This is a genomic window from Actinoplanes sp. G11-F43 (assembly GCF_050589265.1).
Classification (GTDB): Bacteria; Actinomycetota; Actinomycetes; order Mycobacteriales; family Micromonosporaceae; genus Actinoplanes.
Window position 1 is genome coordinate 114,791 of record NZ_JBNZCE010000045.1, and the last position, 54,959, is coordinate 169,749.

Sequence of the window (54,959 nt, forward strand, 5' to 3'; positions counted from 1 at the left end):
TGCCCGCGCCACAGCGACAGCGCCCGGGCGAGCAGGCGGGAGGCCGACTCCGGATCGTCGGCCTCGAGTGCCGCCCGGCCGGAGGCCGACAGTTCGTCGAAGTCGTGGGCGTCGACCACGCTGTCCTCGATCTCCAGCAGATAGCCGGCCGGGCGGGTGTGCACCCGGCCCAGGCCGTTCTGATCGACGACGTCCTTGCGCAGCTTGTAGATGTAGGTCTGCAGGGTGGTGAGGGCGCTCTCCGGCGGCTGGTCTCCCCACAATTCGTCGATCAGTTCGGTCACCTGCACCAGGTAGTTGCGCCGGGCCAGCAGAAACGCCAGGACCTGGCGGATCTTCGGTGCGGTGGGGGTGATGTCGCGTTCCCGGTGGAACACCGCCAGTGGCCCGAGAATGCGGAAGTGATGTTCGCTGGACGTTGCGGATCCCATGTCTCTGCGCCCCCGTCACCTGATGAACAGTCATCGCCGAAGCTATGGACCGGCCCTTGAGGACCACTCGACATGCAACGGCGTCGATCGAGTCAGCCGATCAGGGTGACCGCCAGGCCGTCGGCGACCAGGGCGGACAGCGCGAGCCCGGTACGCACCAGGTGCCAGCGCCGCCACACCGGCCGGGGGTCGGCCCAGCCGGCCGGGATCCGGTCCGGATCGGTGCGGTGCACCCGCCGGTTGATCGGCACGTTGCCGAAATGCGAGACCACCGACACGCCCAGCAGCGCCACGGCGGCGGCGATGGTCAGCGCCCGGGCGGCTCCCGGCACCAGCACCGCGAGGAGAACGTTGAGCAGTGTGCTGGTCAGCACGATGACCGGCATGGTGGGGTCCCAGTTGCGGCCCAGGAGGGTGTGCGCCTGCACGTACCGGCCGGGTGGCATGGCGGCCAGTGCGGGCACGGTGCTCAGTGCCACCGCGAACAGCACCCCGGCCACCACGCCGCTGCCGGTCAGCACGGCCGTCGCGAGCAGGCGCTCGGTCAGTGTCACCGGAGCACCGCCTCGGCGAGCACGTCCACGTGCTCCGGCTCCGGGACGCACGGGAACAGGATGAGCTCGTCACAGCCCACCGCCCGGTACGCGTCGGTGAACTCCCGCAGCTGCCCGACCTCGGTGATCAGGCTCTTCACCGCCAGTTCGGCCTTCCAGCCGAGGAAGCCGTAGTAGTCGAGGAGGAAACGGCCGGCCCGGTCGGCGGCCGACCGGCCCAACGCCACGTTGGCGATGGCGACCAGGCGCGGCGGGTCGGTGCGGCCGGCGTCGCGCCACGCCTGCCGGGCGCGTTCGGCCAGGTCGCCGTAGCTGGAGGCGGAACTGCCGCCGGCGATCCAGCCGGAGGCGTGCGTGGCGGCCCGGCGCATGGCCCGCGGGGTGTGCCCGCCGACCAGCAGGGGTGGACCGCCGTCGGTGAGCCGCGGTCCGGGCACCAGCGGGTCGTCGCCGCCCGACCAGGTGCGCCGCAGGTCGCCGAGCAGGGTGTCGAGGCGCCGGCCACGCCGCTGGTACGGGGTGCCGCAGGCGGTGAAGTCGTCCTCCCGCCCGCCGGCCGCGACACCGACCACCAGCCGGCCGCCGCTGAGCCGGTGCACCCCGGCGAGCTGTTTGGCCAGCAGCGAGCGGTCACCGCGGTAGGCGGCGATGAGGATCGTGGTGGTGAGCCGGATGCGGCGGGTGGCGCCGGCCGCGGCGGCGAGGGTGACGAGCGGTTCGTAGCCGTCGTACCAGAGCCGGTCGAGCACTCCCAGGGAGGCGAAGCCCCGCTGCTCCGCGCGGACCGCCGAGGCGATCAGGTCGGCGCCCGCCATGCCGGGGATCATCGTCGGCAGCCCGATACCGAGTTCCATTGCCGCGCCCTTCGTCAGTCGGGAGGTCGTCCGGGGGTACACCGAAACCCGGGGCGCTGGTCTCCCGCTGGCGGATCGGCGGTGCCGTCGCCGTGGCCGCTCGAGCCGTGCTCGACGCGGCGGCCGTTTCGAGCGGTCCTACAGCGGACGGTCAGCCGCCACTGCTTCGGTGACGCGATGCGGATTCTCTTCACCTGCTGGGCCTGGCCCTCTCATCTGTACGCGATGATCCCGGTCGCCTGGGCGTGCCGGGCCGCCGGTCACGACGTCCTGCTCGCCGTCCCGCCCGCGTTGCGCGCCACGGCACTGGGCACCGGGCTGCCGGTCGTGACCGCCGGTGACGACGTGGACGCCGAGAAGGCGTTCCGGGAGATCGTCTTCACACCGCCCGGCGCGGGCGGCGGGCCGCGGGTGCTGACGCTGCTCACCGAACTGGCCGAGGCCATGACCGGCGATCTGATCAAGCTGATCGGGCGGTACCGGGCCGATCTGGTGGTCAGCGATCCGACCGCGTTCGCCGGCCCGGTGGCCGCGGGTGCGACCGGGATCCCGGTGATCCGGCATCTCTACGGCACCGATCTGATGAGCGCCGCCGGGCGTTTCCTGTCCGGGGTGATCGAGCCGCTGGCGGCCCGGTTCGGGGCCGGTGAACCCGGCCCGTTCGGGGCCGCCACGATCGACCCGTACCCGCCGGGCCTGCAGGTGCCGCTGGGTTCGCGCCGCCTGCCGGTGCGGCCGGTGCCGTTCAACGGTCCGGGCGAGTGTCCCGCGCCGCTGCCTCCGGCCCGCCGGCCGCGGATCTGTGTCACCTGGGGCACCACTCCGGGCCGGCTGGACCCGTCGCTGTTCCTGGCCGGGGACGCGGCCCGGGCGCTGGCCGGGTACGAGGTGGTGCTGGCCGCCGTACCGGAGCAGCGGCACCTGGCCGGCCCGCTGCCGGACCACGTCACGGTGGTGTCCGGGCCGCTGCACCTGATCCTGGACGGGTGTGACGCGGTGGTGGCGCACGGCGGCGCCGGATCGTTGCTGACCGCGGTGACCCACGGGCTGCCGCAGGTGCTGGTGCCGCGGCTGCCCGATCACGTGCGGCATGCCGGCCGGGTCCACCTGGCCGGGGCGGGGATCGTCGTGCCGGCCGCGGAGATGACCCCGCGGGCGCTTGCCGACGCGGTGGCCGCGGTGCTGGACCAGCCGGGATACCGCGCGGCGGCGCACCGGCTGCGGGACGAGGCGGCCGCCCAGCCGGCACCCGCCGAGCTGGTCGCCGACCTGGCCGCGGTCGCCGGCTGACCCTCCTCGACCCGCCCGCGAGCCCCGCTCAAATCGCCGCGGCGATGGTGGGGACCGACCGAGAGCCGACGGCACGCCGGGAGTGACCATGACACCAAGCCCGTCCTTCGACCACGACACCTTCGCCCGGCGACACCGGGGCGGCATGCTGCTGGAACGGCACGGCATCGACCTCTACCTGCACCCGTTCCTGGGGTTCACGCTGGCTCCGGGTCTGCGCGGAGAGGTGATCAACACCGATGAGGAGGGGTTCCGGCTGTCCGACTCGCCGTTCGGGCCGGTCGGCTCGGCGTCCTGGCTGGCCGACGGTGGCGGCGGCATCGTGCTCGGCAACTCGGTGGCCTTCTCGCTGGCGGCCGGCAGTGACCGCGGCACCCTGGCGTCGTACCTGGCACACCGCACCGGCACCCGGCAGCTCAATCTGGGCCTGTGCGCGGCGGTGTCGTTGCAGGAGCTGGTGGTGGCCGTACCGTTCCTCGATCAGGCGAGCACGATCACCGTCATCGGCGGTGGCCCGGATCTGGTGAACCTGATCGGCTCCATCGAGCAGCCCGGCCTGTACGGCACGGTGTCCTACGAGCGGACCTTCGAGGATCTCACCCATGTGCCGATGTTCGACCTGGCCATCCTGGCCGGCGGGCGGGAGGTGCCGGATCTGGCCGACCGGCGGCGTCCCCGCCGTACCACTCCGGCCTGGGATCTCGCCGAGGTGAAGGCCCGGATGGAGCTGGCCGCCGACCGCCGTTTGCGGGATCTCGCGGTGCTGTCCCGGGCCGCCCGCGACGACGCACGCGTGGTGTTCTGCCTCCAGCCGCTCGCCACCACCCGGTTCCGGGAGTTCACCGAGGCGGAGAAGGAGCGTTACGACTTCGCCGCGCCGGTCTTCGGGATGCTGCACAGCGCGGTGGAGGAGAACTGGGACGCCTACGCCGCCCGGTTCGCCGACGGCTGCGCCGAGCTCGGGATCACGTTCGTGAACCTGGCCGCCGGCCGTTTCGAGGGCGACTCGTTCGCCGACACCGTGCACTTCACCGACCACGGCAACGAGCAGGCCGCGGCGATCATCGGGCAGGCTCTCGGGCTGGAGCCGGCACCGGACAGCGATCCGGCACCGGACGGCGATCCGGCGTGGCTGGCTCAGCTGACCGAGATCGTCACCGTGTCGCTCGAGTTGGAGCCCGGGGAACTGACCCGGTCCGGCAGCTTCGTCAACGACTTCGGCGCGGATTCGATGCTGGTCATCGAGATCCTGGCGCGGATCGAGCAGCAGATGGGCGTGCGTATCCCGGATGCCGACCTGCCCAAGATGACCGATCTCGAGGCGGTCGTCGGCCTGGTCCGGCTGCACTCGAAAGATGCGTGAGCGGCCCACGGCCGGGCGTGTCGTGCTCACCGGCAGCTGGCCGGGCACGGAAGTGGACGTTCTCGCGGCGGCGTGCACCCTGGTGGACGCCGCCGCGACGGCGTGCCCGCACCCGGTCGACTGGCTGCTCGCGGTGTCCGGCCCGGACGGCCCGGCGGCGGTGCACGCCCTCGCCGCCGGGCTCCGGGCGGCGGGCTCACCGCGGCTGCGGATCGCGGTCGTCGACCCGGGCGGGCGGTGGCCGGCCGACGGATACGACATCTATCTGGGTGGCGCGGCCGACCCGCGCGAGGTCGTCGCCGCGCTGTGGTTGCACGACCGGGGATTCCGGGTCGGCCGGCCGCCGCCGGGCCGGCCGGCGGCACACTCCCCGCTCACCGTCCGCGAGGATGAACTGCTGCGGAGGGTGTGCGCCGGGCTCGGCAACGACCGGATCGCCCGGGAGCTGCGGATCTCCCGCAGCACCGTGGAGTTCCACCTCACCCGGATCTTCCGCAAACTGGGGGTGCACAGCCGGGCCGAGGCGATCGTGCACGCCACCGGCCCGTTCTGCACGTGTGCGTCAGGCGTCTGATCCGGGGGTCCGCAGCACCGCGGCCGCCACCTGACCGTCCGGGTCCATCGAGGTGACCAGGGTGTCCCCGGTCGTGCCGGCCACGATCGCGGTGGCGACCCCGAAGGCCGACAGGGCGCCGTACGTGTCACCGACCGCCGGCGCCGGATCCAGCACCCGCGCGCCCGGCGCCAGGGTGGCCAGCACCGCCTGCTCGTGCCGGGCGAGCGGCCCGTCGCCTGGTGCGCCGCGCACCACCGCGCCGATCCGGGCGGTATCGGTTCCGGCCAGCCGTAGCGCCCGCGCCACGGTCCGGGCCAGTGTCTCGGGGGCGTCCGCCGGGTCGGTGAAGAAGCCGGCGGCGGTGGACGCCAACTCGGCCAGCACCGGCCGGCCCAGCCGCGCCGCGGCCTCGGCGGTCTGTACCGCAAACAGGCAGGCCCCCTCCCCCGCGACAGCGCCGGACGCCCGGCCGGTGGCCCGCTCGATCCGCAGCCGCCGGTCGGTCACCTCCTCGAAGGCACCGGCCAGCACCACGTCCGCCCGGCCCGCGGCGGCCAGCCGTCGGGCGCAGGTCAGGGCGGCCAGCCCGCTGGCCCGGCCGGCCGTCACGGTCACGTTCGGCCCGTGCAGCTCCAGCTTCACGGCGGCCTGCCCGGTGGTGTAATTCATGATCGCGGGCGGCATCCGGTTGTGGTCGACGAAGTACGGTTTGGCACCGGCCAGCGAGCCCTTCGCCACCACCATGTACGACTCGAAACCGGCGGTGGCACTGCCCAGCACGATGGCGCGGCGGGCCGGGGCCACCCCGGACAGGTCGAACCCGGCGGCGAGTTTGGTCAGCGCGCCGACCGCCAGGACCGCGGCGCGCTCACGCAGGCGTACCCGCCGGGTGGTGCCGAAGTCGTCGTCGCCGGCCTCGGTGACGCGCACCGGATGGGCGCCGGCACGGGCGGCGGGTAGGCCGGCCACGAAATCGGCGGTCTCGTTGCCGAGCCCGGAGACCACGGCCATGCCGGAGATGACGATGCTCATCGGTTCGCTCCCTCGATCCCGTCGGAGAACTCACGCAACACCACCGCGGCGTTGTTGCCGCCGAAGCCGAGCGAATTGACCATGGCGGTACGGATCCGGGCCGGGCGTGCGGTGTTCGGCACGCAGTCGATCACGCAGTCCGGGTCCGGGTTCTGGAAGTTGACGGTGGGCGGCAGGAAGCCGTGCCGCATGGCCAGCATCGCGGCGATGCAGGTGTGTGCCCCGGCAGCGCCCATGGTGTGGCCGATCATCGACTTGAGCCCGACGATCGGTGGCAGCGCCGTGTCCCCGAAGACGTCGCGGATCGCGCCGACCTCCATCGGGTCGCTCGCCTTGGTGCCGGTGGCGTGCGCGAAGATCACGTCGAGGTCGGCCGGATCGACACGGGCGTCGGCCAGCGCGCCGGAGATGCAGGCGGCAACCCGCTGGCGTACCGGCGCGGTGGGGTGGTCGGCATCGCAGTTGAGCTGGAACCCGAGAACCTCGGCGTGGATGGTGGCGCCGCGACGGCGGGCGTGCGCCAGGCTCTCCAGCACCAGTGAGGCGGATCCCTCACCCCACATGGTGCCGTCGCGGTCACGGTCGAACGGGCGGCAGCGTTCGGTGGCCATCGCGCCCATCCGGAAGAATCCGGCGAAGGCCATCCGGTTCACCGCGTCCGCGCCGCCGCAGAGCGCGAAGTCGGCTTCACCGGCCCGGATGGCGTCGGCGCCGTACGCGATGGCGTAGTTACCGGCCGCGCACGCGGTGGGGATGGTCACCGTCTCGACGTCGCGCAGGTCCAGTTCGGCGGCGGCGGTGGCGGCGAGCCGGCCCGGGCCGAGCAGCCGCGCCGACTCGGCGGCCAGCGGGGCGTGCTCGTCGCGGACCTCGGCCTCGGCCACCGCGTCGAGTTCCAGTGACTCGCCACAGGTGGTGCCGACCGCGATCAGGCCGTGTTCGGCACGGGCCGTCTCGAGCGGGAATCCAGCGTCGGCCATCGCCATCCGGGCGGCCACCGCGGCCAGCGCGGCCACCCGGCCGGTCTCCTTGGGAGAGACCCGCCGCAGGCCGTCGGCCGGTTCGAAGTCGGTGACCTCACAGGCGTTGTAGTGCGGGAAGGCGGTGGCGTCCCAGCGGCTGATCGGCTTGGCCCCGCACCGGCCCGCACGCAGGCCGTCGAGAAATCCGTCCCGGCCGGAGCCGATGCTCGACACCACGCCGAAGCCGGTCACCACGATGCGGTGCTCGTCACGAGCGTCCTCGGTAGTAGACACGCAGCCACTATCCGGCGTGCCGGCGGACCGCTGCCACTAGGGCAATCCCTAGGTCGCCCGGGTTCGAGCAAGTTTCGACCGGGCGGCTATCCGGGCCGCACATCATGTGCCGCGTCACCCGATCGAGAGGGGCCGCAAAGTGCACCGCACGCTGATCGTCGCCCGGATGGCTCCGGAGAAAGCCGACGACGTCGCCGGGATTTTCGCCAAGTCGGACGCCACCGACCTGCCGCACCTGATCGGCGTCTCCCGCCGCACCCTGTTCCGTTTCCACGACCTCTACTTCCATCTCGTGGAGGCCGACGAGGACATCTCACCGAGCCTGTACCGGGCTCGTTCGCACCCGTTGTACGGGCAGATCAACGAGGAGCTGTCGCACCACATCCGGCCGTACGACCCGGACTGGAAGGAACCGAAGGACGCCATGGCCAGCCCGTTCTATGTCTGGGAGGCGGACAAGTGAGCGACACGACCGCACCCGCCGTGTCTCCCGTGGTGGCGGCCGCCGACGTGGCCCCGAACCGCCGGCGCGGTGGTGAGATCCGGGTGGTGCTCAGCCCGAAGACGGCAGCCACCACGTCCGGTTTCCTGGGCACCCTGACCGTTCGGCCCGGCGAGTACGTGGCCGAGCACTACCACCCGTACTCCGAGGAATTCGTCTTCGTCACCAGCGGCACGCTGACCGCCCGGGTCGACGGCTTCGGAACGTTTCCGGTCCACGCCGGTGAGGGTTTCGTGGTGCCGATCGGCAAACGGCACCGGGTGTGGAACGACGGTGACGCCGACGTGCGGGCGGTGTTCCACCTGTCGCCGCTGGCGCCGCGCCCGGAACTGGGTCATGTCGACACCGAGCCGCTGCCGGCCGGCGGGGAGTCGCTGGGCCAGCTCGACGTCGGGGCGCCGCCTCGATGACCGGTCAGCGGCGCGTGGTGGTGACCGGGATCGGAGTGGTCGCGCCCGGCGGGATCGGCACCAAGGCGTACTGGGAGCTGCTGACCGCCGGACGGACCGCGACCCGGCCGATCTCGCTGTTCGACGCCACCGGCTTCCGGTCGCGGATCGCCGCCGAGTGCGATTTCGACCCGGCGGCGCAGGGCCTGACTCCGCGGGAGATCAGGCGGATGGACCGGGCCGCGCAGTTCGCGGTGGTGTCGGCGCGGGAGGCGCTGGCCGACAGCGGGCTGGATCCGGGCACCGTGGCGCCGGAGCGGATCGGTGTCAGCCTGGGCAGCGCGGTCGGCTGCACGATGGGCCTGGAGGAGGAGTACGTCGTGGTCAGCGACCGCGGCCGGCGCTGGCACGTCGATCCGGCGTACGGCGTCCCGCAGCTCTACGGCTACATGGTGCCCAGCACGATGGCCGCGGAGGTGGCGTGGACCGCCGGTGCGGAGGGGCCGGTCGGCCTGATCTCCACCGGTTGTACGGCGGGGCTGGACGCGGTCGGCAACGGCGCCAACCTGATTTCGTCCGGCCGGGCCGATGTGGTGCTGGCCGGTGCCACCGACGCGCCGATCTCACCGATCACCTCGGCCTGTTTCGACGCGATCAAGGCGACGTCGCCGGACAACGACGACGCCGAGCACGCCTCCCGGCCGTTCGACGCCGACCGGCACGGATTCGTGCTCGGTGAGGGCGCCGCGGTGCTGATGCTGGAGGAGCGCGAGGCGGCCCGGCGCCGTGGCGCGCACGTGTACGCCGAGATCGCGGGCTACGCCGGCCGCAGCAACGCCTACCACATGACCGGTCTGAAGCCGGACGGCCGGGAGATGGCCGAGGCGATCCGGCAGGCGATGGACGCCGCCCGGGTGTCCGCCGACGCCATCGATTACATCAACGCGCACGGCTCGGGCACCCGGCAGAACGACCGGCACGAGACCGCCGCGTTCAAGAAGGCGCTGCGGGACCGGGCGTACCGGGTGCCGGTCAGCTCGATCAAGTCGATGGTCGGGCATTCGCTGGGCGCGATCGGCTCGATCGAGGTGGCCGCGTGCGCTCTCGCGATCGAGCATCAGGTGGTGCCGCCGACGGCGAACCTGCACCGGCGTGACCCCGAATGCGATCTGGACTACACCCCGCTGACCGCCCGGGAGCACCGCATCGACGGGGTGCTGAGTGTGGGCAGCGGCTTCGGTGGTTTCCAGACCGCGATGGTGATCACCCGTGACCGCGGGGGCGCGTCGTGAGCCGGACGGCGGCGGTGACCGGGATCGGCGTGACCGCGCCGAACGGTCTCGGCACCGAGGACTACTGGGCGGCCACCCTGGCCGGGCGCAGCGGGATCGGCGTGATCACCCGCTTCGATCCGGCCGGATATCCGGTGCGGCTGGCCGGGGAGGTGGACGGGTTCACCGCCGAGGGCCTGGTGCCGAACCGGCTGATCCCGCAGACCGACAACTGGACGCATCTGGGGCTGACCGCGGCCGCCTGGGCGCTCGCCGACGCCGGCGCCGACGACGCCGGTTACGGCGAGTACGACATGGCCGTGGTGACCGCCAGTTCGTCCGGCGGCACCGAGTTCGGGCAGCGGGAGATCGAGCGGCTGTGGAGCCGGGGCCCGTCCTGGGTGGGCGCGTACCAGTCGATCGCCTGGTTCTACGCGGCCACCACCGGGCAGATCTCGATCCGGCACGGGATGCGCGGGCCGTGTGGGGTGATCTGTTCCGAGCAGGCCGGTGGGCTGGACGCGGCGGGACAGGCCCGGAGTCTGGTACGGCAGGGCACCGGCCTGGTGGTCACCGGGGGCACCGACGCGTCGCTGTGCCCGTACGGGCTGACCGCGCAGCTGAGCAACGGGGCGCTGAGCACACGGGCCGATCCGGCGCGGGCGTACCTGCCGTTCGACGCCGAGGCCGCCGGGTACGTGCCCGGCGAGGGCGGGGCGATGCTGGTGGTCGAGGACGGGGAGACCGCCCGGGAACGCCGGGTTCCGCGGGTCTACGGGTACATCACCGGGCACGCCGCCACGTTCGACCCACCGCCGGGTTCGAGCCGGGAGCCGGGGCTGCGGCGGGCGATCGAGCTGGCCCTGGCCGATGCCGGGGTACGCCCGGACGAGGTGGACGTGGTCTTCGCCGACGCCAGCGGGGTTCCGGAGCAGGACGCCGCCGAGGCGGCCGCGATGGCCACGGTGTTCGGTGCCGGCGGGGTGCCGGTGACCGCGCCGAAGACGATGACCGGCCGGCTCTACGCCGGCGGGGCGGCCCTGGACCTGGCCACCGCTCTGCTGGCGCTGCGGGACCAGGTGATCCCGCCGACGGTGGGTGTCACCGCGCCGGTCCCGGGCTACCGGCTCGACCTGGTTCGTGACGCCCCCAGGGAGGCGCGGTTGCGGACCGCGCTGGTGGTGGCCCGGGGATACGGCGGTTTCAACGCGGCGGTCGTGCTGGCCGCCGGACGGCGATGAGAGGAGACGGCCCGATGGCCGGACACACCGACAACGCGATCGTGATCGGCGCGCCGATGGACCTGGTCTGGGAGATGACCAACGACGTGCCGGCGTGGCCACAGCTGTTCAGCGAGTACGCCGCGGCCGAGGTCCTGGAACGTGACGGGAACACCGTCACGTTCCGGCTCACCATGCACCCGGACGAGGACGGCACGGTCTGGAGCTGGGTGTCGCGGCGCACCGCCGACCCGCTGACCCGGGAGGTCCGGGCACACCGGGTGGAGACCGGGCCGTTCGAGTTCATGCGGATCCACTGGACGTACGAGCAGGTGGACGAGGGTGTCCGGATGCGCTGGCGGCAGGACTTCCACATGCGGCCACAGGCGCCGGTCGACGACGACGCGATGAGCGCGCACCTGAACCGCAACACGGTCATCCAGATGAACCGGATCAAAGGTCTGGTCGAGGCCGCGGCCGCGAGCCGCGTTCCCGCGCGGGAGGGTTCCTGATGTACGACGAGGACGTCGACGTTCTGATCGTGGGCGCCGGGCCGGTGGGCCTGTCCACGGCGTTGTTCCTGGGCCGGCACGGCATCCGGGCCGCCGTGGTGGAGAAGCGCGCCGCCACCTCCCGGCTGCCGCGGGCACCGGGCCTGCAGGCGCGCACCATGGAGCTGTTCCGGGCGGCCGGGATCGGCAAGGAGATCCGGGCGCTGGAGATCGGCGATTCGCACCGTTTCTTCGAGGGCGGGATCCTGCGGGTCAACACGTATGCGGAGATCGCCGACGCGGTGGTGCTGGAGGCACCGTCGCTGGACGGCCCGGAGATCAGCCCGGAGCTGGTGATGGGCTGTGGCCAGGACCGCTACGAGGTGGTGCTGACCGAGAAGGCGATCGAGTACGGCGCGAGTGTGCGGTTCGGGCAGCGGCTGATCGGCGTCGAGCAGGACGACGAGGGTGTCACCGCCTCGATGGAGGACGTCGGCACCGGAGCCGTGCGTACCGTCCGGTCGCGCTATCTGGTCGGCGCCGACGGGGCGGGCAGCACGGTCCGCGGGATCCTCGGGGTGCGGCGTTCCGGTCTGGGCACCGTCTTCAACGCGCTGAGCATCTACTTCCGGGCGCCGGAGCTGGAGCGGATCCTGGCCGACCGGCCGTTCATCCTCTGTTACGCGACGGTCGGCGGGACCATGACCGGGCTGTCCCGGCTGCACGGCCGCGATCCGTGGCTGGCCGCGCCGGTCTATCACCCGGAGCGTGGGGAGAAGCCGGAGGACTTCACCGACGAGCGGTGTGTGGCGATCGTCCGGGAGGCCGCCGGCCGGCCGGACATGGCCGTCGAGGTGCTGGACAAGGTGCCCTGGGAGGGCGCCCAGCTGGTGGCCGAGCAGTTCCGGGTGGGCCGGGTGTTCCTGGCCGGTGATGCCGCGCACGTGCACCCGCCGGCCGGCGGGTTCGGCGCCAACACCGGGATCCACGACGCGCACAACCTGGCCTGGAAGCTGGCCGCGGTGATGCGCGGCTGGGCCGGGACGGATCTGCTGGACAGCTATCACGGCGAGCGGCACGCGGTCGGCACCGCGATGGCCGAGCAGGCGATGGTGCGCAACCGGATCCGGCACGGGTACGCCGACGAGGACACCCGCCGTCAGATGGTCGACGACATCATCATCACCCTGGGCTACCGGTACCGGTCCGGGGCGGTGGTCGCCGCCGACTCGCCTCCGGTGCTGACCTCCCCGCTGACCCTGACCGGTGAGCCGGGGACCCGGGCGCCGCACGTGTGGCTGAGCTCGCCGGCCGGCCGGCAGTCCACCATCGATCTGTTCTGGTCGTCGTTCGTCCTGCTCACCACCGCTGAGGACACCGTCTGGGCGGCGGCTGCGGAACGGGCCGCGGCGGCGGCCGGGGTGCCGTTGCGGACGGTACGGGTGGGGCCGGGCGGTGACGTGGTGGATCCGGACCGGGACTTCGCCGCCCGGTACGGCATCGGATCGCACGGTGCGGTCCTGGTCCGCCCGGACGCGTTCGTGGCGTGGCGGGCCGCCGACGGCTCCGGCGAGCCGGACCGGGTGCTGGCCGCGGTGCTGGCCGCGGTGACCGGGGCGGCGGCACCGGCCGTGGCCGGGTCATGACGGTGCCGCGGACGGCACCCGTGGGCCATACCGGCCCGCGGGTGCCGGCCCGGCGGACGCTGCGCCGGCGGGCCGATCCGGTGCTGGCCCGGATCCGGTCGCATCCGTTCTGGCGGGGGCTGCGCGACGGTACCCTGCCGCCGGCGGAGTTGGCCCGGTTCGCGGCGCAGGACGCCACCTTCCTGGTGCCGGCGTACGCGCGGGCGCTGGCTCGCGGCGCGGCGGCCGCTCCCGGCGACGGGCACGGGGAACTGCTGTCGTCGGCCGCGGCGGCCACGTTCGGTTCGCTGCCGCGGTTGCGGGCCGAGCTGCCCGGCGTCGGCGCCGGCCCGGTGGCGGGGCCGGCCGACCCGGTGGTGCGGGCGTACGCGTCGTTCCTGCTCGCCGCCCCGGTGACGGCGAGTTTCCCGGGGATGGTGGGGGCGCTGCTGCCGATGTCCTGGTTTCATCTGGAGGTCTCCCGGGAGCTGGCCGGTCCCGCGGCCGGCGGTACCCGGTACGCCCGCTGGGTGGCGCAGTTCCGGGCGCACGACGGATTCGCGGACTATCTGGAAGCGCTGCTGACGATGGCGGACGCGGTCGCGGCGGGGGCCACCGGCGCCCAGCGGCGGGAGTTCTTCGAGCTGTTCTCGACCGCCGCTGACTTTGAGTTGCTACTTGCTGACTATGCGTGTTCGCCACTGCCGCAGCACCACTGATCAGCGAGGCCGGTCCCCCACACTCCGGCCAGCGTCGATCAGCGTATTGGAGAACACCATGCCACTCGTCACTTCCCGTATCCGCTCCCTCAGACGCATCGGAGGCCGGATTCTCATGGCAACCGTCACCGGCGCGGCGGCCCTCACCATCGGGGCGACCGGCGCCGATGCGACACCCCGCAACGCCACCGCGTACTACCTGGACTGCTCCGCCGGCAACGACGCCGCCAACGGGACCGCACCGGAGCGGGCCTGGAAGACCCTCGCCCGGGTCAACCAGGTGGTCTTCAAGCCAGGCGACTCGATCTCCCTCAAGCGCGGCACCACCTGCACCGGTGTGCTCCAGCCAAAGGGGTCCGGCACGACCGCCGCGCCGATCAAGCTCGGGGCCTATGGCAACGGCGCCCGGCCGAAGATCGTCGGCACCGGCGGCCGGGCCACCGTGCTGCTGCGCAACGTGCAGGGCTGGCAGATCCGGGATCTGGAGATCACCAACCCGGGGCCGGCCGACGGCACCGCCCGCACCGGCCTCTACATCCAGTTGGAGGACTTCGGCATCGGCCGGTCCTACCTGGTGGAGAACGTGTACGTGCACGACGTTCCCGGCTGCGACTGCCTCGATCCGACACTGGACAACAGCGGCGGCATCCTGTTCGAGGCACAGGGTTCGGTCACCCCGACCGGATTCGACGCGATCACCATCACCCGCAACACCGTGTCCGGCGTGGACAACATCGGCATCGGCACGCTCTCCCAGTGGTCCCAGCGTGACCTCTTCCCGGGCGGGCACAACTCGTACGTCCCGGTCACCAATCTGCGGATCTCCCGGAACGTCCTGTCCGACCTGGGGGGTGACGGAATCCTGATGATGAACGCCGTGGACGCCGTCGCCGAGTACAACAAGGTCGACGGATTCGGGCTGCGGGCGTCGCAGTCGCACGCCGCCGTCCTGGCCTACAACGCGGACCGGGCGATCATGCAGCACAACGAGATCACCGGTGGTGCGGCCATGCCGCCGTCGTTCTCGTTCAGCGTCGACGCCGCCACCAAGGACATCGTCTACCAGTACAACTACAGCCACGACAACAATGGGCCGTTCGTCCTCTACTGCGCCCCGCAGGGCACGTTCGCCGACGGTTCGATCATCCGGTACAACATCAGCGAGAACGACAAGGACCTCGACCTCGGCGGATTCATCATCCCGGTGGTCGCGGCCGGCTGCGACAACGCGGTCAGCAACGCCCGGTTCTACAACAACACGGTGTATTCGCCGAACGCCGCGAACCTCGTCGGCACCCTGGAGCCACACCCGTCGATCGAGTTCACCAACAACATCTTCGCCGGCCTGCCCACCGGGGCGACCTTCCAGGCCCCGGAGAGCACCTACCGCAACAACCTGTTCCTCAACGCCGCCGAGGTGCCGTCCGGCGCCACCGGATCGGTCACCGGTAACCCGAAGTTCGTCAACCCCGGAGCTCTGCCGGCGGCCGGTCTCGCGCTGCGCTGCGGCTCACCGGCCATCGACGCGGGCGCCCCGGTGGCCGCCAATGGCGGCAAGGACTTCTTCGGGTTCAGCGTCTCGGCCACCACGCCGAACATCGGCGCGTACGAGGGACCCTGCCTGAAGTCCTGAGCACCTCCCGGCACACGACAGTCCCGCCCGGCCCGCCGCGCGGGACTGTCGTCCGTCCGGGCGCCCACCGAAACGGAGCCATCATGCCCCTGATCGACGGAGCCGATCTGCGGACGTTCCTGTTCCAGCTGTCCCTACTCATGATCACCGCGTTGCTGCTCGGCCGGCTCACCCAGCGGATCGGTCTCACCCCCATCGTCGGCGAACTGTGTGCGGGTGTCCTCTGGGGGCCGTCGGTGCTGGGCGCGATCAGCCCGGCGGCCGCCGCGCGGATCTTCCCACCGGACGCGGCCGCCTTCCACATGGTGGAGGCGGTGGGCCAGGTCGGCGTCCTGCTCCTGGTCGGCCTGACCGGCGCGCACATCGATCTCTCCCTGGTACGCCGCCGCGGGTCCACGGTCGCCAAAGTCAGCATCGGCGGGCTGATCCTGCCGGCCGCGCTGGGCGTCGGGATCGGCCTGCTCGTCCCGGCGTCGCTGATCCCGGACACCACCGAACGGAACACCTTCGCGCTGTTCCTGGCCGTCGCCATGGCCGTCAGTGCCATCCCGGTCATCGCCAAGACCCTCACCGACCTGCGCATGGTGCACCGCAACGTCGGCCAGATCATCCTCTGCTCGGTGACCATCGACGACATCGTCGGCTGGGCCACCCTGTCGGTGGTGTCGGCGATGGCGACCACCGGCGTCCGGTTCGGCAACGTCCTGCTGTCGGTCGGCTCGATCATCGGCGTGTTCCTGGTCGCGCTGCTGCTCCGGCCGCCGATGCGCGGCCTGCTGCGCCGGGCGGACCGGGCCGACGGCCCGGACGGCAGCGCCACCACCATCGGTGTGGTGGTCGTGGCGGTGCTCACCGCGGCGGCCCTGACCCAGGCGGCCAAGCTGGAGGCGGTGTTCGGCGCCTTCGTCTGCGGCATGGTGCTGGGCAACAGCGGGGTGCTGGCGCATCACCGGCTGGCGCCACTGCGCGCGACGGTGCTGGCGTTCCTGGCCCCGCTGTTCTTCTCGCTCGCCGGTCTGCGGATGGACCTGACCGCGCTGGCCGATCCGGTCGTGGTGGTCACCGGCCTGGTGGTGCTGACCGCGGCGATCGTCGGCAAGTTCGCCGGCGCCTACCTCGGCGCCCGCTGGAGCCGGATGAGCCACTGGGAGGGCCTGGCACTGGGTGCCGGCATGAACGCCCGGGGCGTCATCGAGGTCATCATCGCGATGGTCGGGCTCCGGCTCGGCGTGCTGAGCGTGGAGATCTACACCGTGATCATCCTGGTCGCGATCGTGACGTCGCTGATGGCCCCGCCGCTGCTGCGCCACACGATGGCCCGGGTCGAGCAGACCGCCGAGGAGGATCTGCGGGCCCAGACCTTCGACGGCCGCCCGATGGCCCGCAACACCGACCCGGCCGGCGGCTGACACTCGATCGGCGCACCACCGCCAGTGGACGCCGGGTCAGCACGATACCGGCATGCGTGAATCCACCCAGGTCCTTGTCATCGGCGGCGGGCCGGCCGGCGCGACCGCGGCCGGCCTGCTGGCCAAGCAGGGGTTCCAGGTGACGCTCCTCGAGCGTGACCGCTTCCCCCGGTACCACATCGGAGAATCCATCCTCCCCTCCTGCCGTCCCATCTTCGAGCTGCTCGGTGTGTGGGACAAGATCGAGGCGCACGGTTTCCAGCCCAAGGGCGGCGCCTTCTTCCACTGGGGGCCGGAGAAGTGGGAGGTCGCCTTCCGCGACCAGGGCGACGACAACACCAACGCGTGGCAGGTCGTCCGCAGCGAGTTCGATCAGATCCTGCTCGACCACGCCCGGGAGCTGGGCGTCGACGTGCACGAGGGGGTGAGCGTCCGGGAGATCGAGTTCGACGGCGACCGGGCGGTCGCGGCGCGCTGGTTCGAGACCAAGAACACCGGGGCGGGCGGCCGGATCGAGTTCGGGCACGTGATCGACGCGTCCGGCCGGGCCGGGGTGCTCGCCACCCGGCACCTGCAGAGCCGCCGGTTCCACCAGGTGTTCCGCAACGTCGCGGCCTGGTCGTACTGGCGCGGCGCCACACCGCTGGCCGAGGGGCCGGAAGGCGCGATCGCCGTCTGCTCGCTGCCGCAGGGCTGGTTCTGGGCCATCCCGCTGCACGACGGGACGCTCAGTGTGGGCCTGGTCACCAGCCGCGACCTGTTCAACGACAACCGCCAGCGGCTCGGCGACATCCAGGCGGTGTACGACGAGGCCCTGCAGCAGTGTCCCACCGTCCTGGGCATGCTGGAGAACGCCGAACAGGTCAGCGGCATGAAGGTCGAGCAGGACTACTCGTACGTCTCGGAGTCCTTCGCCGGACCCGGCTATCTGCTGTCCGGTGACGCGGCCTGCTTCCTGGACCCGCTGCTCTCCACCGGCGTGCACCTGGCCACCTACAGCGGCATGCTCGCCGCGGCCAGCCTCTCCAGCGTGCTGCGCGGTGAGGTGGAGGAGAAGGAGGCGAACACGTTCTACGAGACCGTCTACCGGCACTCGTACGAACGGCTGCTGGTCCTGGTCTCGGTCTTCTACGACAGCTACCGGGGCAAGGACTACCACTTCTACAACGCCCAGCGGCTCAGCCAGGACGAACGCGACCAGCTCGACGTGCAGGCCGCGTTCGACCGGATCATCACCGGCATCGCCGACCTGAACGACGCCGAGAACGCCTATGGCGTGGTGCAGCAGCATCTGCGCGGTGCCACCAGCGGTGATCCGAACCCGCTGAACAACCTGAACCGGGTGCACGAGATGAAGAAGTCGCCGATGGATCCGGCGAACGCGGTCAACGGCCTGTACCTGACCATGCGGCCACAGCTGGGCCTGGCGGTCCGCCCCACCGAATGAGAAGAGGACGAGCCGGGCGCCTCCGCACGACAGCGGAGGCGCCCGGCTCGTCCTCGTCCGGTGGCTCAGCCGGCCGCGGCACGCAGCCCGCGCAGCGTGCGCAGCGGGTCGGCCAGCGGGGGAAGGGCAGCGAACAGTCCGGTCAGCCCGGCCTCCGACAGCGTCTCGAGATGGTCGGCCACCTGGGTGACGTCACCGGTCACACCGGTCATCGACAGGGCCAGGTCGACCAGGCCCAGCTCCTCCAGCAGCTGCGCGTTCTTGCCGCCGACCGTGTGGTCCCAGACGTCGTAACGCCGCTCCATCTCGGCCACCGCGGGCAGCAGATCAGCCGGCACCTGCGAGCGCATGTGGCGGCTCTTGAGCCGCAACGCCACATCCGAGGCGAGTGCGGCGCCGATCTCCCCGGTGGCCTCCTCACGGGTGCCGGCCACCGATACGAAACTGAAGCCCCACACCTGCACGGACGCCGGGTCCCGGCCCGCCTCCTCGGCCGCCCGGCGGATCACCTCCACCTTGCGGGCCACCCGCTCGGCCGACGTCCCGACCGTGGTCACCACGCCGTCGGCCAGCTCACCGGCCAGGCGCAGGGTGCTCGGGTAGTCGGCGGCCACGAAGACCGGCATCGAGCGGGTCCGGGTGAGCGGCTCGGTGTCGAAACCGTCGACCCGGGCCGAGTCGCCGTCCAGGACGGCCCGCACCGCGACCAGGTAGTCGCGCAGCTCCCGCGGCGACGCCACCGGTGACCGGCCGACGATGCGCCGCACACTGCCGCCGTTGCCCAGCGCCAGCATCGCCCGGCCGCCGGTCAGGTCGTACAGGGTGGACACCGCGGTGGCGGTCGCCGCCGGGTGCCGGAAGAACGGTGTGGTCACCATCGGGGTGAGGATGGCCCGCCGGCTCTCCTGGGCCGCCACGGTCAGCGACACGTACATCTCATAGGCCCGGGCCGGGCTGTCGCCGACACCGATGATGTCGAAGCCCAGCTCGTCGGCGAGCCGGACGGCTTGGCGGAACGTGGCGAGGTCGTCCGCCCACTCAATGATCGCTCCGAGTCTCAGGGCTCTGTCCTCCAGGTCCGCGGCCGGCTGTCGACCGGCCTGTGCTGATGAGCCGAGTGGAGTTATGTCACGGATGGCCGCAGCCCGGGTCGAGGTCAGGTCCATCCGGCGCCGCGGCCACCGGACCGGCACGGCCGCATCGACCGGCTCTCGACCGCTGCCCCAGGCGGGCTCGGCAAGCTGGCCGCGTTCGCCAGACGCGATCCTGCGCCGGACGCGAATCCTTCGCCGGGCGTGATCCTGCGCCGGCGGCGAATCCTTCGCCAGGCGCGACCCGAGGAGAGAACGATGGATATCGGCGTATGCCTGCCCACCACCGTGCCCGGAGCCCGGGGCCGCCAGCTGATCGAGTTCGCCCGCCGTGCGGAGGCCCTCGGGTTCCACAGCCTGACGGTGGTCGACCGGATGGTCTACGACAACTACGACAGCATCGTGTCCCTGGCCGCCGCGGCCGGCGTCACCGAGCGGATCAAGCTGGTCACGGCCATCCTGCTGGCGGCCTACCGGCCCAGCCCGGTGGAGCTGGCCAAGCAGTTGGCCAGTCTGGACCGGATCAGTGAGGGACGACTCGTCGTCGGTGTCTCGTCCGGTGCCCGCGCCGACGACTACGAGGCCACCGGCACCGAATACGGCAACCGCGGCCGGCGTCTCGACGAGACCATGGAGCAGCTGCGCGCGGTGTGGCGCGGGGACGGCCCGGCTCCCGGTGTCGGCCCCCGCCCGACCAACGGTGACATTCCGTTCTGGGTGGGTGGCCAGTCACCGGCCGCGCTGCGCCGGGCGGCCGAGTACGGCATCGGCTGGATCTCCCCGGGCGGGCCGCCGCACAAGTACCCGGACCTGGTCACCAAGGTCAAGGAGCTGTGGGCCGCGAAGGGCCGCGAGGGCACCCCGCGAATGGGGGCGAACTGCTACGTCTCGCTGGGCGAGAACGGCCGGCAGGTGGCCGACGAGCACATGCGCAGCTATTACGCCTACATGGGCGACCTGGTCCAGCACCTGGCCAAGGGTGCGATCACCGACGAGAACGTGCTGCGCGACGTCGTCGACGGGTACGCCGCCAACGGCTGCGACGAGTTGCTGCTGCTGCCGTGCAGCGCCGACCCGGAGAACCTGGACCGTATCGCCGCCGTGGTGTTCGGCTGACATGGACGTCCCGAATTTCCCGGGCCGCGCGGCGCGGGTGCTGATCGCCGGTGGCGGCATCGGCGGGCTGTGCCTGGCGCAGGGCCTGCGGCAGGCCGGCTTCCACGACGTCACGGTGTTCGAGCGGGACGACACGCCGGACGGCCGGATGCAGGGTTACCGCCTGCGGATCAGCCCGGACGGTGAGGCGGCTCTGCGGGCCAGCCTGCCCACCCGGGTGCTGCACCTGCTCGTCGCCACCGCCAACGACCGGCATCAGGGCGGGCTGGAGGCGTACGACGAACGGTTGACGCCGATGCCCGCGCCGTCCTTCGACGACCCGCGCGGTGACCGGCCGGAGAAGATCGACGCGGTGGACCGGGGCACGTTGCGCCGGGTGCTGCTCGCCGGCATCGAGGACGCGGTCCGGTTCGGTAAGCGCCTGACCCGGTACGAGACCGGCGCCGGTGGCGTGGTGGCACACTTCGCCGACGGCACCCGGGCCACCGGGCACCTGCTGATCGCGGCGGACGGGGCGCACTCCGCGGTACGCGCCCAGGCCCAGCCGGCCGGCAATGTGCGCGACATGGGGGTACGCGCGGTCCTGTCGCGCACGCCGCGGGCGGCGGCGCACCGGGCCGGCCTACCGCACCGGCTGCGGGACCGGTTCCTCAACGTGACCGCGAGCGACGGGCTCCGGCTGGCGCTGATGCCGATGGTGTTCCGCACGCCGCCACGGCACGCGGCCGAACGGCTGTGGCCGGGTCTGGACCTCGGCGACGGCGGTGACTACTACATGTCGGTCTTCAGCGTGCATCAGGACGTGCTCGGCATCGACGACGAGCGGTTCTTCGCGATGACCGGGACGCAGTTGCGGGACCTGGTGCTGGAGCGGACCACCGGCTGGCATCCGGATCTGCGGGGCGTCTTCGCACACGCCGAGCCGGCGGAGACGTACCCGCTGGCGCTGCGGGCCACCGTCCCGGTGGAACCGTGGCCGGCCGGGCCGGTGGTCCCGCTGGGTGACGCGGTGCATCTGATGCCACCGACCGGCGGGGTGGGCGCGAACACCGCGCTGCGCGACGCCGCCGGCCTGTGCGCGGCACTGACGGCGGCCGCTGACGGCCGGGTGCCGCTGCCGGAGGCGATGGCCGGATACCAGCGCGACATGGTCGCGTACGCGACCGATGCCATCGAGATGTCCTTGCGGATCGCGCGCTGGTCGATGAAGAAGATCGATGTCAGTGCTACCGAGATGTCCACCACGTAGAAGCGGGGTCAGATGACCATCCATGCGAACGACGTCAGCCGGCCGGCCGGGATCATCCGGCTCGCCAACTCCTTCTGTGACGCCAAGGCGTTGCTCACGGCGGTCGAACTGGGCCTGTTCGACACCCTGAGCGCGGGTCCGGCCGACCTCGGGCAGATCCGGGAGAAACTGGGTCTGGACGGTCGCGGCCTGTCCGACTGGCTGGACCTGCTGGTCGAGCTGGGCCTGCTGGAGCGGGACGGCGACCGGTACCGCAACGCCGCCGGGGCCGGGCGGTTCCTGGTCCGGGGGGCGGCCACCTACATCGGCGGTTTCCTGGAGCGGTCCAACCGCAACCTGTACCCGGCGTGGGGACGGCTGGCCGACGCGTTGCGCACCGGGCAGCCCCAGTCCGGCAGCAGCTTCGACGCGGTGGTGGAGAACCCGCGGATCCTGGGTCAGTTCATCAACTCGATGGACGCGCTGACCCGGACCCTGGGCCCGCAGCTGATCGCCGCCTGGGACGGCTGGGACCGCTACGGTTCGGTGCTGGACGTGGGGGGCTGCCGGGGCGCGCTGGCCGCCCAGATCGTCGCCGCGAACCCGAACCTGGCCGGGCACGTGTTCGACCTGCCGCAGATGGAGCCGTTCTTCGACGGCCTGGCCACCGAGCGTGGTCTGCGCGACCGGCTCACCTTCCACGGCGGCAGCTTCTTCACCGATCCGCTGCCGCCAGCCGACGTGGTGGTCCTCGGGCACGTGCTGCACGACTGGGACGCCGGCCAGCGCGAGTTCCTGATCAGGAAGGCGTTCGACAGTGTCCGGCCGGGCGGCACGCTGCTGATCTACGACCGGATGCTGGACCGCGCCTCCAGCCGGGTGGAGAACCTGGTGATCAGCCTCGACATGCTGCTGGTCACCGACGGCGGCTCGGAGTACACCGTGGCGGAAGCGACCGGCCACTGCCTGCGGGCCGGTTTCGCCGATGCCGAGAGCCGTGATCTCGGCGACGACGACACGCTTGTCATCGCCCGCAAGACCGCCTGAGCAAGACCGCCGCAGGGCCGGGATCCGTAGTGGTCCCGGCCCTGCGGCATGTCCGGTGTCAGGCGGCCTTGTGACAGCACACCAGTGTCTCGTCGTGGCCCAGCGGGCGGGCCGACACCGACGCGAACCCGGCCGACCGCGCCGTCTCCTCCAGTTCGGCCACCGGGTATTCGCCGCCCTCCTCGGTGACCAGGGCCATGGTCAGGCTGGCCACCAGATTCCCGACACCCGGATCGGCCGGGTCCAGCATCCGGTCGTGCACCACCAGGAGCCCGCCCGGGCGCAGTGCCCGGAACGCGGACCGGACGAGGGCCGAACGCTGCCCGCGGTCCCAATTGTGCAGCACGTGACCGAATACGATCAGGTCCGCGGCCGGCAGCGGGTCGGTGCGGAAGTCACCGGCGTGGAACGTCACCCGATCGGTGAGCCCGGACGCGGCCATGTGCTCGGCGAGGACCGGGCCCAGCTGCGGCAGGTCGAAGACGTGCCCGGCGACGGTGGGATGGCGTTCGGCGACGGCGGCCACCAGAGCGCCCCGGCAGCCGCCGACGTCCAGGACGTCGTGGTGGGCCGCCCAGTCCACCGCGTCGAGCAGCAGCGGCACCAGGGGGCGCAGGGTGCCGTCCATCATGCCGGCGTACCGGCGCAGCGCCGCCGGATCGTCGAGCATGGCGGTGAACGAGTCCGGCGACGACTGCGGGCGGCCGGTGCGCAGCGTGTCGGTCAGCGAGCCCCAGACCGGGTACAGGTTGGACCGCGCCCCGCGCAGGAAGCCACCGAGGTATCCGGGCTCGCCGGCCACCAGGTGCCGGGCCGTGTCCGCGGTGTTGGCGTACCGGCCGCCGGTGCAGGTCAGCAGACCGAGCCGGACCAGCAGCTGGAGGAAGTCACGGGCGCCGCGGCCGTGCAGTCCGGTCCGGCGGCACAGCTCCTGCTCGGTCTCCGGGCCGTCCCGCAGGGCGGTGAACAGATCCAGCTCCGCAGCGGTGAGCAGGGCCTGCGATTCAGAGAAGGCGTTGCCCAGCCGGAGGATCCAGGAGCCCGGCGGGGATGCGGTGTCAGTCATGCCCCGATCGTCACCGCCGGCTCTGGACCGGTGCTCGAGTCACGGCGGTCACCCTGGTCCGGCACCGGCCCGGCACCGGCGGGGCCGTCGACCGACAGGGGTGACGATGCGCGTCAGAGCCACGAAGGAGACCTGTGCGGTCGCCAGTCTCTGCGTCTACCGGGCGCCGGACGTGTTCGACCAGGATGAGGACGGTTACGTCGAGGTGCTCGACGAACAGCCGCCGCCGGAACTGCACGACGAGGTCCGGAGCGCGGCCCGGGGCTGCCCCACCAGATCCATTCACTTGCAGTAGCATCGCGCTGACATTGTGAAGTCCACAGTCGATAGACGGGGGAAAGACGCCTTGGCTCAGCCGGCCGAGAGCGCGTCGATCCAGGACGCGCCGACCGCATCCGAGACGGACGAGAACACCTCGAAACCACGCCGGTCCACCCGGCGCCGCATCCTCAAAGGGCTCCTGATAGGCGTTCCGGCCGTCCTCGCCGCGAGCACCGCGGCCGGCGGCGTGGTCTACGCCCTGGCCGACACCGACACCACCGGAAAGGTGGATTTCGACCGGCCGCTGACGATCCCCCCGCTGGCCCCGGGCCGCGTCCAGGACGGGCGGACGATCTTCGAGCTGCACGCCACCGCCGGTGAGCGGCAGCTGCGCCCCGGCCCGCCGACCACCACGTGGGGCTTCGATCAGGGCTTCCTCGGCCCGACCATCCGGGTTCGCCGCGGTGACACCGTCCAGATCGACGTCCGCAACGGCCTCGCGGAGGACACCACCGTCCACTGGCACGGCGCCCTGCTGCCGGCCGCCATGGACGGCGGCCCGCACCAGTCGATCCCGCCGGGCCAGACCTGGCGGCCCCGGTGGAAGGTCGAGCAGCCGGCCGCCACCCTGTGGTATCACCCGCATCCGCACGGCGCGACCACCCACCACGTCAACCGGGGAATGGCCGGGCTGCTGCTGATCGACGACGACGAGCAGGCGGCCGCGAGCGGCCTTCCCGGCCGGTACGGCGTCGACGACGTCCCACTGATCGTGCAGGACAAGAACTTCGACAGCGGCAACCAGTTCGACGAGGACTTCTCCGCGCTCGGTGACGTCGGCATCCTCGGTGACACGGTGCTGGTCAACGGTGTTCCCGGAGCGTTCTTCGAGGTGACCACCGAGCGGGTGCGGCTGCGCCTGGTCAACGCGTCCACCGCCCGGGTCTACGACTTCGGTTTCGCCGACGACCGCGAGTTCGCACTGGTCGGCACGGACGGCGGGCTGCTCGCGGCACCGCACCCGACCGACCGGATCCGGCTGTCCCCGGGCGAGCGTGCCGAGATCGTGGTGGCCTTCCGGCCGGGTGAGCAGGTGGTGCTGCGCAGCTATCCGCCGGATCTCGGCCTCGATCCGCTCAACGAACGCTGGACCGGCGGCGACGACCGTCTCGACATCATGCAGTTCCGGGCCGCCGCGTCGTTGGGCGCCTCCCCCGTGCCGGCCGCCACGCTGGCGCCGCCGGCCGAGGTCACGCTGGCCGCGGACGCGGTGGTGCGGCGCTTCGAGATGGCCGGCAACCTGATCAACAACCAGGCGATGGACATGAACCGCATCGACTTCGGGGTGCCGCGCGGCACCACCGAGGTGTGGGAGGTGGTCAGCCCGTTCCCCCGGCCGCACAACTTCCACCTGCACGGCGGCCATTTCCAGGTCCTGTCGGTGAACGGGGCGCCGCCGCCACCGGAGCTGAGCGGCTGGAAGGACACCGTCTACAACCCGCCGGAGGCCGTCCTGCGGCTGGCCGTGACCTTCACCGGCCACGCCGACCGGAACACCCCTTTCATGTACCACTGTCACCTGTTGCTGCATGAGGACCGCGGCATGATGGGCCAGTTCGTGGTGCTGGAACCGGGCGAGAACCCGGGAACCCCGGCACACGCCGGCCACTCCGAACCGCCCCGGTGAACCCGGCGCCGTCGAGCGGCTGTCGAGAGCGGCTTCAACGCCGCCCGGCACGCTGGGAGACGGCGTCGGAGCAACCGGAGGAGATGGAATGTGCGGCATCGTCGGCTGGGTCGACTTCACCCTCGACCTGACGAATGAACGCCCGACCCTGCGGGCCATGACGGACCGGCTGGCCGAGCGGGGCGTGGACGGCCGCGGGGTGTGGCTGAGCCGGCACGCCGGGCTCGGTCATACCCGGACCGCGGTCATCGACGTGGCCGGCGGCGCACAGCCGATGACGGCCGTACACGACGGCCGCGGCGCGACGGTGGTCTATAACGGCGAGGTCTACAACTTCAAGCAGCTGCGGACCGAGCTCACCGATCGGGGGCACCGGTTCACCACCCGCAGCGACACCGAGGTGGTGCTGCGGGCGTACCTGGAGTGGGGTCCCGGCTTCGCGTCCCGGCTGGAGGGCATCTTCGCCCTGGCGATCTGGGACGAGCAGCGGGCCGAGCTGATCCTGGTCCGCGACCGGCTCGGGGTCAAACCCCTGTTCTACGCGGCCCAGCCGGACGGGGTGGTGTTCGGATCCGAACCGAAGGCGCTGCTGGCGCACCCGTGGGTGCGGCCGGTGGTCGGGGCCGACGGGCTGCGGGAGCTGTTCGCCACCGCCAAACAGCCCGGCATGTCGGTGTTCCGGGACATGCGGGCGGTGCTGCCCGGCCATGTGCTGACCGTCGGCCGGGCCGGCGTGACCGACACCGTGTACTGGGAGCTGACCGCGACCGAGCACCGCGACGATCTGGACGGCACCATCGGGCACGTCCGTGAGCTGCTCGACGACATCGTGCTGCGGGAGCTGGAGGCGGAGGTGCCGCTGTGCACCGCGCTGTCCGGTGGGATCGACTCCAGCGCGATCTCGGCGATCGCCGCGAACTGGCGGTGGCGGCTGTCCGGCGAGCGGATCCGCACGTTCGTCACCACCTTCGACGACTACGCGGCCGCCTTCCGGCCCGACGACGTGCGGTTCGCCCCGGACGAGGTATTCGCCGCCGAGGTGGCCCGCGAGCTGCGCTCCGAACACGTGCGTATCGAGCTGAACACCGCGGACCTGATGGATCCCGCCGTACGGCTGGCCGCGCTGCGCGCCCAGGACATGCCCACCACCCTGGGCGACATGGACACCTCCAACTATCTGACCGCCCGCCGGATCAAGCAGCACTCGACGGTGGCGCTCAGCGGCGAGGTGGCCGACGAGATCTTCGGCGGCTACGGCTGGATGCACGACGAACAGCTGCTCGGCGCCGATGTCTTCCCGTGGGTGGCCAAGGAGTTCCTGCAGCCGGGTTCACCCCGGGGCCAGGGCCGGGGCCTGTTCGACCCGGCGTTCATCGACAAGCTGGAGCTGGGCGACTACTACGCCGACCACTACGCGCGGGCGCTGGCCCGGGCGCCACACGCCGAGGGAGAGGACGCCACCGAGCGCCGGATGCGCGGTATCAGCTACGTGACCCTCACCTGGTGGCTGCCGATGCTGCTGGATCGCGACGACCGGCTGGCGATGGCGAACGCGCTGGAACTGCGAGTGCCGTACGGCGATCACCGCCTGGTGGAATACCTCTACAACACCCCCTGGGCGATGAAGACGTTCGACGGGCGGGAGAAGAGCCTGCTGCGCGCCGCGGTCCGGGGGCGGGTGCCGCAGTCGGTGCTGGACCGGGTGAAGTGCCCCTGGCCGGTGACGCAGGATCCGGCGTACGCGGAGATGCTGCGCCGGCAGCTGGCCGACCTGCTCGCGGACCCGTCGTCGCCGTCGCTGCCGTTCCTCGACGTGCCGGCTGTCCGGGCCGCCGTCGAACGGCCCTCGGAGATCGCCCACCAGTGGGTGAGCCGGATGAACCTGGAGATGGTCCTGCAGTTCGACACCTGGCTGCGCGAGTACCGCATCGAGATCGCCGTCTGAGACCGGAGGACACCCCCATGGAGTACGCGGACGTGCTGCGCCGCCGCCAGATGGTACGCAGCTACACCGACGAGCCCGTCTCGGACGAGGCTCTGGAACGCATCGTCTCGGTCGTCGACCGGGCGCCCAGCGCCGGGTTCAGCCAGGGCTATCAGGTGGTGGTGGTCACCGACCCGAAACTGCGCCAGGCGGCGGCCGACGTGGCCGAGGCCCGTTACGTCGAACTCGGTTTCCCGCGCTGGATCGCGCAGGCGCCGGTGCACCTGTGGGTGGCGACCCGCGAGCAGACGTACCACGAGCGCTACGCCGGGCAGCCGGTCCGTGACGGCTGGTCCGAAGTCCCCTGGCCGGTGCCGTTCTGGTGGTTCGACGCCGGCGCCCTGTTCATGCTGTTGCAACTGGCCGCGCTCGACCAGGGTCTGGGCACCGGCGTGTTCAGCTCGGTCTACACCGACGAGCTGCGGGCGCTGTCCGACGTGATCGGCCTGCCGGAGGACGTCGGGCTGGCCGGGGTGATCACGATCGGGCACGAGGACCGCTCGAAACGGATGCCGATCCCGCCCGGCGCCGCCCGCCGCAAGCCGCGAGACGAGATCGTCACATGGCGCCGGTGACCCCGGCGCCGGGTGGGCGCGTCGTCGTTCTGGGCGGCGGCATCGCCGGGCTCGCCACAGCGGTGGCGCTGGCCCGGACCGGCCGCACGGTCCAGGTGATCGAACGGGACGAGCCGCCGGTGGACCCGGCCGCGGATCCGTTCTCCGGCTGGCCGCGGCGGGGCGTGCCACAGTTCCGGCTGCCGCACGGGTTCTCCGCGCGGGCCCGCAACCTGCTGGCGGTGCGGGCCCCGGACGTGCTGGACCGGCTCCGGGCTCGCGGGGTCGGCGAGGTCAACCTGTTCAAACGGTTCGTGCCGGCGGCCGACTGGGCGCCCGGTGACGAGGCGTTCACCAACATCTGGGCGCGCCGTGCCGTACTGGAGCTGGTGCTGCGGCTGGCCGCGCAGGCCGAGCCGGGCGTGGTCTTCCACTGCCCGGCGGTCGCCACCGGCCTGCGGCTGGCACCCGCACCGGACGGGCCGCCGCGGGTGTCGGGCGTGGAGCTGGCCGACGGCCGGTTCGTCGAGGCCGACCTGCTGCTGGACTGTGCCGGGCAGCGCAGCCCGGTGCCGCGCTGGCTGGCCGCGCGGGGGATCGACGTGCCGGCCGACGTGCAGGACTGCGAGACCGCCTACTACAGCCGCTACTACCGGTTCACCCCGGACAGCGAGCTGCCGCGGCTGTCGGTGGCCACCCTGCGCGGCGAGTTCCCGCTCGGTTCCTGGATCGGGTTCGCCGGTGACGACGACACGTATGCGTTCGCCCTGGAGTGTCATCCGGCCACGCCCGGGGTGAAGCGGTTGCGTGACACCCGGGAATGGGAGGAGCATGCCGGGGCGATCGAGGCGCTGGCCCCATGGATCGACCCGCGCAACGGCACACCGCTCACCGATGACGTGCAGGTGATGGCCGGCAACCGCAACGTGCGCCGGCACTACCTGGACGGAGGTGTCCCGGCCGTGCTGGGTCTGCTGCCGGTCGGTGACGCGCTGTGCAGCACCAACCCGGCGTACGGCTGGGGTTCGGCGATGGCCCTGACCTACGCCTTCGCGGTGGCCGACGCGGTGGCCGCGCACGGGCCGGACCTCGCGGCGGTGGCTCGCGCCTACGACGCGGCCACCGCGGGTGAGGCGGACGCGGTCTACCGGGAGGCGGCGGCCATGGACCGGGCCCGGATATACCGGGTCACCGGGCGGCCGGTGCCGGCGGAGGACCGGGCCGAGATGCACCGTCAGGATCTGATCACGGCGGCACTGGCCGGCGGGGTGCTCCGGGACGTGGAGCTGGCCCGGGCGTTCAATCGCCGGGTGAATCTGGTCGGGCCGGCGTCGGTGGTGCTCGGCGGGGACGACCTGCTGCGACACGCCGACCGGGTGCAGCGGATCGCCGCCGGCTGATCCCGGACCGCACACGTTCGCGCCCGTGGCCACTGACGGCCACGGGCGCGAACGTGTGCGGGTGTCGGCCGGGTTCGGTGTGGCGGATCGCGTGCCGCAGCCCCGCGGGACCCACCACCGGCGAACCTAGTTGGGACGCTGGTACCGCGACGGCGGTGCCATTCCCGCGTCGATCAGCAGGTCGGTGCCGGTGATGCTGCGCACCTGGCCGGAGGCGAGCAGGACCACCATGGCGGCGATCTCCTCCGGATCGATCAGCTTGCCGGTGGCCAGCCCGGACATCTTCGGCACCAGGTCCAGGAACTCCTCGGGGGTCATCCCGGCCTTCGCGGCGATCGCCGGGTTGGTCCACAGCCGGGTCTTCACCGGGCCGGGCAGGATGGTGTTCACCCGCACCCCCTGAGGGGTGAACTCCGCGGCGAGCGCCTTGCCGATGATGGAGACCGCGGCCTTGGCGGCCGAGTAGTGTGCCAGGCGCGGGTCGGCCATCTCGGCGTTCATCGATCCGATGTTGACGATCGCGCCGTCCCGCCCGACCAGGCTGGGCAGGGCCGCCCGGCAGGCCCGGACGGTGGTCAGCACGTTGAGATCGAACGTGTGCCGCCAGACGTCGTCGTCGATGTCGAGGAAGCCGGCGGCGAGTTTGACCCCGCCGCCCACGTTGTTGACCAGGATGTCGACGCCGCCGAACTCCTCCAGGGCCCGGTCCACCAGGCGTGCCGGGCCGTCGTCGGTGAGCAGGTCCACCGTCATGGTGTACGGCGTGGCCTCCTTCAGTTCCGGAGACACCGTGCGCGCGCCGCCGAGGACGTCGGCGCCGGCGCCGGCCAGGGCCCGGGTCACGGCCAGCCCGATGCCGGCACCGGCACCGGTGACCACCGCCTTCTTTCCGGTCAGGTCGAATCGCATGTCATCTCCTGTCTGTCGGGCTGAGTTCACGCGGCATGCTGAGGAAGCGGCCGGTGGGCGCGTCGTCGGGCAGCGTCGCCACGTCGGCGATGAACCTGGCCGCCACCTCGGGGGGTGTCTGCTGGCCGGGCATCATCCGGGTCCGGACCCGGCCCGGGTTGACCGCGTTGACGAGCACCCCGGTCCCGGCGGTCCGGTCGGCGACGAGGGTGGTCAGGCCGTTGAGGGCGGCCTTGGAGAGGGAGTAGCCGGGCGCCGCGGCGAACAGCGCCCCACCGAATTCGGCGGTGGTACCGCTGGAGATCAGCACCACCCGTCCCCAGCCGCGCCGCACCATCGGCGGGACGAAGGCCTGCAACAGCCGCCAGGTGCCGATCAGGTTGGTCCGCAAGGTGGCCTCGACCGCGTCGAGTGGGGTGTCCAGCGGACCGGTACCGGCGTCCAGGAGCACTCCGGCGTTGCAGACGAGCACGTCGACGTGGGGGTGCTGGGCGGCAGGGCACCGACTCCGGGCCGAGTTCCGCGGCGGCTTCGATCACCGCCGCGGCGTCGCGCCCGCTGACCACCACGTCGAGGCCCCGGGCGTGCAGTTCGGCGGCGACGGCCCGGCCGATCCCCCGGTTGGCGCCGGTGACCAGCGCGGTGCGGGCGGTCACCAGGTCACCGGTACCTCGCTGAAGCCCTCCATGAAGCCGCCGATGGCGCGAGGCAGGGCGGCGGCCGGTACGGCGAGGCGAATGTCGGGGAAGCGGCGCAGCAGGGTCTCGGTGGCGACCTGCAGTTCCATCCGGGCCAGCGCGGCACCCACGCAGTAGTGGATGCCGGCGCCGAAGGTCATGTGGTGGTTCTCGGTGCGGTGGATGTCGACGGTGAACGGGTCGGCGAAGACCCGCTCGTCGGTGTTGGCCGACTCCTCGGACAGCAGCACGCTCGAGCCCTTGGGCAGGATCGTGCCGTCGGTGAGCTCGATGTCCTCCAGGGCGTACCGCAGGGTGCCGATCGAGGATCCCATGATCTGGGTGCGCAGCATCTCCTCGACCGCCGACGGGACCAGCGACCAGTCCTGCTGGATCTGCTTCTTGAGGTCCTGACGGTGCAGCAGCACGGCGGTGGCGGTGCCGATCTGGCTGGCGGTGGTGACGTACCCGGCGATCAGCAGGCTGCGGGTCCAGTGGTGCAGCTCGTACTCGGAGAGCCGGTTGTCGTCCTCGTCACGAACCTTGATCAGGCTGGTGATGAGGTCGTCCGCACCCGGGTTGTCGCGTTTGAAGGCGATCAGGTCGACCAGGTAGTCCCACAGACCGGTGCGGCACTCCTGAACCTCCTCCGGGGAGAGTTTGGTGACCGACAGGAAACCGTCGACGAGTCGCCGGAACCGGTTGCGGTCCTCCGGCGGGATGCCCAGCAGCTTGCAGATCACCAGGATGGGAAGCGGGAAGGCGAGGGCCTCGTTGAGCTCCACCGGCTTCGGGGCGGCCGCCATCGCGTCCAGGAGTTCGTCGGTGACCTCCTGGGCGTACGGGCGGAGCAGCTCGATGCGGCGCGCGGTGAACGCCTTGGTGACCAGTCCGCGCATCCGGGTGTGGTGCGGCGGGTCGCCGTCGATCTCCGGGTCGACGAACAGGTCGTTGTCCTTGGTGATCCGGGCGACCTCGGGCCGGGCGATGTTCTTGCTGAGCCGGTCGTCGGCGAACAGTCTGCGCACGTCGGCGTAGCGGGTCACCATCAGGGCGGTGTCCCCGCTGGGCAGGCTGACCTCGACCAGGGACCGGTCGTGCAGGCCCTTCAGGGCTTCGGGGACCTCCATCACGGGGGTCCAGGGGAACGGGTACGGGATCGGGGCTGATGTGGTCACGTCACTGCGCCCTTTCGTTGTGGTGCTCGGCGGGAACCCGGCGATCAGCGGCCGCGGCGCAGGCCTCGGCGAACGCCTTTTCGTATCGGACCCCGATCGAGAACTGCTCGATGATGAGACGCCTGGCCTCCGCTCCCCCGGTGCGCCCGGCTCGGTCGACGGCGTCGAGGAAGGCCTGTACGGCGTAGTCGTAGTCGTCGCCCGGGTGGTACACCTCGATCCACGGCCGGTATCTCGAACCGGCCGCTGACGTGGTGAGCAGGTGGCCGGAGACCTCGGCGTTGAACCACACCATCGGCAGCAGCGCGCCGAGGCCGGCCGGGTAGGAGCTCGCGGTCGCGGCGGCCAGGAACGAGGTGTGTGCCCTGGTCGCCGGATCCAACGGAACCCGGTCGCGGGCCGGTGGGGTGCCCAGCGGGCCGGCCAGGTCGCGGTAGGAGGCACGGAGCCGGTCGCGGGCCTCGATCGTGCCAACGACGGAGTGGCCCAGTAGCAGGGTGTCCTGATCGGCGGGGGCCGCGGCGGCGCACCGGGCCAGGGCCCGGGCGTATCCGGGCAGCAGTCCCGCGGTGTCCTGTTCGACGAAGTGGGCGAGCGCCGGGCCGGGCAGTGTCCCGTCCCGGAGTCCCGCCCAGAACCGGTGGTCCAGGACGTCCCGGAGCACCGGGTCACGGATCTCCCGCAGTTGTTCACGCAGCATCGGTATCCCTCTCGTCCACTCGCGGCGAACCTAGACCGGCCGCGGCGACGATCACTCGATGCGCGCTGAAGTGGTGGCCGGTGCGGGCCCAGCCGCCGTCGAGGGCGCTGCCCGACAGTGGTGCGGCAACCGACGACAGGAGACGTGATGGATCTCGGACTGGACGGCAAGCGGGTGCTGGTCACCGGCGCGACCCGGGGTATCGGCCGGGCCACCGCGCGGGTGTTCGCCCAGGAGGGCGCGCGGGTGGCGATCACCTATCACTCGGCGAAGGATGCCGCGCGGCAGGTGGTGGAGGAGGAGCTGGGCGGACCGGATCGGGCGATGGCCCTGCCCTACGACCTGGCCGATCCGGCGAGTGTCCGGGAGGCGGTGCGGGCCGTCGAGCAGCGGTGGGGCGGGGTGGACGTGCTGGTGGCCAACGCGCAGACGTGGGTGTGGACCGATCCGGAGGACACCCCGGCGTTCGCCGGGCTGCCGATGGAGCAGTGGCTGGACCGCTTCCGGGAGAACGTCGAGGGCCATCTCTGGACGGTCCGGGAGGTGCTGGGCGGGATGCGGGAGCGCGGCTGGGGCCGGGTGGTGCTGCTGTCGTCGGTCACCGCCACCTACGGCAATCCGGGTTCGGAGCTGTACAGCGCGGCGAAGGCGGCGTTGCACGGCTTCGCGCGTGGGCTGATGTGGACGCGGGGCGGGGTGCTGGCGAACGTCGTCGCGCCGGGCGGCACTCTCACCGAGAGTCTGGAGGCGGTGGATCCGGCACTGCTGGAACGTGCCACGCAGGAGACTCCGAGCGGGCGGCTGAGCACTGCCGACGAGGTGGCCCGGCTGATCGTCTTCCTCGGTTCGGCGGCCAACGGCAACATCAACGGTGAGGTGGTGCACACCGCCGGCGGCCGGTGACCGCCGGCGGCCGGTGACCGCCGGCCGGCGTGGCCCGGCCGGGTCGCGCCGTTCGCGCGCGGGCCGGCCGGGCCACTCAGGGGTGGGGGTGCGGGCTCATGCCGCCGGGTGGATGAACTCGCGGTTGAGGCGTTCCTGGGCGTAGAGGCGGACCAGGCGGTGCAGCTGGTAGTGCACGACGTCGCTGTCGCGGTCCGAAGTCGCCTCGAGCAGGTGATTGTTGACCAGGCGGCCGAGCTGGTCCTCGACCGCGTCGGTGTCGGCGCCCAGCAGGTTGGCGGCGGTGGTGATGGTGAAGGTGGGTGGTGGCAGGAGGCTGACCAGGCGCAGGGCGCTGCGGTCGTGCGGTGCGAGCCGGAAGTAGGTCTTGTCGTAGTTGGCGCGGACGTCGAAGTCGGCGAACCGGAGCTGGTCGAGCGGGGCCGATCCGGAGTCGAGCAGGGCGGCCATCCGCTGCAGTGTCAGGGTCGGCACCGCGTTGAGCCGGGCTCCGACGCAGCGCAGGGCCAGGGGAAGGTATCCGATCCGGTGGATGATCCGTTCGGCGTCGGCGCGCTCGGCGGTGACCCGGTGCGGCCCGATGATGCGTCCGAGCAGGGTGAGGCATTCGTCCGGGTTCATCATGCCGAGCTTGACCACCCGTACGCCGGGCAGGTCCTGTAGTCCCCATCTGCTGGTGATGACGACCGCGCTGGTCGGGGTGGCCGGCAGCAGTGGGAAGACCTGGGAGGCGGAGAGAGCGTCGTCGAGCACGACCAGCAGGCGTTTGCCGTCGGTGAGGGTGCGGAAGAGGCTGCTGCGTTCCTCCAGGGTGGCCGGCAGTCGTTGCTCGGGCACACCGAGCCCGCGCAGGAATCCGACGAGCACGTCGGCGGGGTCGGCGGCGCCGGCCGGTGAGGGCCCGCGCAGGTGGGCGTAGAGCTGACCGTCGGGGAACTGGGCCTTGTCGACGTGCGCGGCGTGCAGGGCCAGTGTGGTCTTGCCGACTCCCGCCATGCCGCAGATCGAGACGGCGCGGGCCGTGGTGCCGCCGTCCCGGAAGGCGATCATCCGGCGGATCCGGGCCAGCGGCGCGCCCCGGCCGGTGAAGTCGAGGGTGTCGGCGGGCAGTTGCGCCGGGACGATCGCCGGGTGTGCGCGGCGGGACGCCCCATCGGCCGCCGGATCGCCGTCCTCCGGTGTGGCCTGCAGCAGCGAGTGGTGCAGGCGCTGCATCGAGGCGGACGGCTCCAGCCCGAGTTCGTCGGCGAGCAGGCCGCGCAACTGGCGGAACACCTCGAAGGCCTCGTAGCGGCGGCCGGCCTGGTTCAGCGCGGTCATCAGGTCGGCGTGGAAGCGCTCGTGCAGGGGGTAGGACCGGACCAGTTCCTGCAGTTCGCTGATCAGTTCGTCGTAGCGGCCGAGGCTCATGTCCGCGTCGATGCGGATGCCCAGGACCCGGAGCCGGTTCTCCTCCAGCCGTGCGGCGTGGGCCGACAGGATCTGGCCCTCGGTCACGCCGGAGAGCACACGGCCGCGCCACAGTTGCAGGGCTTCGGCGAGCAGAGCGCTGGCCCGTTCGGTCTCGCCGGCCTCGTGGGCGGCCCGGCCCCGCTGGGCCAGTGTGTCGAACCGGCAGACGTCGAGCTGGTCGTCGGAGACGTCGAGCAGGTAGCCGCACGACTGGGTGTGCAGGCGGGCCAGTCCGGACAGGTCGAGGACGTCACGGCGCAGCTTGTAGATGTAGGTCTGCAGGGTGGTCATCGCGCTGCCGGGCGGGTTGCTGCCCCAGAGTTCGTCGATGAACTCGCTGAACTGGACGATCTGATTTCGACGGACCAGCAGGAACGCCAGAACCTGGCGGACTTTGGGTGCGGTCGGTGTGATGTCCCTGCCCTGATGCTGGACGGACAGCGGACCGAGAATGGAGAAACCCACTATGCCTCCCCCTCGCGTTCAGTGGGCTGATTACTCACCGGTATTTTTCCGGCATCGACCGAGACTCATTCGTCCGCCCAGAAATTGCGATGGACAAACCGTTCCCGGTCTTGAGAAACGAGGGTGCCATGCCCGCATGTTCCATAACGGAAGCACGAACCCCCGCCCTTGACCTCTATATAGCTTATAGCGGAATTAATAGTTCATTTCGGGCATCCAATCTCCCACCGGGACCCGAAGTCTGGGAGTTCAGTTACGAATCGTAAACAGTACTTACCTGACCGTCAACACCACCAAATCGGCCACGAGTCCGTTTCGTTGCCTTTCGCGCACCCTACCGGAAACGTGAATAGCAGGTAAGGAAACTATTAGGAAACGTAAAAGGCATTGACGGCCATAATGCGATGGACCGGCGGCGACACGTCGAGGGATCCTCGAGCGGAACACCGTCGGCAAAGAGGGCGCGCCAGCCGTTCACCAGCATTGCGCAGTCTACTGGGGACGAACAAGGTTCCGGTGCCCGCCCGACGAGAGGACCGCATCGATGTCCGACTCTCAGCCCTTCCCCGCCACCTCCGGCCCGCCCCGGATCCGGGTGCTGATCCACGCGGCGGCGCCCGACGGCGAGCCGGACGCGGTCACGGCGGCCTACCACCGGATCAGCACGGACCTGGCCGGCACACCCGGCCTGCTCGGCAACGAGCTGCTCCGCCTCACCGGTGATCCGGAGATCTTCGTGGTGATGAGCGAGTGGGAGAGCCTGGACGCGTTCCGCCTCTGGGAGAGCGGGGCCGGCCACCGTGGGGTGACCGCGCCGCTGCGCCGCTACCAGCGGGCGCCGGGCAGCCGTCCCTTCGGGGTCTACGAGGTCGCCGCCGCCTATTGACCCACGACGGCGGGCGGGCCGGCACCCGGCCGGCCCGCCCGCACCCGGGCTCAGAAGGCTCCGGCGAGCACCTCGCGCAGCACCCCGGTGAGCACCTCGGCCCGGCCGTCGACCGGTCCCGGACTGCGCCAGGCGATGTAGCCGTCCGGGCGCAACAACACCGCGCCGTCGGGCCGGCAGCCGTACCGCTGCTCCCAGACGCCCTCCGGGTCGAGCAGGTCGGCACCGACCCGGAACGCCGTCAGCGGCACCCCGGTCCGCTCCGCGCAGCGCGCCGCCGCGGTCGTCCAGGCATCCCCGGTCGCACCGGTGAGCAGGACGAACGAGTCGTGACACAGGTCGTGCACGGTGATCCGCCGGTCGTCGTGATCCAGCCAGACGTGCGGCGCCCGGGTGCCCGGCGCGGCATCGGCCGGCAGGTCGGAACCGTACGGGACGTCAGGCCCGTCGCCCAGCACCGCCGCCGACCGGTAGCGCTGCCCCAGGGCCAGCACCACGTCGTCGACGTCCTCGAAGCCGGACTCCCCGCCGAACCGGGCCCGCTGGCGCCGCACGGTGATGTCGGCCAGCGCCAGCGCCACCGGCCGCCGCTCCTGCTCGTAGGTGTCCAGCAACCGGTCCCCGGCCACCCCGCGCAGCCGCAGAGCCAGCTTCCACGCCAGGTTGTGCGCGTCCTGCACCGCGGCGTTGGCGCCCATCGCCCCGGCCGGCGGCCACACGTGGGCGCTGTCGCCGGCCAGCAGGACCCGGCCGCTGCGGAACCGGTCGGTGACGCCGACGGCCTCCCTCCAGGCTGCCACGTCCAGCACCTCCACCGGCACGCCGGCTCCGATCACCGAGGCCGCGATCCGGGCGCAGCGCTCGGCGGTGAAGTCCGCGACGGTCTCGGTGGCCGGATCCCAGGCGACGCTGACCGCCCACTGGTCCGGTTCCGACGTGGTCAGGAACGAACCCTGGCCGATCTCGTCGTTCACCACGATCCAGAACATCGCCCGTTGCCGGATGATCTGCGACAGATCGGCACGGATCAGAATGGTCACCCAGTTCTGGGTGGTTCCCACCCCTTCCCGGACGATGCCGGCGGCCGGCCCGATGGCGCCGCGGAACCCGTCCGCCGCCACCAGATAAGAGCATCGCAGCGTCTGCTCGGCACCGTCCGGGCCGGCCACCGTCGCGGTCACCCCGTCGTCGTCCGCGGCCACCCGCAGGCACCGGTGCCGGAACCGGATGTCGGCGCCGCGCTCGCTGGCCGCGGCGATCAGCAGCGGCTCGACGCTGCGCTGATCGGCCATCCCGAACTCGCAGGCGGTCAGCTCGGGCAGCGGCTTGCGGGTGTCGTCGGCGAGGACCCACGTCCACGGGCCGCTCAGGGTGGTGCAGCGCACCACCCCGGACTCGTCGTCGAACGGCCGCCCGGCCGCCCGGATCGGCTCCTCCAGGCCGTACGGCCGGTACAGCTCCATGGTGCGCTGGTTGATCCCGCGGGCCCGGCCCTGGATCGAGGCGCCCGGGCTGCGGTCCACCAGCACCGTCCGGACCCCCTGGTGCGCCAGGAACAGCGCGGCGGTCAGGCCGGCGTAGCCGCCGCCCACCACGAGGACCTCGGTCTGCTCGGTCGGCATCGTTTCCTTCTCTCTGTCGGCGGCATGTCGGCGCGCCCCTGCCGGCAGCCCGGCCGGAGACCTGCCCGGACAGCTTGTGCCCGGCGGCTGGAGACCGGGTAGACGCCGGGTGTCACGGTCGCGGGCGGAGGCCGCGCGACGTCCCGGGCGGATGGAGCGGGATTCCAACGGCCGTTGAGCCGCCACCGCGACCATGCCGGAGTGACTCTGGAGACTTCTATCCCGACCATCGAGGCCGAGTGGGTCGCCTGCGACGGATGCCGCTCCCTGATCTACGGCCCTCGCTTCGATCGTGACCTGCGGGTGTGCTCCGGATGCGGCAGGCATCACCGGCTCACCGCGCAACACCGCATCGAGCAACTCCTGGACACCGGCAGCGCGGTCCGGCTGGAGCCGCCGGCGGTACCGCACGACCCGCTCGCTTTCGTCGACTCCCAGCCCTATCCCCAGCGCCTGGACCGGGCCCGGGCCGAGACCGGTCTGACGGATGCCGTCGTCTGCGTCACCGGCACGCTGCTCGGGCACCCGGTGGTCGCCGCCGTGATGGACTTCCGGTTCCTGGGCGGCAGTCTCGGGGTGGCGGCCGGGGAGGCGATCACCGCGGCCGCCGAGGAGGCACTGCGCCTGCGGCAGCCGCTGATCATCGTGACCGCCTCCGGTGGCGCCCGGATGCAGGAGGGCGCGCTCTCCCTGATGCAGATGGCCAAGACCAGTCAGGCGCTGGGCGAACTGGACCGGGCCGGGGTGATGACGGTCTGTGTGCTGACCGATCCGACGTACGGCGGGGTGGCCGCGTCGTTCGCGACACTCGGCGATGTGGTGCTGGCCGAACCGGGCGCACGGATCGGGTTCGCCGGGCGGCGGGTCATCGAACAGACCATCGGGCGGGAGCTGCCGGACCGCTTCCAGACCGCCGAGTTTCTCCAGGAGCACGGACTGGTCGACGCCGTGGTGAGCCGGGCGGCGCTGCGCCCGACGATCGGCACGGTGCTGGACGCGCAGGGCCCGCCGGCCGCCAGGCCCGTCGCCGTGCCCTCGGCCGGGCTGATCCGTGACCCGGAGCAGCTGGCGCCGGCCGATCCCGGGGAGATCATCCACGGCGCGCGGCACCCGGACCGGCCCGCCATGCTGGATTACCTGGCCCACCTGTCGGACGGTTTCCTGGAGCTCAAGGGTGACCGGATCGGTGGCGACTGCCCCGCGCTGATCGGCGGCCTGGCGCGCATCGACGGCCGGGCCGTCGTCGTGCTCGGCTTCCAGAAGGGCCGCGACACCGCCGAACGACTGCGCCGCAACTTCGCGATGGCGCTGCCGCACGGCTATCGCAAGGCGGCCCGGCTGATGCGGCTGGCCGCCAAACTGGGCCTGCCGGTGGTGACCCTGGTGGACACGCCGGGCGCCCATCCGGGGATCGAGGCCGAGGAGAACGGGCAGGCCTGGGCGATCGCCGAGAATCTGCGGCTGATGGCCGGACTGCCGGTGCCGATCGTCGCGGTGGTGACCGGTGAGGGTGGCAGCGGCGGTGCGCTCGCGCTGGCCGTGGCCGACCGGGTGCTGGCGTTCTCCGGCGCGATGTACTCGGTGATCAGCCCGGAGGGGTGCGCCGCGATCCTGTGGAAGGATCCGGCCGCGGCGCACCGGGCCGCCGCCGCGCTCCAGATCGGCGCCCGTGACCTGCTGCGGCACGGCATCGTCGACGCCGTCATCCCGGAGCCGCCCGGTGGCGCGCACGCCGATCCGGCGGGCGCCGCCGACCGGCTGCGCACGGCGCTCGCCGAGGCGCTGCGTGACGTCGTGGCCATCGCCCCGCACGACCGTACGGCCCAGCGCCGTCGCCGGTTCCGCAAGTACTGACCAGAAAGCCGAGGGGACGATGACAATCGAGGCAACCGGAGGCTCCGCCACCGGTATGGACGACCTCTGCCGGTACGCCGAGCGCCTGACCGCGTCGGTGCACGGTCCGCTGCGCAGCATCCGGGTCCGCGCCGGTGACCTGCAGGTCGAGTTGGAGTGGTCCCCGCCGGAGTCCGCGGCGCTCGCCGCGGTGGCCGACCCGGAGCCCGCCGCGGCGGGCACGGCCGCCGACGGGACCACGCCGGTGACCGCGCCGCTGGTCGGCACCTTCTACCACTCGCCGTCGCCGGACGAGCCGCCGTTCGTCCGGGTCGGTGACGTGGTCACCGCCGGTCAGCAGGTGGGGATCGTGGAGGCGATGAAGTTGATGAATCCGGTGGTGACCGAATCGTCCGGCCGTGTGGTCGACATCCCGGTGCCGGACGCCACCCCGGTCGAGTACGGCGAGCCGTTGATCGTGCTCGCACCGGCCTGAGACCGAGGAGGAACAGCCGTGTTTTCCACCGTTCTGATCGCCAACCGGGGTGAGATCGCCCTCCGGGTGGCGCGGACCTGCCGCGAGATGGGCATCCGCACCATCGCGGTCTGCTCCGACGCCGACCGTGAATCGGCCGTGGCCCGGTACGCCGACCGTTGTGTGCGTATCGGCCCGTCCGCGGCCCGGCACAGTTACCTCAACCCGGCCGCCCTGGTCACCGCCGCGCTGCAGAACGGCGCGGAGGCGGTCCACCCCGGCTACGGCTTCCTCTCCGAGGACCCGGACTTCGCGGAGATCTGCGAGGCGAACGACCTGACCTTCATCGGGCCGCCGGCCGCCCTGCTGCGGCGCCTCGGCGACAAGGCGGACGCCAAACAGATCGCCCGCGAGGCCGGTCTGCCCACCCTGCCGGGTAGCTCCCGGTCGCTGCTGACCGTCGAGGAGGCCCGCGAGGTCGCCGACCGGATCGGCTACCCGCTGATCGTGAAGGCGACCGCCGGCGGCGGGGGCCGCGGCATGACGGTGGTCCGCGACGGCCGCGACCTCGGCCAGGCGTGGGGCCGGGCCCGGGCGGTCGCGCAGAGCACCTTCGGCGACCCGAGGCTCTACATCGAGCGGTTCCTGGAGAACGCCCGTCACATCGAGGTGCAGGTGCTCGGTGACGGCCGGGGCGGGGTGGTGGAACTCGGCGAGCGGGACTGCTCGGTGCAGCGCCGCCGGCAGAAACTGATCGAGGAGACCCCGGCGCCCGGGCTGCCGGCCCGGCTGTCCCAGCGCATCCGGGACGCCGCGGTGCGGGCCGCCCGGCACGTCGACTACGCCGGAGCGGGCACCTACGAGTTCCTGGTCGACGAGGACGAGTTCGTGTTCATGGAGGTCAACTGCCGGATCCAGGTCGAGCATCCGGTGACCGAGATGGTGACCGGCATCGACCTGATCCGGGAGCAGCTGCGGGTGGCCGCGGGGTACGGCCTCTCGGTGACCCAGGACGACGTGCGCCCGCGCGGGGTGGCCATCGAGTGCCGGATCAACGCCGAGGACCCGCTGCGCGGATTCCTTCCCACGCCCGGGACGGTGGCCGAGTTCCTGCCGCCGAGCGGCCCGTTCGTGCGGGTGGACACGCACGGCTATCCCGGTTTCCGGGTCACCGCCGACTACGACCCGATGCTCGCCAAGGTGTCGGTGTGGGCGCCGGACCGGCGGCAGGCGATAGCCCGTGCGGACCGGGCGCTGGAGGAGTTCCGGGTGGCCGGGCGGGGTGTGCACACCACCCGGGACTTCCTGCGCGAGGTGCTGGCCGATCCGGCCTTCCGGGCCGCCAAGCACACCACCGGGCTGGTCGACACCATGACGCCGGGGCGGGACGTGGACTGAGCCCGCCGGCGGGGGCGGTACGCCGTACTCCGCAAGGATCTCGACCGAACGCCGGGAGGCGGTCACCGTGCGGTGACCGCCTCCCGGCGTTCCGGACCGTCTCAGGCGGGTGTGTAGGTGTCCCGCGACAGCTGGGAGATGCAGCGCATGGTGGCGTTGCGGAAGTAGTGCTGGAAGCCTTCCACGTCGCCGGTGTCACGCTGTTGCGCCAGGTACGGCGCCAGCTGCTGCTCCAGCGAGTGCACCCCCTGCTGGCCCGCCATGTGCCGGCCGATGGCGGAGAAGTCGCCGCTGTAGTGGATGACCCGGACCATCAGGTCGTCCTTGATGAAGACCGCGGTGCCGAGCAGTTCCCCGACCGGCTCGCCGTCCGGGCCGGTCAGAACCGGCGAGTCGACCCGCCGGAAGTTGGCGAAGATCTCCGCGATCTCATCCTCGTTCCCCGGTTTGACCGCGTAGGTGATGGCTGCGTAGGGCATCAGATTCCTCCGTCCACGTGCAGGATCGATCCACTGACGTACCGCGACTCGTCGCCGACCAGGTAGACCACGGCACCGGCGACGTCGGCCGGGGTGCCGAGACGGCGCAGGGCCGTCATCTGCTTGATCAGGTCGGCGACCGGGGGCGGCGGGCCCGGGTCGGTTTCGGTGACGATGACGCCGGGCGCGATGACGTTGACCCGGATCCCGCGGTCGCCCACCTCCCGGGCGAGGGTACGGGTGAGCCCGACCAGAGCGCTCTTGGCCGCGGCGTAGTGCGCGCTGTGCGGGCGTCCGCGCAGGGCCGCCGACGCGCCGATGTGCACCACCGAGGCGCCCGGGCTGAGCAGCCCCAGGGTCTCCCGGGAGACCAGGAAGGCAGCGGTGAGGTCGAGGTCGAGGACCCGGTCCCACTCCTGCGGGGTCATCTCCTCGAGGGCGGCCCGGCCGTCCACGCCGACGTTGTTGACCACCGCGTCCAGTCCGCCGAGCTCGTCCCGGCAGATCCCGGCGAGGTGGCGTACGCCGGCCTGGTCGGTGACGTCGGCGCGGACCACCCGGTGCGGGCCGCCGCCGGCGTCCTTGAGTTCCGCGGCGAACAGGTCGGCGGCGGCCTCGTCGTGGGCGTAGCACAGCACCAGCCGGGCGCCGCGCCGCGCGCAGGCCAGCGCGGTGGCCCGGCCGATGCCCCGGGTGCCACCGGTGATCAGGACACGTCTGCCGGCGAGCGAGCCGGCCGGCTCGCTCATCGTGCGGTGATGGCGCCGGTCATGCCGTACACCACCCGCATCGTGGTCATCGACCCGCCGGACCGGTACGGATGCAGCTTCGTCCGGTGCTCGACGTGTGCGTCACTGCGCTCGAATTCGCGGAACCGCTGCTCGTCGGCCCAGTCGCTGACCACGTAGTACACCGAGCCCTCCTCGGTGCTGCGTGACAACCAGTGTCCCCGGTTCGCCGGGTGCTGGGCGATCACGCTGCCGACCCGGTGCCAGGTCTGCTCGAACTCCTGTTCCATCCCCGGGTGGATGACCATCCGCAGCATCACCCGGAACGGGCCGCCGGCCTCGGCCATCAGATGCCTCCGTCCACGTTGAGGACCTCGCCGTTGATGAACGACGCCTGGTCGCTGGCGAGGAACTGCACCGCCGTGGCGATCTCGTCCGGGCGGCCCAGCCGGCCCAGCGGGATCATCGACTGGTAGCGCTGCAGCACTGCCGGCGGGGTCTCGGTCTCGGTCTGGATCGGGCCGGGGGCGACCACGTTGATCCGGATGCCGCGCGGGCCGAGTTCCTTGGCCAGCGACCGGGTCAGCCCGATCAGGCCGGACTTCGCGGCGGTGTAGTGCGCCCGCAGCGGGATGCCGACGGTGGCCACCCGCGAGCCCACGTTGACCACCGAGGCGCCCGCGCCGAGCAGCGGCAGGGCGGCCTGGATGATCCGGGCGGCGGCGGTCAGGTTGCTGTCGACCACCCGTCGCCACTCGTCGAGGTCGAGTTCGGCGAAGGGCACGTGGCTGATCACGCCGGCGTTGTTGACGATCGCGTCGAGGCGGCCGAACCGGACCCGGCATTCGTCGATCAGCGCGGCGACGTCGTCGGCGCTGGTGACATCGGCCCGGACGACGTGGTGCTCGCCCGGGATCTCCTTGAGTTCGGCGGCCAGGCCGGTGGCGAACTCGTTCTCGCTCCGGCTGCAGGTGATGACGTCCGCCCCGGCTCGGGCCAGGCCCAGCACCACGGCCCGGCCGATGCCCCTGCTACCCCCGGTGACCAGCACCTTCTTACCCGAGACATGCACGGTGGTTCCTCCTTGCGGGCTAGAGCAGCACGGTGACTGCGACAAGATTTGTGGCGAACGCCAGCACGGCCAGTGCCGTGCGGACGAGGTTCCAGTTGCGCCAGCTCAGGCGCGGATCGGCGTGCTCCCAGTCGGCCGGGCGCACCTGTGGATCCAGCGACATGACGTACCGGTTGATCGGGACGTTCTTGAACACCGAGATCGCCATGACGATCAGCAGCAGCACACCCGCGGATCCGAACAGCACCCGGGCCAGGTCGCCGTCGGCCACCACCGCCAGGGCGAGGTCGAGGACGCAGGCCAGCGCGTTCATGATCGGCATGAACGGGTCGTAGCGTTTCCAGAGGTACTGGATGGTGGCCACGTACCGTTCGTAGGAGACGGCCAGGCTCATCGGCGCGAGCCCGATGACGGTGGACACCATCACGCCGACGGCGATCCCGTTGGCCAGCAGCGTGATGGGGATGAGGAGGCGGTCCACACCGGTGCGCTGGTCAGCTCGCGGCGATGGCGCGAGCGTTGTCGACGTAGGCGATCACGGCGGCCGGCGTGGTCAGCCCGGTCAGCTCCTCCTCCGGGATCTTGACACCGTACTGCTGCTCGATCCGGGCGCACATCTCCAGTACGGCCAGTGAGTCGTAGCCGAGGGCGCTCAGTTCGGTGTCGGCGATGTCGCCGTCGATGTCGACGGATTCGTCCACCCCGCCGCTCTCCCGCAGCAGGCGCCGGATGTCATCGAGGGTCATTGCACTCACGCTTCCTTGTGGTCGGGGCGTACCGTCGCCGGCCGGCAGGCCGGCGGTTCGATGGGCTCAGGCTGCCGGGCGCACGTCGGAGGTCACTGGAGGACGGCTGGATCGGGGGCGGCCGGGCGGCCGCCGGCCGGGCCGGGCTGTTCGAACGGCGCGCCCAGACGGCGCCGGGCGGCCACGAAGATCGCCGCCACCAGGAGGGTGAGCACCCCCAGCGAGAGGTAGTAGACGGGCGCGGACAGCACATCGATCAGCGCGGCCACCTGGCTGCTCAGCCCGCCGCCCATGGCCGCGAACAGCCAGTAGACGCCGATGCCCTGACCGAGGAAGTCGCGGGGCACCAGATCCGAGATGGCGCTGATGCTGACGGCCGCCACCACGATCTCGCCGCAGGCGTGCAGCAGGTAGACGCTGAGCAGCCACAGCGGCGAGACCCGCTGGCCGTCCGCGGCGGCGGTCGCGGCCACCGCCATCACCAGGAAGCTGACACCGGCGACGGACAGACCGAAGGCGAATTTCGCGGGTACGCCGAACCACCGGTTCAGCCGGGGCAACTGCCAGGCGAACAGCGGCGCGATCAGCAGCATGAACAGGGGTGTCGCGCCCTGCAGCCAGCTGGCCGGCAGGGTGAAGCCGAGCAGTTCGCGGTCGGTGGAGTCCTTGGCGAAGAGCGTCAGCACCGAGCCGTCCTGCCCGGCCAGCAGCCAGAACAGGGTGGCACCGAGGAAGAGCCGGAGCATCACCGACAGCCGCCACCGGGCGCCGGAGTCCAGTGCCGGGTTGCGGCGCAGTCTCAGGTAGGCGCCCCAGGGTGCGGCGATCAGACCGAGCCCGATCAGCATCAGCGCGGCCATCGGCGGCACCAGCCCGGTGCCGAGCAGCACGATCACCAGGGCCGCGGTCCCCAGCGCCAGTGGGGCGGTGCGCCGGCGCAGGCGGCGTTGCTCGGCGGGTGACAGGGGACGGGTCGGTCCCCGGCCCACCTCGCCGTAGGAACGCCGGCCGGCCTGGACCGCGAACACGCCCACGGTCAGCACCACTCCGATGGTGGCGAACGCCAGGCTCCAGCTGACCCGCTCACCGATGGAGCCGATGATCAGCGGTCCGCACAGGCCGATGACCTGGATGCCGACGAACAGCGCGGCGATGGCGGCCTCGCGGCGTCCCGGCGTACCGGCCAGGATGTTGATCATCGCCTGGTGGTTGGGTTTGAACAGGCCGAAGCCACAGGCGATGAGCAGCAGCCCGAGCGGGGTCAGCCCGTCCGGCGGCAGGGCGAGGCTGTAGCAGCCGAGGGCGATCAGGCCGGGGCCGAGCACGATCGCGCGTTGCTGGCCGAGCACCCGGTCGGCCAGCCAGCCGCCGGGCAGGGCCATCATGAAGGTGATGCCGATGTAGGCGCCGAAGACGGCGGCGGCACTGCCCTGGGACAGGCCCAGCCCGCCGTCGGCGGCCGGGGCGACCGCGTAGAGCACGAGGATCGCCTGCACGCCGTAGAAGCCGAAACGCTCCCACAACTCGGCGACGAACAGGTTCCGGAACCAGCCGGCGGAGTACAGCCGCGGAGCCGGCCGTACCTGCTCGGCGGAGAGACGTGACGTCGTAGCCATGAGGCATCACCTTCTGGGCCTGGGGTTGAGCGGCCAGCCTGGGACAGCGGGATCCAACCGCGATTGAGTGCGGCTTGAGCCGCCCACGGGCGCCATGCGGCACCGTCGCGTCACGACAGTCCGATGTAGGCGAAAGTTAGTTGAAGCTGATTGGTCGACTCTGTATAGTCCGGATCGACTAAGGAGCACCACGTGGAACGACGGCGTAAGGTTCCCAACCCACTGGCCCTGGTGGTTCTCGCGTGGTTGAGCATGCAGCCGCTGCACCCCTACGAGTTGGGGCGGCGCCTGCAGGGCAGCGGCCAGGATCGCCACATCAAATACACCCGCAGCTCGCTCTACATGGTGGTGGAGCAGCTGGCGAAGGCCGGTTTCATCGCCGCGCGGGAGACGGTCCGCGAGGGGCAGCGCCCGGAGCGGACGGTCTACGAGATCACCGGCAGCGGCCGTGACGAGTTCTACGAGTGGCTGCGCGAGCTGGTGGCCCAGCCTCGCGAGGAGTACCCGCAGTTCGCCGTCGCGCTGTCACTGCTGAGTCTGCTGGCGCCCCGCGAAGCGGTAGACCTGCTGCAGAAACGGCACACCGCGCTCACCGTCAAGATTCAGGAAACCCGCAAGCTCGTGCAGGAGGCCGCGGACAGCGGCGTGCGCTGGATCTTCCTCGTCGAGGAGAGGTATGCGCTCGCGATGCTGGAGGCGGAGCTCGTCTTTCTCACCGAACTGACCGGTTCACTCGGCGACCCCGACTACATCAAGTCGTGGCAGGAAACCTTCGGGAGTCTCACATGACAGCGGTTCGAACTGCCCTGGTGGTCGGTGGCGGCGTGGCCGGCCCGGTGGCCGCGATGGCCCTCCGCAAGGCCGGCATCGAAGCCACCCTCTTCGAGGCCTACCCCACCGCCGCCGACGGTGTCGGCGTCACCCTGACCCTCGCCCCGAACGGCCTGGCCGCTCTGGGCATCCTCGGTGTGGACGACGTGGTTCGCGCCATCGGCCAGCCGATGAACACCACCGTCGTCACCGACGGCTACGGTGCGCTGATCGGCACCACCCCCAACCCGGCGGTCGAGCCGGAGACCCTGGGCGTCTGGCGCGACGAGCTGTCGCGGGTGCTGCTGGAGCAGGCCGCCGCGCAGGGCGTCCGGGTCGAGTACAACAAGCGGCTCGTCGACGTGACGGAGTCCGCCGACGGTGTCACCGCGGTGTTCGCCGACGGCACCACCAGCACCGGTGACGTGCTGGTCGGCTGCGACGGCATCCGGTCGAAGGTCCGTTCCCTGATCGACCCGCAGGCGCCGGCGCCGAAGACGACGGCGCTGCTCAACTTCGGGGCCGCGGCGGACTGGGTGCCGCCGGGCGCCGAGCTCGACACGATGTATTTCTCCTTCGGCAAGAAGGCGTTCTTCGGCTACTGGGCGCAGCCCGACGGCCGCACCGCCTGGTTCGCCAACGTCCCGGACCCGCGCATCATGAGTTTCAGCGAGGCCAACGCGACGTCGCGGGAGACCTGGCTGGAGTCGCTGCGCGAGACGTTCGCCGAGGACACCCCGGCCCGCGACATCGTCAAGCACACCCGGGCGGAGAACCTGGTCGCGATCGGCTCGATCGAGAGCATGCCGCCGGTGCCGCACTGGTATCGCGGACGCATGGTGCTGGCCGGTGACTCGGTGCACGGCCCGTCGCCGAGTTCCGGTCAGGGCGCGTCGATGGCGGTGGAGAGCGGCATTCAGCTGGCTCGCTGCCTGCGTGACCTGCCCGACGTGCCGAGTGCGTTCGCGGCGTACGAGGAGCTGCGCCGCGGCCGGGTGGAGAAGATCATCGTGCGGGGCGCCCGCACCACCAACAGCAAGAGCATGGGCAACTTCGCCAAGACGATGATGCGGATCATGATGCCGCTGGCGCAGAAGACCTTCCTGAACCCGGAGAAGACGCTCGGCCCCGAGCAGCGTTACCGCATCGACTGGGACGCCCGGGTCACCGCCCCGGCGGCTGCCCCGGTCGCCTGATCCACCGGCGGGCGGCGATCTCACGACCGCCGCCCGCCGCGGCTCCGCCACCGCCGCCGGTCATCGTCCGGTGGCCGCCCGCCCGTCCCTTCGTGATCGGAGGTCTCCCATGACCGACACCGAATCTCGCCGCATCGACTCCTTCACCTCCCCGCGGCCCGCCGACATGCAGGTCCATCTGCACAACGGCGAGCTTCTCGTCGAACTGGTGGAGACCGACGTCGTGGCCGTCGTCGTGGCCGCCGTCCTGGACCCGGACCGGCGGCTGGCCGAGCTGATCGGCTCGCCGGCCGATCCGGCCGTCGCCCCGGAAGCGGTCCGCAAGACCCAGGTCCAGTTCGAACACGGTCATCTGGTGGTGCAGGCACCCAGCGGCCGCCTCAAGTCGGTGCCGCTGCGGATCATCGTGCGCGCGCCGTACGGCTCCGACGTGACCCTCACCGGGAAGAAGGGCCGCTACACGGTGACCGGGCCGGCCGCCGGGGTGCGGGCGACCTGGGACCAGGGTGACCTGACCACCACCGGCACCGTCTCCGGCCGGACGAAACTGCGGGCCGACGAGGGCCGGGTGCGCCTCGATCAGCTCGCCGGCGCCGCCGATCTGCGGGTCGGCACCGCCACGCTGGGTGTCGCCCACCTCGGCGGCGCCACCACCATCACCACCGGTAGCGGCACCGTCGAGCTCGGCACCGTCTCGGCGGACGTGTCGCTGACCACCGGGGCGGGCACCGTCACCGTGGCCGACGCGGTGGCCGGCTCACTGACGATCAAGACCGGTCCCGGCTCCATCCGGATCGGGGTGCGCCCGGGTGTCGCCGCCGCGGCCGAAATCTCCAGCCGCAACGGCCGGACCGTCAACGAGCTGCCCGAGTCCCCCGGTGACGCGCCGCTGCGCATCGACGCCAGCTCCACCAGCGGCGACGTGACCGTCACCAGCGCCTGAGACAACTCCTCCGGAGGCCCTCCCGGGGCGACCCCCTCCACCCGGGAGGGCCTCACCATGCCCCGCGCCGGCCCGGCGAACCGCCACAGTGGGCGTCGAGCCCGGCTCGATGCCCGGCCGGGACGATGATCCGACATGAGGGCGACGGGAGAGACGATGGCGGCACCCGGGGTAGCGATGATCAGCGGCGGTTCTCGCGGCATTGGCCGGGCGGCCGTGCTGCGGCTCGCCCGAGACGGCTACGACATCAGCTTCTGCTACCGCCACGACGAGCACGCGGCGCTGATGGTGGCCAAACAGGTCGAGGCGGCCGGCCGGCGTGTCCTGGCGATCCGGGTCGACGTCACCGACCGGGCGGCGGTCCAGCTGTGGGTGCAACGTACCGAACAGGATCTCGGGCCGGTGACGGTGGCCGTGACCAGCGCCGGTGTGATCCGGGACCGGGCGCTGGCGCTGATGGAGGACGACGACTGGCACCAGGTGATCGACACCAACCTGGGCGGGGTCTATCACCTGTGCCGGGCGCTGGTGCTGCCGATGACCCGGCGCCGCGGCGGCTGCCTGATCAACGTCTCGTCGGTGGCGGGTGTGTACGGCGTGCCCGGTCAGACGAACTATTCGGCGGCGAAGGCCGGCATCATCGGCTTCTCCCGGGCGCTGGCCAAGGAGACCGGCCGGTACGGCGTCCGGGTCAACGTGGTGGCGCCCGGCTACATCGACACCGGCATGCTGGCATCGATGTCGCCGGCGGTGCGGGAGAAGAGCCTGCAGGCGGTGCCGCTGGGCCGGCCTGGGCAGCCGGACGAGGTGGCCGACGCGATCGGGTACCTGGCTCAGGCGGGGTATGTCTCCGGTGCCGTTCTGCAGATCGACGGGGCGTTGAGCTTGTAGGACCGGTCGCGGTGATGGGCGGCTCCGCCCATCACCGCGTTCGGCGTCAAGGCAGGTCCACCACGGCGGCCGCGTCTCGGTCACCGGCACCGGACCGGACCAGTTCGGCGAACCGGGCCGCGGCAGCCGCGGACACCGGCAGGTCACGGCCGTGTCCGCCGGCTTCGGCGATCGCGAGTTCGAGATCCTTGAGCATCAGCCGGGCCCGGAACTGGGCCGGCTCGTACCGGCGCTCACGGGCCATCTCGGCCCGGAAGGCCAGTGTCGGGGAACTGAATCCGCTGGCGGTCAGGGCGGTCAGCAGCAGATCCCGGTCGACCCCGGCACCGTCGGTCAGCCGGATCGCCTCGGCCATCGCCGCCACCTGGTTGCCGAGCATCAGGTTGAACGCCAGTTTGAGAGTGGCGGCGGCACCCGCCGGGCCGACGTGCCGGACGTCGGGGCCGAGCGCGTCCAGCACCGGGCGGACCTCGTCGGCGTTCTCCCGGGGCCCGGCGGTGAACACCCTCAGTCTGCCCGCCAGCGCCATCGGCGGGTTGCCGATCACGCAGGCCTCGACCCGGCGGATGCCCTCCTTGTCCAGCCGCCCGGCCGCCTCGATGGCGTACGCCGGTGACACCGTGGAGGTGTCGACGACGACCGCTCCCGGCCGGAGCCGGCCGGCCATCGCCCCGAACAGCACCTCGTCGACCGCGCGTTCGTCGGCGAGGCTCAGCACCACGATCCGGGCGGCTCCGGCCGCCTCCGCCGCGGAGGCGGCGACGCGGGCCCCCGCGGCGGCCACCGGCACGATTCGTTCCGGTGTGCGGTTGAACACCGTGACCGCAAAGCCGGCCGCGCACAGCCGCCTGGCCATGCCGCCACCCATCGCGCCCAGCCCGACGAAGGCCAGATCCTCTCGACTACCCACTGTCTCTCTCCGTCCCGTGCACCCGGTAGCTGACGGCCTGATCGTCGCGGGCCCGGCTCGACGCCCGTTCCAGCACGGGCCTCGCCGGGGTGCGCCGCCTCGAGCACCACTCGAGGCGGCGTTCAGCGTTCTCCCGCACGCTGGGCCGGCACGACGGGCGAAGACGAGAGCGGGGACAGGGTGATGGCAGCAGTGGGCCGCTGGGTGGTACGTGCGATGCGCACCAGCGGCCGGGTGATGTGGCGGAGTTTCGCCCAGTACGGCGCCATCATGACGGGAACCGTCATCCCACCGCAGCCGCCGCCGGCCGAGGAGCCCGTCCAGGTCCCGGATCACGTGCCGGACTGGCTCTGAGCGGTCGGCCGAGCGGGGTGCGGCGGCGCGGTCGGCGCCCGGTTACCGCTCGAGGAGTCGTTCCAGGCCGTCGAGGACGCGGTCGAGGCCGAAGCGGAAGACCCGGTCCGGGTCGCTGACCGCGTTGTACTCCTGGCCGGCGGTCTGCCCGACCCGGCCGGAGATGGGATAGTCGCCGGCCGGCATCAGCCGTTCCAGGACGGGTGCGTTGCCGGCCCACCATTCGGCGTCGGTGATGCCGGACTCCTGGGTGGTGCGCAGCGCGCGCACCGATGACCGGGCCGCCCCGGCGGTGTAGTCGCTGAGCATCGTCACCACCTGGTCCATCTCCAGGTCGGTGAAGCCGGCGCCCTCGATCCCGGCGAGCTGCCACTCGTAGAGGTCCGAGCCGTGCGGGCCGATCCAGGGCCGGCTGTCCTCGACCTGCAGCAGCCAGGGGTGCCGGTGGTAGAGGTCCCACAGGTGCCGGGCGATGCCGGTGAGCCGCTGCCGGAGGGGGCCGTCGTGGGCGGGCAGCGGCGTCTCCCCGGTCACCTCGTCGATCATGAGACCGATCAGTTCCGAGCGTCCCGGTACGTACGTGTAGATCGACATCAGTTTGAGCCCGAGCCGGTCGGCGACCTTACGCATCGAGAACGCCGGGAGTCCCTCCTCGTCGGCGACCGCGATCCCGGCCTGGATCACTTCGTCGACGCTGAACCGCTGCCGGGGTCCCCGGGTTCCCCGCGGTGTGCCGAGGGTGCGCCGCCAGAGCAGGGCGAGGGTGCGGTCGATGGTCTCGTCAGCCATGTGCACAGATTACCCCGTGGGGTGTACGGTGTAACGCGCACCAATTTTCCGTAAGGCATACGGAGTTAGGAGCGACAGTGGCTGTCACACCCGCCCTGAAAGCTGAGGGGCTACGGAAGACGTACGGCGAAATCCCTGCTCTGAATGGTTTCGACCTGGCCGTCGGGCCCGGTGTCATCCACGGGCTGCTCGGCCCCAACGGCGCCGGCAAGACCACCGCGGTCAAAGCCCTGGCCACCCTGGTCGACTTCGACGGCGGCACCGCGCACGTCGCCGGCTTCGACGTGCGCACCCGGGCCGGGCAGGTCCGGCGGCGGATCGGCCTGGTCGGGCAGAACGCGGCGGTCGACGAGATCCTCGGCGGCCGGCAGAACCTGGTGATGTTCGGGCGCCTGGCCGGCCTGACCACCGCCGCCGCCCGGCAGCGCGCCGACCAGCTGCTCGACACGTTCGAGCTGACCGCGGCGGCCACCCGCGCGGTCGCCACCTACAGCGGTGGCATGCGCCGGCGCCTCGACATCGCCGCCGGTCTCATCCTGACCCCGGCGGTGCTGTTCCTCGACGAACCGACCACCGGGCTCGACCCGCGCGCCCGCAACGAGGTGTGGCGATGCGTGCGGGAGATCGCCGACCGCGGCACCACCGTCCTGCTCACCACCCAGTACCTCGACGAGGCCGACCAGCTGGCCGCGCGGATCTCGGTGATGAACCACGGCCGGATCGGCGCCGAGGGCACCCCCGACGAGCTGAAACGCCGGATCGGCGGCGACCGGGTCACCGTCACCCTCCCCCGCAGCCAGCCCCTGGAGCCGGTGGTGGACCGGCTGCCGGCCTCCGTCGACACCGAGAACCACCGGCTCACCGTCGAGATCGGCGCTCGCGTCGCCGGCCTCGCCCACGTCGTGCGCACCCTCGACGACCTGGGCGTCACCCCCGAGGACCTGGTGCTGCGCCGCCCCACCCTCGACGAGGTGTTCCTGACCCTCACCGACAGGGAGGTGGCACGGTGACGACGATGCGCGCCGGGTGGGTCCTCACCCAGAGAAACCTGGCCCATTGGGTACGCCAACCCTGGGCCCCGATCTTCGGCCTCCTCTTCTCGATCATGCTGCTGCTGGTGTTCGGTTTCCTGTTCGGCGGCGCGATCACTGTTCCGGGAGGTGGCGACTACATCAGTTTCCTGCTGCCCGGGATGCTGGCGCTGAGCATGATGTTCGGGGTGGAGAGCACCGCCACCGCGATGGCCGCCGACACCCGCCGGGGCATCACCGACCGGTTCCGTTCGATGCCGATCGGCAGCGCGTCGGTGGCGCTCGGCCGGGTCGGCGCCGACATGACGAACTCGGCCGCCGAGTTGCTCGTCCTGATCGCCGGTGGCCTGCTGATCGGCTGGCGGATCACCTCGGATCCGGCGTCCGCCGCCCTCGCCGTGGTCCTGCTGTTGTCGCTGCGGTTCGCCGTCCTGTGGATCGGGATCTTCATCGGCCTCAACTTCCGCGGCGACGGCGCGACGATGGCCGTGCAGGTGCTGGTGTGGCCGATCGGTTTCCTGTCCACCGCGATCGTGTCCGCCGAGACGATGCCCGCCTGGCTGGCCGCGATCGCCGCGTGGAACCCGCTGTCGGCGACCGCCTCCGCCGCCCGCCAGCTGTTCGGCAACCCGACCGGGGTGACCGGCGGGGTGCTCGCCGACGGGGCGGTGTGGCTGGCCATCGGCTGGCCGATTCTGATCGTCGCGGTGTTCCTGCCGTTGTCCGCCCGCGCCTATCGCAAGCTGCGCCACTGAGCCCGGGAGTGTTCATGAGCCTGTCACAGCAACTGGATCGACTGCTCGAAGCCGGGCTCGCCGAGGTCACCGGCGTAGCCCCGGCCGACCTCGCCGCCCAGGTGGCCGCGTTGCCGGACGAACCTCAGTCGGTGCTGGCCGTCCACCCCGGTCTGGCCACCGCACGGCAGCTGGCGCCGCTGCTGCGTCATCACGGGAAACCCGGCTTCGTCGTCGAGGACATGACCGATCTGGAGGCGTTCGTGGCGATCGAGCGGGTGGCCGCGGTCTTGCCAGAACGACCGTTCTATCTACTCCACGGCCTCGACCGCGGCGACGACATGCGCAACTGGAGCCCCACCGAGGCCCTGCCGGCCGTCCTCGGCCGGGGCCGCAGCCCACTGACCGTCAACGAAGGCATCAGCTGGCTGCTCCAGGACCCGAAGATCCTGGAGCCCAACCACTGCTTCATGACCATCGGTTCCCGCAAACCCAAGGGCGAGACCCTGGACGCCCGTACGCCGGCGATCTGGATCAGTGGCGGCACCGGCCGGGACGGCACCGCCCGCCGCGGAGCCCCGAAGGTCGGCTGGTGCTGGGCCGGCAACCGGCACACCTGGCTGGGATTCGCCTCCGCCGCCCACCGCCACTGAACACTTCCGGTGGGGCGGTACACCCGCCCCACC

54 protein-coding genes and 3 pseudogenes (1 of these 57 cut by a window edge) are annotated in these 54,959 nt (G+C 71.7%); 34 read left to right on the top strand and 23 right to left on the bottom strand.

What is annotated here, in order from left to right; genetic code table 11:
• The 3 genes from ACQ0O7_RS38990 to ACQ0O7_RS39000 form a co-directional block, all read right to left on the bottom strand.
• Nucleotides 1–431: the start of a BTAD domain-containing putative transcriptional regulator gene (locus ACQ0O7_RS38990; RefSeq protein ID WP_430790335.1), read on the bottom strand. 1,450 nt of this gene lie to the left of the window's left edge; 431 of the gene's 1,881 nt are visible here — the first part of the coding sequence; it begins with the start codon at nt 429–431; its stop codon lies beyond the left edge, outside the window.
• 92 nt (nt 432–523) lie between these two features.
• Nucleotides 524–985, bottom strand: coding sequence for an anthrone oxygenase family protein (locus ACQ0O7_RS38995; protein ID WP_430790337.1), 462 nt, complete (start codon nt 983–985; stop codon nt 524–526).
• A complete protein-coding gene (locus ACQ0O7_RS39000) occupies nt 982–1,839 on the bottom strand; it encodes an LLM class flavin-dependent oxidoreductase (RefSeq protein ID WP_430790339.1) in 858 nt (285 codons plus the stop codon). The genes ACQ0O7_RS38995 and ACQ0O7_RS39000 overlap by 4 nt, the downstream gene beginning before the upstream one ends.
• 177 nt (nt 1,840–2,016) lie before the next feature.
• On the opposite strand from ACQ0O7_RS39000, the gene ACQ0O7_RS39005 reads away from it, so the two are divergent.
• The 3 genes from ACQ0O7_RS39005 to ACQ0O7_RS39015 all read left to right on the top strand — a co-directional run bounded on the left by ACQ0O7_RS39005 (nt 2,017) and on the right by ACQ0O7_RS39015 (nt 5,066).
• Nucleotides 2,017–3,129: a nucleotide disphospho-sugar-binding domain-containing protein gene (locus ACQ0O7_RS39005; RefSeq protein WP_430790341.1), complete on the top strand. Its 1,113-nt coding sequence runs from the start codon at nt 2,017–2,019 to the stop codon at nt 3,127–3,129.
• A gap of 88 nt (nt 3,130–3,217) precedes the next feature.
• On the top strand, nt 3,218–4,492 hold the full coding sequence (locus ACQ0O7_RS39010) for a phosphopantetheine-binding protein (RefSeq protein WP_430790343.1): 1,275 nt from the start codon (nt 3,218–3,220) through the stop codon (nt 4,490–4,492).
• Nucleotides 4,485–5,066, top strand: a complete 582-nt coding sequence (locus ACQ0O7_RS39015; RefSeq protein WP_430790345.1) for a helix-turn-helix transcriptional regulator — start codon at nt 4,485–4,487, stop codon at nt 5,064–5,066. Before ACQ0O7_RS39010 ends, ACQ0O7_RS39015 begins: the two co-directional genes overlap by 8 nt.
• Here the strand turns inward: ACQ0O7_RS39015 and ACQ0O7_RS39020 are convergent.
• Both ACQ0O7_RS39020 and ACQ0O7_RS39025 read right to left on the bottom strand, forming a co-directional pair.
• Nucleotides 5,055–6,080, bottom strand: coding sequence for a beta-ketoacyl synthase N-terminal-like domain-containing protein (locus tag ACQ0O7_RS39020; protein WP_430790347.1), 1,026 nt, complete (start codon nt 6,078–6,080; stop codon nt 5,055–5,057). The two genes, ACQ0O7_RS39015 and ACQ0O7_RS39020, sit on opposite strands and share 12 nt — an antisense overlap.
• Nucleotides 6,077–7,336 (bottom strand): beta-ketoacyl-[acyl-carrier-protein] synthase family protein, encoded by a 1,260-nt coding sequence (locus ACQ0O7_RS39025; protein WP_430790349.1) that lies wholly within the window; start codon nt 7,334–7,336, stop codon nt 6,077–6,079. The genes ACQ0O7_RS39020 and ACQ0O7_RS39025 overlap by 4 nt, the downstream gene beginning before the upstream one ends.
• A gap of 139 nt (nt 7,337–7,475) precedes the next feature.
• Between ACQ0O7_RS39025 and ACQ0O7_RS39030 the strand changes: the two genes are divergently transcribed.
• The 10 genes and pseudogenes from ACQ0O7_RS39030 to ACQ0O7_RS39075 all read left to right on the top strand — a co-directional run bounded on the left by ACQ0O7_RS39030 (nt 7,476) and on the right by ACQ0O7_RS39075 (nt 18,042).
• Complete coding sequence (locus ACQ0O7_RS39030) at nt 7,476–7,799, top strand: TcmI family type II polyketide cyclase (RefSeq protein WP_430790351.1); 324 nt, start codon at nt 7,476–7,478, stop codon at nt 7,797–7,799.
• On the top strand, nt 7,796–8,248 hold the full coding sequence (locus ACQ0O7_RS39035; RefSeq protein ID WP_430790353.1) for a cupin domain-containing protein: 453 nt from the start codon (nt 7,796–7,798) through the stop codon (nt 8,246–8,248). Before ACQ0O7_RS39030 ends, ACQ0O7_RS39035 begins: the two co-directional genes overlap by 4 nt.
• Nucleotides 8,245–9,519 (top strand): beta-ketoacyl-[acyl-carrier-protein] synthase family protein, encoded by a 1,275-nt coding sequence (locus ACQ0O7_RS39040; protein ID WP_430790355.1) that lies wholly within the window; start codon nt 8,245–8,247, stop codon nt 9,517–9,519. Before ACQ0O7_RS39035 ends, ACQ0O7_RS39040 begins: the two co-directional genes overlap by 4 nt.
• Nucleotides 9,516–10,739 carry a ketosynthase chain-length factor gene (locus tag ACQ0O7_RS39045; protein WP_430790357.1) on the top strand — a complete coding sequence of 408 codons (1,224 nt, stop codon included), beginning with the start codon at nt 9,516–9,518 and terminating at the stop codon, nt 10,737–10,739. The genes ACQ0O7_RS39040 and ACQ0O7_RS39045 overlap by 4 nt, the downstream gene beginning before the upstream one ends.
• A 17-nt stretch (nt 10,740–10,756) precedes the next feature.
• Nucleotides 10,757–11,230, top strand: a pseudogene (locus ACQ0O7_RS39050) (SRPBCC family protein); the annotation flags it as partial.
• Nucleotides 11,230–12,855, top strand: coding sequence for an FAD-dependent monooxygenase (locus tag ACQ0O7_RS39055; protein WP_430790359.1), 1,626 nt, complete (start codon nt 11,230–11,232; stop codon nt 12,853–12,855). The pseudogene ACQ0O7_RS39050 and the gene ACQ0O7_RS39055, both read left to right, overlap by 1 nt.
• Before the next feature lie 20 nt (nt 12,856–12,875).
• Nucleotides 12,876–13,553: a TenA family protein gene (locus ACQ0O7_RS39060; RefSeq protein ID WP_430790361.1), complete on the top strand. Its 678-nt coding sequence runs from the start codon at nt 12,876–12,878 to the stop codon at nt 13,551–13,553.
• A 115-nt stretch (nt 13,554–13,668) separates the two neighbouring features.
• Nucleotides 13,669–15,186, top strand: a complete 1,518-nt coding sequence (locus tag ACQ0O7_RS39065) for a choice-of-anchor Q domain-containing protein (protein WP_430790363.1) — start codon at nt 13,669–13,671, stop codon at nt 15,184–15,186.
• A gap of 83 nt (nt 15,187–15,269) precedes the next feature.
• Nucleotides 15,270–16,595, top strand: coding sequence for a cation:proton antiporter (locus tag ACQ0O7_RS39070; RefSeq protein WP_430790365.1), 1,326 nt, complete (start codon nt 15,270–15,272; stop codon nt 16,593–16,595).
• A gap of 52 nt (nt 16,596–16,647) precedes the next feature.
• A complete protein-coding gene (locus ACQ0O7_RS39075; protein WP_430790367.1) occupies nt 16,648–18,042 on the top strand; it encodes an NAD(P)/FAD-dependent oxidoreductase in 1,395 nt (464 codons plus the stop codon).
• Between the two features lie 65 nt (nt 18,043–18,107).
• Here the strand turns inward: ACQ0O7_RS39075 and ACQ0O7_RS39080 are convergent, their stop codons facing one another.
• Nucleotides 18,108–19,235 (bottom strand): LLM class flavin-dependent oxidoreductase, encoded by a 1,128-nt coding sequence (locus tag ACQ0O7_RS39080; RefSeq protein WP_430790369.1) that lies wholly within the window; start codon nt 19,233–19,235, stop codon nt 18,108–18,110.
• A 156-nt stretch (nt 19,236–19,391) separates the two neighbouring features.
• Here ACQ0O7_RS39080 and ACQ0O7_RS39085 point away from each other — a divergent pair, with 156 nt between their 5' ends.
• The 3 genes from ACQ0O7_RS39085 to ACQ0O7_RS39095 are packed head-to-tail and all read left to right on the top strand — an operon-like array spanning nt 19,392 to nt 22,524.
• Nucleotides 19,392–20,249, top strand: a complete 858-nt coding sequence (locus tag ACQ0O7_RS39085; RefSeq protein ID WP_430790371.1) for an LLM class flavin-dependent oxidoreductase — start codon at nt 19,392–19,394, stop codon at nt 20,247–20,249.
• A 1-nt stretch (nt 20,250) separates the two neighbouring features.
• Complete coding sequence (locus ACQ0O7_RS39090) at nt 20,251–21,498, top strand: FAD-dependent oxidoreductase (RefSeq protein WP_430790373.1); 1,248 nt, start codon at nt 20,251–20,253, stop codon at nt 21,496–21,498.
• A gap of 12 nt (nt 21,499–21,510) precedes the next feature.
• Nucleotides 21,511–22,524 carry a methyltransferase gene (locus ACQ0O7_RS39095; RefSeq protein ID WP_430790375.1) on the top strand — a complete coding sequence of 338 codons (1,014 nt, stop codon included), beginning with the start codon at nt 21,511–21,513 and terminating at the stop codon, nt 22,522–22,524.
• 58 nt (nt 22,525–22,582) lie between these two features.
• Here ACQ0O7_RS39095 and ACQ0O7_RS39100 read toward each other — a convergent pair whose 3' ends face one another.
• The gene (locus tag ACQ0O7_RS39100) at nt 22,583–23,590 is read right to left on the bottom strand and encodes a methyltransferase (RefSeq protein WP_430790377.1); all 1,008 of its coding nucleotides are present in this window, start codon (nt 23,588–23,590) and stop codon (nt 22,583–22,585) included.
• Between the two features lie 106 nt (nt 23,591–23,696).
• Here ACQ0O7_RS39100 and ACQ0O7_RS39105 point away from each other — a divergent pair, with 106 nt between their 5' ends.
• The 5 genes from ACQ0O7_RS39105 (at nt 23,697) to ACQ0O7_RS39125 (ending at nt 29,476) form a co-directional block, all read left to right on the top strand.
• The gene (locus ACQ0O7_RS39105; protein ID WP_430790379.1) at nt 23,697–23,885 is read left to right on the top strand and encodes a ferredoxin; all 189 of its coding nucleotides are present in this window, start codon (nt 23,697–23,699) and stop codon (nt 23,883–23,885) included.
• A gap of 51 nt (nt 23,886–23,936) precedes the next feature.
• On the top strand, nt 23,937–25,538 hold the full coding sequence (locus ACQ0O7_RS39110; protein ID WP_430790381.1) for a multicopper oxidase family protein: 1,602 nt from the start codon (nt 23,937–23,939) through the stop codon (nt 25,536–25,538).
• Between the two features lie 88 nt (nt 25,539–25,626).
• Nucleotides 25,627–27,483, top strand: coding sequence for an asparagine synthase (glutamine-hydrolyzing) (asnB, locus tag ACQ0O7_RS39115; protein WP_430790383.1), 1,857 nt, complete (start codon nt 25,627–25,629; stop codon nt 27,481–27,483).
• 17 nt (nt 27,484–27,500) lie between these two features.
• Complete coding sequence (locus ACQ0O7_RS39120; protein ID WP_430790385.1) at nt 27,501–28,097, top strand: nitroreductase family protein; 597 nt, start codon at nt 27,501–27,503, stop codon at nt 28,095–28,097.
• Nucleotides 28,085–29,476 (top strand): NAD(P)/FAD-dependent oxidoreductase, encoded by a 1,392-nt coding sequence (locus tag ACQ0O7_RS39125; protein ID WP_430790388.1) that lies wholly within the window; start codon nt 28,085–28,087, stop codon nt 29,474–29,476. Before ACQ0O7_RS39120 ends, ACQ0O7_RS39125 begins: the two co-directional genes overlap by 13 nt.
• A 126-nt stretch (nt 29,477–29,602) precedes the next feature.
• Here ACQ0O7_RS39125 and ACQ0O7_RS39130 read toward each other — a convergent pair whose 3' ends face one another.
• The 5 genes and pseudogenes from ACQ0O7_RS39130 to ACQ0O7_RS39150 form a co-directional block, all read right to left on the bottom strand.
• Nucleotides 29,603–30,385: an SDR family NAD(P)-dependent oxidoreductase gene (locus ACQ0O7_RS39130; protein ID WP_430790390.1), complete on the bottom strand. Its 783-nt coding sequence runs from the start codon at nt 30,383–30,385 to the stop codon at nt 29,603–29,605.
• Nucleotide 30,386: 1 nt separating this feature from the next.
• Nucleotides 30,387–30,866: pseudogene (locus ACQ0O7_RS39135) on the bottom strand (SDR family NAD(P)-dependent oxidoreductase); the annotation flags it as partial.
• A 37-nt stretch (nt 30,867–30,903) separates the two neighbouring features.
• Nucleotides 30,904–31,041, bottom strand: a pseudogene (locus tag ACQ0O7_RS39140) (SDR family NAD(P)-dependent oxidoreductase); the annotation flags it as partial.
• Nucleotides 31,038–32,240, bottom strand: a complete 1,203-nt coding sequence (locus ACQ0O7_RS39145) for a cytochrome P450 (protein ID WP_430790392.1) — start codon at nt 32,238–32,240, stop codon at nt 31,038–31,040. The pseudogene ACQ0O7_RS39140 and the gene ACQ0O7_RS39145, both read right to left, overlap by 4 nt.
• A 1-nt stretch (nt 32,241) precedes the next feature.
• A complete protein-coding gene (locus ACQ0O7_RS39150; RefSeq protein WP_430790394.1) occupies nt 32,242–32,940 on the bottom strand; it encodes a TenA family protein in 699 nt (232 codons plus the stop codon).
• Between the two features lie 147 nt (nt 32,941–33,087).
• On the opposite strand from ACQ0O7_RS39150, the gene ACQ0O7_RS39155 reads away from it, so the two are divergent.
• The gene (locus ACQ0O7_RS39155; RefSeq protein ID WP_430790396.1) at nt 33,088–33,843 is read left to right on the top strand and encodes an SDR family NAD(P)-dependent oxidoreductase; all 756 of its coding nucleotides are present in this window, start codon (nt 33,088–33,090) and stop codon (nt 33,841–33,843) included.
• Between the two features lie 96 nt (nt 33,844–33,939).
• On the opposite strand, the gene ACQ0O7_RS39160 is transcribed toward ACQ0O7_RS39155, so the two are convergent.
• Nucleotides 33,940–35,760, bottom strand: a complete 1,821-nt coding sequence (locus ACQ0O7_RS39160; protein ID WP_430790398.1) for a BTAD domain-containing putative transcriptional regulator — start codon at nt 35,758–35,760, stop codon at nt 33,940–33,942.
• A 544-nt stretch (nt 35,761–36,304) separates the two neighbouring features.
• Here ACQ0O7_RS39160 and ACQ0O7_RS39165 point away from each other — a divergent pair.
• Entirely contained in the window at nt 36,305–36,646 is a 342-nt protein-coding gene (locus ACQ0O7_RS39165; protein WP_430790400.1) for an antibiotic biosynthesis monooxygenase family protein, read from the top strand.
• 50 nt (nt 36,647–36,696) lie between these two features.
• On the opposite strand, the gene ACQ0O7_RS39170 is transcribed toward ACQ0O7_RS39165, so the two are convergent.
• Nucleotides 36,697–38,268, bottom strand: a complete 1,572-nt coding sequence (locus tag ACQ0O7_RS39170; protein ID WP_430790402.1) for an FAD-dependent oxidoreductase — start codon at nt 38,266–38,268, stop codon at nt 36,697–36,699.
• A 207-nt stretch (nt 38,269–38,475) separates the two neighbouring features.
• On the opposite strand from ACQ0O7_RS39170, the gene accD reads away from it, so the two are divergent.
• From accD to ACQ0O7_RS39185, 3 genes are read left to right on the top strand one after another with little or no spacing between them, the layout of a single operon-like run.
• A complete protein-coding gene (gene accD, locus ACQ0O7_RS39175; protein ID WP_430790464.1) occupies nt 38,476–40,122 on the top strand; it encodes an acetyl-CoA carboxylase, carboxyltransferase subunit beta in 1,647 nt (548 codons plus the stop codon).
• Between the two features lie 19 nt (nt 40,123–40,141).
• Nucleotides 40,142–40,597: an acetyl-CoA carboxylase biotin carboxyl carrier protein gene (locus ACQ0O7_RS39180; protein WP_430790404.1), complete on the top strand. Its 456-nt coding sequence runs from the start codon at nt 40,142–40,144 to the stop codon at nt 40,595–40,597.
• A gap of 18 nt (nt 40,598–40,615) precedes the next feature.
• On the top strand, nt 40,616–41,974 hold the full coding sequence (locus ACQ0O7_RS39185) for an acetyl-CoA carboxylase biotin carboxylase subunit (protein ID WP_430790406.1): 1,359 nt from the start codon (nt 40,616–40,618) through the stop codon (nt 41,972–41,974).
• Nucleotides 41,975–42,075: 101 nt separating this feature from the next.
• Here the strand turns inward: ACQ0O7_RS39185 and ACQ0O7_RS39190 are convergent, their stop codons facing one another.
• The 7 genes from ACQ0O7_RS39190 to ACQ0O7_RS39220 all read right to left on the bottom strand — a co-directional run bounded on the left by ACQ0O7_RS39190 (nt 42,076) and on the right by ACQ0O7_RS39220 (nt 46,615).
• Nucleotides 42,076–42,453 (bottom strand): SchA/CurD-like domain-containing protein, encoded by a 378-nt coding sequence (locus ACQ0O7_RS39190; protein ID WP_430790408.1) that lies wholly within the window; start codon nt 42,451–42,453, stop codon nt 42,076–42,078.
• Nucleotides 42,453–43,202 carry an SDR family NAD(P)-dependent oxidoreductase gene (locus ACQ0O7_RS39195; RefSeq protein WP_430790410.1) on the bottom strand — a complete coding sequence of 250 codons (750 nt, stop codon included), beginning with the start codon at nt 43,200–43,202 and terminating at the stop codon, nt 42,453–42,455. The genes ACQ0O7_RS39190 and ACQ0O7_RS39195 overlap by 1 nt, the downstream gene beginning before the upstream one ends.
• Nucleotides 43,199–43,528, bottom strand: a complete 330-nt coding sequence (locus ACQ0O7_RS39200; RefSeq protein WP_430790412.1) for an antibiotic biosynthesis monooxygenase family protein — start codon at nt 43,526–43,528, stop codon at nt 43,199–43,201. The genes ACQ0O7_RS39195 and ACQ0O7_RS39200 overlap by 4 nt, the downstream gene beginning before the upstream one ends.
• Nucleotides 43,528–44,253 (bottom strand): SDR family NAD(P)-dependent oxidoreductase, encoded by a 726-nt coding sequence (locus ACQ0O7_RS39205; RefSeq protein ID WP_430790414.1) that lies wholly within the window; start codon nt 44,251–44,253, stop codon nt 43,528–43,530. The genes ACQ0O7_RS39200 and ACQ0O7_RS39205 overlap by 1 nt, the downstream gene beginning before the upstream one ends.
• 19 nt (nt 44,254–44,272) lie before the next feature.
• Nucleotides 44,273–44,734 (bottom strand): anthrone oxygenase family protein, encoded by a 462-nt coding sequence (locus ACQ0O7_RS39210; RefSeq protein WP_430790416.1) that lies wholly within the window; start codon nt 44,732–44,734, stop codon nt 44,273–44,275.
• Nucleotides 44,735–44,747: 13 nt separating this feature from the next.
• Entirely contained in the window at nt 44,748–44,999 is a 252-nt protein-coding gene (locus ACQ0O7_RS39215) for an acyl carrier protein (protein WP_430790418.1), read from the bottom strand.
• A 92-nt stretch (nt 45,000–45,091) separates the two neighbouring features.
• The gene (locus ACQ0O7_RS39220) at nt 45,092–46,615 is read right to left on the bottom strand and encodes a peptide MFS transporter (RefSeq protein WP_430790420.1); all 1,524 of its coding nucleotides are present in this window, start codon (nt 46,613–46,615) and stop codon (nt 45,092–45,094) included.
• A 192-nt stretch (nt 46,616–46,807) separates the two neighbouring features.
• Here ACQ0O7_RS39220 and ACQ0O7_RS39225 point away from each other — a divergent pair, with 192 nt between their 5' ends.
• The 4 genes from ACQ0O7_RS39225 (at nt 46,808) to fabG (ending at nt 50,455) form a co-directional block, all read left to right on the top strand.
• Complete coding sequence (locus tag ACQ0O7_RS39225) at nt 46,808–47,404, top strand: PadR family transcriptional regulator (protein WP_430790422.1); 597 nt, start codon at nt 46,808–46,810, stop codon at nt 47,402–47,404.
• Nucleotides 47,401–48,621 carry an FAD-dependent monooxygenase gene (locus ACQ0O7_RS39230; RefSeq protein WP_430790424.1) on the top strand — a complete coding sequence of 407 codons (1,221 nt, stop codon included), beginning with the start codon at nt 47,401–47,403 and terminating at the stop codon, nt 48,619–48,621. The genes ACQ0O7_RS39225 and ACQ0O7_RS39230 overlap by 4 nt, the downstream gene beginning before the upstream one ends.
• Nucleotides 48,622–48,730: 109 nt before the next feature.
• Nucleotides 48,731–49,564, top strand: coding sequence for a hypothetical protein (locus ACQ0O7_RS39235; protein WP_430790426.1), 834 nt, complete (start codon nt 48,731–48,733; stop codon nt 49,562–49,564).
• Between the two features lie 135 nt (nt 49,565–49,699).
• Complete coding sequence (gene fabG, locus ACQ0O7_RS39240) at nt 49,700–50,455, top strand: 3-oxoacyl-ACP reductase FabG (protein WP_430790428.1); 756 nt, start codon at nt 49,700–49,702, stop codon at nt 50,453–50,455.
• Nucleotides 50,456–50,501: 46 nt separating this feature from the next.
• On the opposite strand, the gene ACQ0O7_RS39245 is transcribed toward fabG, so the two are convergent.
• Nucleotides 50,502–51,365: an NAD(P)-dependent oxidoreductase gene (locus ACQ0O7_RS39245; RefSeq protein ID WP_430790430.1), complete on the bottom strand. Its 864-nt coding sequence runs from the start codon at nt 51,363–51,365 to the stop codon at nt 50,502–50,504.
• A 183-nt stretch (nt 51,366–51,548) separates the two neighbouring features.
• On the opposite strand from ACQ0O7_RS39245, the gene ACQ0O7_RS39250 reads away from it, so the two are divergent.
• Nucleotides 51,549–51,719, top strand: coding sequence for a hypothetical protein (locus ACQ0O7_RS39250; RefSeq protein WP_430790432.1), 171 nt, complete (start codon nt 51,549–51,551; stop codon nt 51,717–51,719).
• A gap of 42 nt (nt 51,720–51,761) precedes the next feature.
• On the opposite strand, the gene ACQ0O7_RS39255 is transcribed toward ACQ0O7_RS39250, so the two are convergent.
• A complete protein-coding gene (locus ACQ0O7_RS39255; protein WP_430790434.1) occupies nt 51,762–52,508 on the bottom strand; it encodes a TetR/AcrR family transcriptional regulator in 747 nt (248 codons plus the stop codon).
• Between the two features lie 77 nt (nt 52,509–52,585).
• Here ACQ0O7_RS39255 and ACQ0O7_RS39260 point away from each other — a divergent pair, with 77 nt between their 5' ends.
• The 3 genes from ACQ0O7_RS39260 to ACQ0O7_RS39270 are packed head-to-tail and all read left to right on the top strand — an operon-like array spanning nt 52,586 to nt 54,926.
• Nucleotides 52,586–53,518 carry an ATP-binding cassette domain-containing protein gene (locus ACQ0O7_RS39260; protein ID WP_430790436.1) on the top strand — a complete coding sequence of 311 codons (933 nt, stop codon included), beginning with the start codon at nt 52,586–52,588 and terminating at the stop codon, nt 53,516–53,518.
• A gap of 5 nt (nt 53,519–53,523) precedes the next feature.
• Nucleotides 53,524–54,294: an ABC transporter permease gene (locus ACQ0O7_RS39265; RefSeq protein WP_430790466.1), complete on the top strand. Its 771-nt coding sequence runs from the start codon at nt 53,524–53,526 to the stop codon at nt 54,292–54,294.
• 14 nt (nt 54,295–54,308) lie between these two features.
• A complete protein-coding gene (locus ACQ0O7_RS39270) occupies nt 54,309–54,926 on the top strand; it encodes a DUF5701 family protein (protein ID WP_430790438.1) in 618 nt (205 codons plus the stop codon).
• Nucleotides 54,927–54,959 lie beyond the last annotated feature (33 nt).

Excerpts from the sequence above, each read along its gene's own strand:
- ACQ0O7_RS39250 (WP_430790432.1), top strand. The coding sequence starts at position 51,549 with ATGGCAGCAGTGGGCCGCTGGGTGGTACGTGCGATGCGCACCAGCGGC.
- ACQ0O7_RS39005 (WP_430790341.1), top strand. The coding sequence starts at position 2,017 with ATGCGGATTCTCTTCACCTGCTGGGCCTGGCCCTCTCATCTGTACGCG.
- ACQ0O7_RS39075 (WP_430790367.1), top strand. The coding sequence starts at position 16,648 with ATGCGTGAATCCACCCAGGTCCTTGTCATCGGCGGCGGGCCGGCCGGC.
- ACQ0O7_RS39070 (WP_430790365.1), top strand. The coding sequence starts at position 15,270 with ATGCCCCTGATCGACGGAGCCGATCTGCGGACGTTCCTGTTCCAGCTG.
- ACQ0O7_RS39100 (WP_430790377.1), bottom strand. The coding sequence starts at position 23,590 with ATGACTGACACCGCATCCCCGCCGGGCTCCTGGATCCTCCGGCTGGGC.
- ACQ0O7_RS39040 (WP_430790355.1), top strand. The coding sequence starts at position 8,245 with ATGACCGGTCAGCGGCGCGTGGTGGTGACCGGGATCGGAGTGGTCGCG.
- ACQ0O7_RS39165 (WP_430790400.1), top strand. The coding sequence starts at position 36,305 with ATGTCCGACTCTCAGCCCTTCCCCGCCACCTCCGGCCCGCCCCGGATC.
- ACQ0O7_RS39150 (WP_430790394.1), bottom strand. The coding sequence starts at position 32,940 with ATGCTGCGTGAACAACTGCGGGAGATCCGTGACCCGGTGCTCCGGGAC.
- ACQ0O7_RS39065 (WP_430790363.1), top strand. The coding sequence starts at position 13,669 with ATGGCAACCGTCACCGGCGCGGCGGCCCTCACCATCGGGGCGACCGGC.
- ACQ0O7_RS39000 (WP_430790339.1), bottom strand. The coding sequence starts at position 1,839 with ATGGAACTCGGTATCGGGCTGCCGACGATGATCCCCGGCATGGCGGGC.
- ACQ0O7_RS39265 (WP_430790466.1), top strand. The coding sequence starts at position 53,524 with ATGCGCGCCGGGTGGGTCCTCACCCAGAGAAACCTGGCCCATTGGGTA.
- ACQ0O7_RS39170 (WP_430790402.1), bottom strand. The coding sequence starts at position 38,268 with ATGCCGACCGAGCAGACCGAGGTCCTCGTGGTGGGCGGCGGCTACGCC.
- fabG (WP_430790428.1), top strand. The coding sequence starts at position 49,700 with ATGAGGGCGACGGGAGAGACGATGGCGGCACCCGGGGTAGCGATGATC.
- ACQ0O7_RS39120 (WP_430790385.1), top strand. The coding sequence starts at position 27,501 with ATGGAGTACGCGGACGTGCTGCGCCGCCGCCAGATGGTACGCAGCTAC.
- asnB (WP_430790383.1), top strand. The coding sequence starts at position 25,627 with ATGTGCGGCATCGTCGGCTGGGTCGACTTCACCCTCGACCTGACGAAT.
- ACQ0O7_RS39180 (WP_430790404.1), top strand. The coding sequence starts at position 40,142 with ATGACAATCGAGGCAACCGGAGGCTCCGCCACCGGTATGGACGACCTC.
- ACQ0O7_RS39105 (WP_430790379.1), top strand. The coding sequence starts at position 23,697 with ATGCGCGTCAGAGCCACGAAGGAGACCTGTGCGGTCGCCAGTCTCTGC.
- ACQ0O7_RS39055 (WP_430790359.1), top strand. The coding sequence starts at position 11,230 with ATGTACGACGAGGACGTCGACGTTCTGATCGTGGGCGCCGGGCCGGTG.
- ACQ0O7_RS39195 (WP_430790410.1), bottom strand. The coding sequence starts at position 43,202 with ATGAGCGAGCCGGCCGGCTCGCTCGCCGGCAGACGTGTCCTGATCACC.
- ACQ0O7_RS39200 (WP_430790412.1), bottom strand. The coding sequence starts at position 43,528 with ATGGCCGAGGCCGGCGGCCCGTTCCGGGTGATGCTGCGGATGGTCATC.
- ACQ0O7_RS39155 (WP_430790396.1), top strand. The coding sequence starts at position 33,088 with ATGGATCTCGGACTGGACGGCAAGCGGGTGCTGGTCACCGGCGCGACC.
- ACQ0O7_RS39125 (WP_430790388.1), top strand. The coding sequence starts at position 28,085 with ATGGCGCCGGTGACCCCGGCGCCGGGTGGGCGCGTCGTCGTTCTGGGC.
- ACQ0O7_RS39215 (WP_430790418.1), bottom strand. The coding sequence starts at position 44,999 with ATGACCCTCGATGACATCCGGCGCCTGCTGCGGGAGAGCGGCGGGGTG.
- ACQ0O7_RS39020 (WP_430790347.1), bottom strand. The coding sequence starts at position 6,080 with ATGAGCATCGTCATCTCCGGCATGGCCGTGGTCTCCGGGCTCGGCAAC.
- ACQ0O7_RS39235 (WP_430790426.1), top strand. The coding sequence starts at position 48,731 with ATGACCGACACCGAATCTCGCCGCATCGACTCCTTCACCTCCCCGCGG.
- ACQ0O7_RS39130 (WP_430790390.1), bottom strand. The coding sequence starts at position 30,385 with ATGCGATTCGACCTGACCGGAAAGAAGGCGGTGGTCACCGGTGCCGGT.
- ACQ0O7_RS39095 (WP_430790375.1), top strand. The coding sequence starts at position 21,511 with ATGACCATCCATGCGAACGACGTCAGCCGGCCGGCCGGGATCATCCGG.
- ACQ0O7_RS39015 (WP_430790345.1), top strand. The coding sequence starts at position 4,485 with ATGCGTGAGCGGCCCACGGCCGGGCGTGTCGTGCTCACCGGCAGCTGG.
- ACQ0O7_RS39190 (WP_430790408.1), bottom strand. The coding sequence starts at position 42,453 with ATGCCCTACGCAGCCATCACCTACGCGGTCAAACCGGGGAACGAGGAT.
- ACQ0O7_RS39255 (WP_430790434.1), bottom strand. The coding sequence starts at position 52,508 with ATGGCTGACGAGACCATCGACCGCACCCTCGCCCTGCTCTGGCGGCGC.
- ACQ0O7_RS39230 (WP_430790424.1), top strand. The coding sequence starts at position 47,401 with ATGACAGCGGTTCGAACTGCCCTGGTGGTCGGTGGCGGCGTGGCCGGC.
- ACQ0O7_RS39090 (WP_430790373.1), top strand. The coding sequence starts at position 20,251 with ATGGACGTCCCGAATTTCCCGGGCCGCGCGGCGCGGGTGCTGATCGCC.
- ACQ0O7_RS39220 (WP_430790420.1), bottom strand. The coding sequence starts at position 46,615 with ATGGCTACGACGTCACGTCTCTCCGCCGAGCAGGTACGGCCGGCTCCG.
- ACQ0O7_RS39010 (WP_430790343.1), top strand. The coding sequence starts at position 3,218 with ATGACACCAAGCCCGTCCTTCGACCACGACACCTTCGCCCGGCGACAC.
- ACQ0O7_RS39085 (WP_430790371.1), top strand. The coding sequence starts at position 19,392 with ATGGATATCGGCGTATGCCTGCCCACCACCGTGCCCGGAGCCCGGGGC.
- ACQ0O7_RS39270 (WP_430790438.1), top strand. The coding sequence starts at position 54,309 with ATGAGCCTGTCACAGCAACTGGATCGACTGCTCGAAGCCGGGCTCGCC.